This window comes from Halorubrum saccharovorum DSM 1137 (assembly GCF_000337915.1).
GTDB classification, from domain to species: domain Archaea; phylum Halobacteriota; class Halobacteria; order Halobacteriales; family Haloferacaceae; genus Halorubrum; species Halorubrum saccharovorum.
In genome coordinates this window covers 1-46063 of the sequence record NZ_AOJE01000018.1, presented here as the reverse complement: position 1 = coordinate 46063, position 46063 = coordinate 1, and the positions used below count along the sequence as shown (strand labels likewise).

General features: G+C 68.7%; 47 protein-coding genes and 1 pseudogene. 20 read left to right on the top strand and 28 right to left on the bottom strand.

Going from position 1 to position 46063, the window contains the following annotated elements:
• Positions 1-294: 294 nt before the first annotated feature.
• Positions 295-1362, top strand: a complete 1068-nt coding sequence (locus tag C471_RS17990) for a BGTF surface domain-containing protein (protein ID WP_449272082.1) — start codon at positions 295-297, stop codon at positions 1360-1362.
• Between the two features lie 101 nt (positions 1363-1463).
• Here the strand turns inward: C471_RS17990 and C471_RS17980 are convergent, their stop codons facing one another.
• The 6 genes from C471_RS17980 to C471_RS17610 form a co-directional block, all read right to left on the bottom strand.
• Positions 1464-1688, bottom strand: a complete 225-nt coding sequence (locus C471_RS17980) for a hypothetical protein (protein WP_004047181.1) — start codon at positions 1686-1688, stop codon at positions 1464-1466.
• A 534-nt stretch (positions 1689-2222) separates the two neighbouring features.
• A complete protein-coding gene (locus tag C471_RS06140) occupies positions 2223-2474 on the bottom strand; it encodes a DUF7542 family protein (protein WP_004047180.1) in 252 nt (83 codons plus the stop codon).
• A 102-nt stretch (positions 2475-2576) separates the two neighbouring features.
• Positions 2577-2792: a hypothetical protein gene (locus tag C471_RS06135; RefSeq protein ID WP_004047179.1), complete on the bottom strand. Its 216-nt coding sequence runs from the start codon at positions 2790-2792 to the stop codon at positions 2577-2579.
• Positions 2789-4582, bottom strand: coding sequence for a b(o/a)3-type cytochrome-c oxidase subunit 1 (locus tag C471_RS06130; protein ID WP_004047178.1), 1794 nt, complete (start codon positions 4580-4582; stop codon positions 2789-2791). The genes C471_RS06135 and C471_RS06130 overlap by 4 nt, the downstream gene beginning before the upstream one ends.
• On the bottom strand, positions 4579-5094 hold the full coding sequence (locus C471_RS06125) for a cytochrome c oxidase subunit II (protein WP_004047177.1): 516 nt from the start codon (positions 5092-5094) through the stop codon (positions 4579-4581). The genes C471_RS06130 and C471_RS06125 overlap by 4 nt, the downstream gene beginning before the upstream one ends.
• A gap of 7 nt (positions 5095-5101) precedes the next feature.
• Positions 5102-5278, bottom strand: coding sequence for a hypothetical protein (locus C471_RS17610; RefSeq protein WP_004047176.1), 177 nt, complete (start codon positions 5276-5278; stop codon positions 5102-5104).
• Between the two features lie 97 nt (positions 5279-5375).
• Here C471_RS17610 and C471_RS06120 point away from each other — a divergent pair, with 97 nt between their 5' ends.
• Both C471_RS06120 and C471_RS06115 read left to right on the top strand, forming a co-directional pair.
• Positions 5376-5579, top strand: coding sequence for a hypothetical protein (locus tag C471_RS06120; protein WP_004047175.1), 204 nt, complete (start codon positions 5376-5378; stop codon positions 5577-5579).
• 90 nt (positions 5580-5669) lie between these two features.
• A complete protein-coding gene (locus tag C471_RS06115; protein ID WP_004047174.1) occupies positions 5670-8117 on the top strand; it encodes a heavy metal translocating P-type ATPase in 2448 nt (815 codons plus the stop codon).
• Positions 8118-8213: 96 nt separating this feature from the next.
• On the opposite strand, the gene C471_RS06110 is transcribed toward C471_RS06115, so the two are convergent.
• The 6 genes from C471_RS06110 to C471_RS06085 form a co-directional block, all read right to left on the bottom strand.
• Entirely contained in the window at positions 8214-8843 is a 630-nt protein-coding gene (locus C471_RS06110; RefSeq protein ID WP_004047173.1) for a hypothetical protein, read from the bottom strand.
• A gap of 95 nt (positions 8844-8938) precedes the next feature.
• The gene (locus C471_RS06105) at positions 8939-9181 is read right to left on the bottom strand and encodes a SelT/SelW/SelH family protein (RefSeq protein ID WP_004047172.1); all 243 of its coding nucleotides are present in this window, start codon (positions 9179-9181) and stop codon (positions 8939-8941) included.
• A gap of 59 nt (positions 9182-9240) precedes the next feature.
• Entirely contained in the window at positions 9241-10323 is a 1083-nt protein-coding gene (locus tag C471_RS06100) for a sensor histidine kinase (RefSeq protein ID WP_004047171.1), read from the bottom strand.
• A 91-nt stretch (positions 10324-10414) separates the two neighbouring features.
• A complete protein-coding gene (locus tag C471_RS06095; RefSeq protein ID WP_004047170.1) occupies positions 10415-11818 on the bottom strand; it encodes a heme o synthase in 1404 nt (467 codons plus the stop codon).
• Positions 11819-11897: 79 nt separating this feature from the next.
• Positions 11898-12386: an adenylyltransferase/cytidyltransferase family protein gene (locus C471_RS06090; RefSeq protein WP_049909026.1), complete on the bottom strand. Its 489-nt coding sequence runs from the start codon at positions 12384-12386 to the stop codon at positions 11898-11900.
• The gene (locus C471_RS06085) at positions 12383-12904 is read right to left on the bottom strand and encodes a Mov34/MPN/PAD-1 family protein (RefSeq protein ID WP_004047168.1); all 522 of its coding nucleotides are present in this window, start codon (positions 12902-12904) and stop codon (positions 12383-12385) included. The genes C471_RS06090 and C471_RS06085 overlap by 4 nt, the downstream gene beginning before the upstream one ends.
• A 152-nt stretch (positions 12905-13056) precedes the next feature.
• Here C471_RS06085 and C471_RS06080 point away from each other — a divergent pair, with 152 nt between their 5' ends.
• Entirely contained in the window at positions 13057-15003 is a 1947-nt protein-coding gene (locus C471_RS06080; RefSeq protein WP_004047167.1) for a DHH family phosphoesterase, read from the top strand.
• 30 nt (positions 15004-15033) lie between these two features.
• Here the strand turns inward: C471_RS06080 and C471_RS06075 are convergent, their stop codons facing one another.
• Together C471_RS06075 and C471_RS06070 are read right to left on the bottom strand one after the other, a co-directional pair.
• Complete coding sequence (locus C471_RS06075) at positions 15034-16803, bottom strand: phospholipase D-like domain-containing protein (RefSeq protein ID WP_004047166.1); 1770 nt, start codon at positions 16801-16803, stop codon at positions 15034-15036.
• A 67-nt stretch (positions 16804-16870) separates the two neighbouring features.
• On the bottom strand, positions 16871-18322 hold the full coding sequence (locus C471_RS06070; RefSeq protein ID WP_049909025.1) for a HEAT repeat domain-containing protein: 1452 nt from the start codon (positions 18320-18322) through the stop codon (positions 16871-16873).
• A 168-nt stretch (positions 18323-18490) separates the two neighbouring features.
• Here C471_RS06070 and dpsA point away from each other — a divergent pair, with 168 nt between their 5' ends.
• A complete protein-coding gene (dpsA, locus tag C471_RS06065; RefSeq protein ID WP_004047164.1) occupies positions 18491-19039 on the top strand; it encodes a DNA starvation/stationary phase protection protein DpsA in 549 nt (182 codons plus the stop codon).
• Between the two features lie 98 nt (positions 19040-19137).
• Here dpsA and C471_RS06060 read toward each other — a convergent pair whose 3' ends face one another.
• Entirely contained in the window at positions 19138-19575 is a 438-nt protein-coding gene (locus C471_RS06060; protein WP_004047163.1) for a DUF5809 family protein, read from the bottom strand.
• Positions 19576-19611: 36 nt separating this feature from the next.
• On the bottom strand, positions 19612-20124 hold the full coding sequence (locus C471_RS06055; protein ID WP_004047162.1) for a DUF5810 domain-containing protein: 513 nt from the start codon (positions 20122-20124) through the stop codon (positions 19612-19614).
• Positions 20125-20640: 516 nt separating this feature from the next.
• On the opposite strand from C471_RS06055, the gene C471_RS06050 reads away from it, so the two are divergent.
• The 9 genes from C471_RS06050 (at position 20641) to C471_RS18180 (ending at position 26572) form a co-directional block, all read left to right on the top strand.
• The gene (locus tag C471_RS06050) at positions 20641-21885 is read left to right on the top strand and encodes a translation initiation factor IF-2 subunit gamma (RefSeq protein WP_004047161.1); all 1245 of its coding nucleotides are present in this window, start codon (positions 20641-20643) and stop codon (positions 21883-21885) included.
• A gap of 1 nt (position 21886) precedes the next feature.
• Positions 21887-22309: a PIN domain-containing protein gene (locus tag C471_RS06045; RefSeq protein WP_004047160.1), complete on the top strand. Its 423-nt coding sequence runs from the start codon at positions 21887-21889 to the stop codon at positions 22307-22309.
• Positions 22310-22331: 22 nt separating this feature from the next.
• Positions 22332-22907, top strand: a complete 576-nt coding sequence (locus tag C471_RS06040; RefSeq protein WP_004047159.1) for a DNA-directed RNA polymerase — start codon at positions 22332-22334, stop codon at positions 22905-22907.
• Entirely contained in the window at positions 22907-23104 is a 198-nt protein-coding gene (gene spt4 / locus C471_RS06035) for a transcription elongation factor subunit Spt4 (protein ID WP_004047158.1), read from the top strand. Before C471_RS06040 ends, spt4 begins: the two co-directional genes overlap by 1 nt.
• A gap of 57 nt (positions 23105-23161) precedes the next feature.
• Positions 23162-23740 carry a GTP-dependent dephospho-CoA kinase family protein gene (locus C471_RS06030; protein ID WP_004047157.1) on the top strand — a complete coding sequence of 193 codons (579 nt, stop codon included), beginning with the start codon at positions 23162-23164 and terminating at the stop codon, positions 23738-23740.
• Positions 23741-23835: 95 nt separating this feature from the next.
• On the top strand, positions 23836-24144 hold the full coding sequence (locus C471_RS06025; protein WP_004047156.1) for a 30S ribosomal protein S24e: 309 nt from the start codon (positions 23836-23838) through the stop codon (positions 24142-24144).
• A gap of 10 nt (positions 24145-24154) precedes the next feature.
• Positions 24155-25918, top strand: coding sequence for a bifunctional N(6)-L-threonylcarbamoyladenine synthase/serine/threonine protein kinase (locus C471_RS06020; RefSeq protein ID WP_004047155.1), 1764 nt, complete (start codon positions 24155-24157; stop codon positions 25916-25918).
• 91 nt (positions 25919-26009) lie between these two features.
• Positions 26010-26303, top strand: a complete 294-nt coding sequence (locus C471_RS06015; protein ID WP_004047154.1) for a DUF5808 domain-containing protein — start codon at positions 26010-26012, stop codon at positions 26301-26303.
• Between the two features lie 134 nt (positions 26304-26437).
• The gene (locus C471_RS18180; RefSeq protein WP_004047153.1) at positions 26438-26572 is read left to right on the top strand and encodes a hypothetical protein; all 135 of its coding nucleotides are present in this window, start codon (positions 26438-26440) and stop codon (positions 26570-26572) included.
• A 76-nt stretch (positions 26573-26648) separates the two neighbouring features.
• On the opposite strand, the gene C471_RS06010 is transcribed toward C471_RS18180, so the two are convergent.
• From C471_RS06010 to pyrH, 4 genes are all read right to left on the bottom strand, one after another.
• Complete coding sequence (locus C471_RS06010; protein WP_004047152.1) at positions 26649-27650, bottom strand: sensor histidine kinase; 1002 nt, start codon at positions 27648-27650, stop codon at positions 26649-26651.
• A 76-nt stretch (positions 27651-27726) separates the two neighbouring features.
• Entirely contained in the window at positions 27727-27987 is a 261-nt protein-coding gene (locus C471_RS06005; protein WP_004047151.1) for a DUF7573 domain-containing protein, read from the bottom strand.
• Positions 27988-29754 (bottom strand): lysine--tRNA ligase, encoded by a 1767-nt coding sequence (gene lysS / locus C471_RS06000; RefSeq protein WP_004047150.1) that lies wholly within the window; start codon positions 29752-29754, stop codon positions 27988-27990. It lies immediately after the preceding gene.
• Complete coding sequence (pyrH, locus tag C471_RS05995; protein WP_004047149.1) at positions 29751-30476, bottom strand: UMP kinase; 726 nt, start codon at positions 30474-30476, stop codon at positions 29751-29753. Before pyrH ends, lysS begins: the two co-directional genes overlap by 4 nt.
• A 142-nt stretch (positions 30477-30618) precedes the next feature.
• Here pyrH and C471_RS05990 point away from each other — a divergent pair, with 142 nt between their 5' ends.
• The 3 genes from C471_RS05990 (at position 30619) to C471_RS05980 (ending at position 33544) form a co-directional block, all read left to right on the top strand.
• A complete protein-coding gene (locus C471_RS05990) occupies positions 30619-31497 on the top strand; it encodes a molybdopterin synthase (RefSeq protein WP_004047148.1) in 879 nt (292 codons plus the stop codon).
• Between the two features lie 327 nt (positions 31498-31824).
• Positions 31825-32085, top strand: coding sequence for a DUF7123 family protein (locus C471_RS05985; protein ID WP_004047147.1), 261 nt, complete (start codon positions 31825-31827; stop codon positions 32083-32085).
• A 307-nt stretch (positions 32086-32392) separates the two neighbouring features.
• Positions 32393-33544: a site-2 protease family protein gene (locus C471_RS05980; protein WP_004047146.1), complete on the top strand. Its 1152-nt coding sequence runs from the start codon at positions 32393-32395 to the stop codon at positions 33542-33544.
• Positions 33545-33587: 43 nt separating this feature from the next.
• Here the strand turns inward: C471_RS05980 and C471_RS05975 are convergent, their stop codons facing one another.
• From C471_RS05975 to C471_RS05960, 4 genes are all read right to left on the bottom strand, one after another.
• Positions 33588-35261, bottom strand: coding sequence for an ABC1 kinase family protein (locus C471_RS05975; RefSeq protein ID WP_049909022.1), 1674 nt, complete (start codon positions 35259-35261; stop codon positions 33588-33590).
• Between the two features lie 3 nt (positions 35262-35264).
• Positions 35265-35663 carry an Hsp20/alpha crystallin family protein gene (locus C471_RS05970; RefSeq protein WP_004047144.1) on the bottom strand — a complete coding sequence of 133 codons (399 nt, stop codon included), beginning with the start codon at positions 35661-35663 and terminating at the stop codon, positions 35265-35267.
• Between the two features lie 66 nt (positions 35664-35729).
• Positions 35730-36503 carry a hypothetical protein gene (locus C471_RS05965; protein WP_004047143.1) on the bottom strand — a complete coding sequence of 258 codons (774 nt, stop codon included), beginning with the start codon at positions 36501-36503 and terminating at the stop codon, positions 35730-35732.
• Between the two features lie 286 nt (positions 36504-36789).
• Positions 36790-37572 (bottom strand): alpha/beta fold hydrolase, encoded by a 783-nt coding sequence (locus C471_RS05960; protein ID WP_004047142.1) that lies wholly within the window; start codon positions 37570-37572, stop codon positions 36790-36792.
• Between the two features lie 190 nt (positions 37573-37762).
• Here C471_RS05960 and C471_RS05955 point away from each other — a divergent pair, with 190 nt between their 5' ends.
• Both C471_RS05955 and C471_RS05950 read left to right on the top strand, forming a co-directional pair.
• The gene (locus tag C471_RS05955) at positions 37763-38044 is read left to right on the top strand and encodes a DUF7127 family protein (RefSeq protein WP_004047141.1); all 282 of its coding nucleotides are present in this window, start codon (positions 37763-37765) and stop codon (positions 38042-38044) included.
• Positions 38041-40308, top strand: coding sequence for a CDC48 family AAA ATPase (locus C471_RS05950; RefSeq protein WP_004047140.1), 2268 nt, complete (start codon positions 38041-38043; stop codon positions 40306-40308). Before C471_RS05955 ends, C471_RS05950 begins: the two co-directional genes overlap by 4 nt.
• A gap of 55 nt (positions 40309-40363) precedes the next feature.
• Here C471_RS05950 and C471_RS05945 read toward each other — a convergent pair whose 3' ends face one another.
• Positions 40364-40603, bottom strand: coding sequence for a hypothetical protein (locus tag C471_RS05945; protein ID WP_049909029.1), 240 nt, complete (start codon positions 40601-40603; stop codon positions 40364-40366).
• A 446-nt stretch (positions 40604-41049) separates the two neighbouring features.
• Here C471_RS05945 and C471_RS05940 point away from each other — a divergent pair, with 446 nt between their 5' ends.
• A complete protein-coding gene (locus tag C471_RS05940; protein WP_004047138.1) occupies positions 41050-44214 on the top strand; it encodes an adenosylcobalamin-dependent ribonucleoside-diphosphate reductase in 3165 nt (1054 codons plus the stop codon).
• Positions 44215-44408: 194 nt separating this feature from the next.
• On the opposite strand, the gene C471_RS05935 is transcribed toward C471_RS05940, so the two are convergent.
• From C471_RS05935 to C471_RS05930, 3 genes and pseudogenes are all read right to left on the bottom strand, one after another.
• The gene (locus C471_RS05935; protein WP_004047137.1) at positions 44409-44858 is read right to left on the bottom strand and encodes a hypothetical protein; all 450 of its coding nucleotides are present in this window, start codon (positions 44856-44858) and stop codon (positions 44409-44411) included.
• A gap of 118 nt (positions 44859-44976) precedes the next feature.
• Positions 44977-45132 carry a hypothetical protein gene (locus C471_RS17605; protein ID WP_169332423.1) on the bottom strand — a complete coding sequence of 52 codons (156 nt, stop codon included), beginning with the start codon at positions 45130-45132 and terminating at the stop codon, positions 44977-44979.
• Between the two features lie 98 nt (positions 45133-45230).
• Positions 45231-46040: pseudogene (locus C471_RS05930) on the bottom strand (aldo/keto reductase); the annotation flags it as partial.
• Positions 46041-46063: the final 23 nt, after the last annotated feature.

Genomic DNA, 46063 nt, shown 5'->3' with positions numbered 1-46063 from the left:
GAGGCGACTGGTGAGGACAGCTCCACCGATCAGCTGCTCGACGCACTGAACAACGACGTTCTCGACAGTAACACCGAGGCCGGTGTCGACAACGCCGAGAACAACAGTCTCGACCTGCGGCTTCGCGAGACGCGCGAGAGCGCGGGTCCGAACTCGCAGCTCCGCACGGTTGATCTCGCGAACACCACGGTCGACGCCGTCGTCGACGAGCAGAGCGACACGGTCTACGTCATCGTCGACACGAATTCGATCGAATTCGACAACGGTGACACGCTCGACGCGAGCGACGACGATGTGGGCATCGACGCGCGCTTCCGCGTTCAGGACGCGCGCCTGCTCGAGTACAACCGTCTTGAGCAGACCGACAGCGACGTTGACGAGGTCTCTGATCTCCACCAGACGGCCACGGGATCCTTCCAGGTCGTTGACGCCGATGGTGAATTCGATCAGGACCCGTACAACGTGACGAACGCTGAGGGTCAGACCGTGTCGGGCACGACGAACCTCGCGCCCGGTACGGAACTGACGCTCCGCGTGCGCTCCGACGGNACGCGCCCGGCGTTCTCGAAATCGGACACGGTGACGGTGAACCCCGACGGCATGTGGTCCACTGACTTCGACTTCAGTGAACAGTCCGTCGGCGACGAGTACAACATCAACCTCCGCAACACGGCGTTCGACGAGAACCCGTCTGTCGAAGGGACGGTCGTCGAGCAGGTTCAGGAGCCCGCGACCTTCGAGGTCTCGGACCTGAGCCCGTCTGAGGCAACCGCGACGGCTGGTGACTCGGTCGACGTTTCGGCGACGGTCGAGAACACCGGCGGTCAGGAAGCCACCCAGAGTGTCGCGCTCACGCTTGACGGCGACGAGCTCGACAGTCAGGACGTCACGCTCGGTGCTGGCAACAGCACGACCGTCGAGTTCACCGCAGACACGTCCGGCCTCGAAGCCGGTGACTACACGCACGGTGTGGCCACCGACGACGACGAGGCGACCGGAACGCTCACCATCGAAGCTGCCAGCGACGGCGGCGACGGTGACGACGGCGGCGACGGCGCCGACGGCGGTGACGGTGACGGTGCCGACGGCGGCGACGGTGCCGACGGCGGTGACGGTGAAGACGGCGGTGACGGTGGCGACGGCGGCTCTGAAGACGGGACGCCCGGCTTCGGTGCCCTCGTCGCTCTCGTCGCCCTCATCGCGGCTGCGCTCCTCGCTACGCGGCGTANGGTGACGGTGGCGACGGCGGCTCTGAAGACGGGACGCCCGGCTTCGGTGCCCTCGTCGCTCTCGTCGCCCTCATCGCGGCTGCGCTCCTCGCTACGCGGCGTAACGAGTAACGCAGCAACGATTCGCCACTAACCAACTATCGGCCCTCACGGGCCGACCCCTTACGGTTCTCTTTATGACGCCACGCCTCGACCGCTGAGCGACCGCTGTCGGCGTCGCTTCGCGTCTACGCACTACCTTCCTGCAAAAGATCGAGACTGCTGCGCGTCGAGGAACGCGTCTCGCGCCCGCTTCAGCTCGCTCACGTCGCACTCCTCGTTACCGCCCTGGTCGGCGTGAGCTTCCTTCGCGAGCGCTCGGAACACGCTCTTCACGACCGGATCGGGTGCGTCCGGTATGACGCCGAGTACCTCGTGCGGATCGCGATCGGGCTCGGGCTCGGGATCGACGGCGATCACGTCCGGATCCGACTCGCCACCGGGGCGGCAAGCGGGCGGTCTCGAACTCCGAGTCCGCGGTCGTCACGCCACACCGCTCGGCGAGGGGTTTCCGGCGGGCGTACAGCGCGCTCGGCCCGAGCGCTGCCCAGCTTGCGTTGCCCACCAGTCACACGCGATCTCATAACCCTCGTCGGCCGGGCGATCCTCGCGACGGAAACGCGCCACGACGCCGTGGAGACACGGACGTCGCTCCCGACTCAGCGTTCGATCTCGTCGCCGATCGACTCGAACGACTTCGTCGCGCGTGAGCGGGCTGTCGCCCGGGGAGGATCCGCGCTCGGGGGACTCGGTGCGCGGGTACCCTTCTGGTCACACGCGTTCGGGTGCGGGGTGGCTCAGTTACGCATATCTCACCAGCGACGTGGTTCGGGTGAAGCACTCTCCGAAAGGCGGTCTCCCGGTCGGTGTGTCGGTGCTGTCACCGAGATACGAGTCGAGCTGTCCCGGCCGTGTCGGTGTCGGTCTGGTGGCCGACGCGATCGCACACGACTGCTACCGCTCCGTTTCCGGCGGCGCCGGATCGACGAGCGGAGAGTCCTCGTTCGCGCACTCGGGGCGGCCGCAGACGCCGGCGTCGGCCCCCGCCTGCGAGACGCCCGCGGCGAGCGATTCGATGGTCCAGCCGACGCCGTGATCGGTCGTCGACTCGTGGTCGTCCACGGCGGCTCTGGCGTCGCGGAGGCTCTCGTAGGTTGCCGCGAACGAGCAGTCGCGACACCGAACCGTGACGCGCGTTCCGTCCATGCGCGTGTCTTGTACCTCTTCTACATAACTGTCGCGTTCCCGGTGCGGCCGCGGGGAGCGCGGAAAACGGTGGATAGCCGGACCGAACCGGAACTGTCGTCGCTACGCCGGCTCGTCGCCTTCGGTCTCGGTTCGCCAACCGCCCTTGAGTATGACGAACCAGACCGCGGCGCCTGCGAGAACGAAGACGGCGGCCATATACGGGATCAGCGGGAGCTCGACGCCGACGAAGTCGAGTACCGTCCGGAACTCGTAGACGATCACGCCGAAGATCGCGAGCGTCACCAGGAGTCCGCCGCGGGTCACGTCGACGCTCATCTGACCACCTCGACGAGCGCGGACGACGCGTCGCCGACCGCGCCGAACACGCCGGGTGCCGCGTGTGCGAGCGCGTCGTATACGGGTGCGAGCCACACCGGATAGGTGCCGACGCCCGGCCCGAGCAGCCCGCCGCGGTTGATGATCGCCGCCAGCGGGAGCGCGTACGCGAGGACGACGAGCGTGACCGCGATTCCGACCCATAATCGGAGGTTATCGAGCACCCGCGGCGCGTCGTCGGGGCCGGAGAGCGCCGGCGGCAGCGTCTCCGCGAGTCCGGAGACCTTCGGGTTCCCCATCGTGAGCACGAGGTTCCCGATGAACAGGACCGTCGAGACGAACAGCAGGGTCCCGCCGATCGCGATCTGAACGTTGAGCTCCTCGAACCCGCCGAACATCGTCGGGTAGTCGAACCCGGAGTACTCGGGCTCCGCGGTCCGACGCGGGACGCCCATGATCCCCTGTGCGTGCATCGCGTTGGACATCAGCGCCATGCCGATGAACCACAGCACGACCTGGAACAGCCCGATCGCTCGGCTGTAGATCGGCTTGTTGGTGATCTGGGGCCAGAGCCAGTAGGTGGCCGCCATGAACGTGAGTGCGACCGCGGTCCCCACGGTGAGGTGGAAGTGGCCCGGGACCCAGATCGTGTTGTGGATCATGTAGTTGATGTTCATCCCGGCGTTCACCATCCCGGAGAAGCCGCCGGCGGCGAACATCAGTCCCGCGAGCATCATCCCCGTGAACTCTGGCTTCCGCCACGGAAGGTCGGTGAGCCAGCCGAGGAGCCCGCTCCCGCCGCGCTGGCGGGCACCGTACTCCACGCTCGCGACGACGGTGAACGCGGTGAGCAGGCTCGGCAACAGGAGGAACATCGTGTTCGTCATCGAGATGAACTTGAACCCCTCCGCGATCCCCGGATCGAGGTACTGGTGGTGGATCCCGACGGGGGTCGAAAGCAGGAGGAACAGCACGAACACGACGCGCGCGAGCGGGTCGCTGAACAGCCGCCCGCCGGCGATCTTCGGGAGGACGGTGTACCACAGCAGGTACGCCGGCATCAGCCAGAAGTACACCACCGGGTGGCCGAAGAACCAGAACAGCGTCCGGGTCAGCGTCGGGTTCACCTGATCGATCAGCCCGAGCGACCACGGTAGCAGGAAGATGAGCACCGACGCCGCCACGGCGGACGACGCGATGTACCACATCGCCATCGTCGTCAGCACCATGAACGTCTGCAGCGGGATCCGCTCGTCGGGGTTCTCGCGCTTCCACGCGAGCCACGTCCGGAACCAGTCGGCGCCGGCGATCCACGAGCCGACGATGAACACGGCGAGCCCCGCGTAGAACATGGGATGCGCCTGCAGCGGGGCGTAGAAGGTGAACAACACGTCCGCGCTCATGTCGATCGAGCTGCTGAAGCCGGCGAGGATCGAGATCCCCGTCATCGTCATTCCGGCGGCCATGAGCCCGTACCACGTCCACGTGATCCTGATGTCGATCAGCGGCCGATCGAGGCTCCGCACGACCGCCCACGTGAACAGCCCGACGAGGAAGAACGTCGTGAAGCTGAGCGCGAGGAACACCCCGTGTGCGGTGAGGGAGGTGTAGTAATCGGTGGAGGAGATGAGCCCGCGGAAGACGCCGGTCCGGTGGAGCGTCTGGATGATCCCGAAGATCGCGCCGAGCGTGAGCGCGAGGAACGACCCGAGCAGCGCGGCGCGGACGATCCGCGCCTCCTCGGGGAACTTGTCGTAGAAGGTTTGCTCCGCTTCGATCGCCTCGCTCATTCGCCCTCACCTCCGTTCGTCCGGCCGTCGAACTCGGACTGGCTCACGACCTCCAGTTTCCCCTGCATCCCGTGGTGGGCGGGGCCGCAGTACTCGTTACAGACGATCCCGTACTCGGCCGGACCGTCGGTCTCGACGGTTATCTCCGAGACCTCGCCGGGAACCACCATCGTGTTGGCGTTCGTTCCGACGACCTCGAAGCCGTGGATCACGTCCCGTGACGTGATATAGAACGTCACCGTGCTGTTTTCTGGCACCACGATCGGGTCGGGCTGGAATCCGAACTGGAAGGCGAGGACGTACGCCGCGTACTCGTTTTCGCCGACCTGTTCGACCCGGGGCTCCGAGAACCGCTCGTCCTCGTCGAGCGCGCCGGCGTCGATCGCCGGCTCGCTGTCGCTCACCATCGCGACGCCGGGTCCGACGGCGCCATATGTGACCGAGCCGAGGAGGAGCAGTATCAGGAGCACCGACGCCGCGAGCCAGAGTTTCTCGTAGGCGTGAATGTGCATGCTGTGATCACCCCACGACGACCAGGTCACGGCCGAGGAACTCGATGTAGTAGATGTACACCCACGAAAGCACCAGGATGACGAAGTAGATCCCGATGAGCGTGAGGGTCCCGATCGGATCGAACTCCTCGATGTCACCGCTCACGTCGTCCGCCGACCCGTGTGCGGTTTCGTTTCGGCCCATGGGTCGTGTTGATGGTAAACAACTATATAAGGTCTATCCGTTCTCACACCCTGAAAACACGGATGTTATATATGTTCCGCGGACCGTTGGTCACGACATGGACTTCTCGCTTCAACAGGCCGTGCTCCTCGTGCTCGGCGGGCTCGTCCCCGCGGCGGTGTTCATCGCGGACCGCGCGGAGATCTTCGTCGCGATCACGCTGGTGAACGTGCTGCTCATCTGGGCGAGTCTCCGGATCGCGACCGGCGGGAGCCTGTTGGGGTTCGGCGACGGCGACGCGTCGGACCCGGACCGAGCGTAGTCGCCCGGACACGGCCGGCGACCGGACGCGTCGAATCTCGGTCGCCCCGTCCGTGCCGAGAACCCCCTGCGGAACTCCGGGACCAAACACATGTCAGGCTGTACACTCTGCGATCTGCCGACCGGGGACGATCCCCACACCGCCCCGGACGTCGACGGCGAGTTCTGCTGTCGTGGCTGTCTCGCCGTCGCGCGGTCGCTCGGCGACGGCGAGGGGACCGACGGGCTCGACGGCGGGCTCGACGCCGTCGAAGCTCGTCGGCCGGACGACGAGCCGGACGACGACTTCGAGGGCGAGACGACGTTCCTCCACGTCAACGGAATGCACTGCGCGACCTGCGAGTCGTTCTTGGAGATGACGGCGGGCGAACAGCCCGGCGTCGCGGCCGCGGAGGCGAGCTACGCGACCGACACGATCCGGGTCGACTACGACCCCGACGCCGTCGACGCCGAGGAGCTCCCGGAGCGCCTTTCGGTCGCCGGATACTCGGCGAGCAACCGCGCGGACCCGGACGCGAAGGGCGACGACGCGGTCGTCCGGTTCCTGATCGGCGGCGGCTTCTTCGGGATGATGGCGATGCTGTGGTACGTCGTCTTCCTGTACCCCACCTACTTCGGCTACGAGCCGTTCCTCGATCTGGGCGGGGTCTCCGGGCTCTACCTGTTCACGCAGATCTGGGTGTTCGCGTCGATCGTCCTGTTTTACACGGGGTACCCCATCCTGCGGGGCGCCTACGTGAGCCTCCGCGCTCGACAGCCGAACATGGACCTCTTGGTGTCGCTCGCGGCGGTGAGCTCGTACTCCTACAGCACCCTCGCGATGTTCCTCGGGCGGACCGACCTGTACTTCGACGTGACGATCGCCGTCGTTCTGGTGGTCACCGCCGGCAACCACTACGAGTCGCTGATCAAGCGCCGCGCGACCGGCGCGCTGTCGGAACTGACGACGGCCACCGACCGCGAGGTCCGGACCGAGGCGGGTCAGACGGTCGCCGCCGACGCGGTGGACCCCGGGGATCGACTCCTCGTGCGCCCCGGCGAGCGCGTGCCGTTCGACGGGGCGGTCGTCGAGGGGACCGCGGCGGTCGACGAGGCCCTCGTCACGGGCGAGTCGCTCCCGGCGACGAAACGCGAGGGAGACGAGGTCCGCGGCGGCACCGTCGTCACCGACGCCCCGGTGGTCGTCGAGGTGGGCGAGGACGCCGAGAGCACTCTCGACACGCTCGTGCGGATGTTGTGGGAGATACAGAGCTCGCGGTCGGGGATACAGCGGCTCGTCGATAAGCTCGCGACGGTGTTCGTCCCCCTCGTCGTCGCCGTGGCGGTCCTCGCGGCCGGCGCGACCCTCGCGTTCGGCGCCGCGCCCGTCGAGGCGGCGCTGGTCGGGCTCACGGTGCTCATCGTGTCGTGTCCGTGCGCGCTCGGGCTCGCGACTCCCCTCGCGGTCGCGGCCGGGATCCGCGACGCGGCCCGGCGGGGGATCGTGATCGTCTCCGACGCCGTCTTCGAGGAGGCCGCCGACGTCGACACGGTCGTGCTCGACAAGACCGGCACCCTCACCGACGGCGAGATGCGGTTGATCGACACCGTGACCGACGGGTCGGACTCGGGGACCGTCCGGAAGCGGGCCGCGGCGCTGGAGCGCGCCTCGGCCCATCCGATCGCCGAGGCGATCGTCGCCGGGATGACTGGACAGGAAACCGAACGCGCCGAGCCCGCCGGCCGTCCGGCCGCGACGACCGACGGCGGCACGGCGGCCGGCGACGGCAGAACGGCGACCGCGACCGAACCGTCGCCCGCACCCACGGACGTGACGGTCACGGACAGAGGCGTCACGGGACGGATAGCCGGCGACGAGGTCGTCGTCGGCCACCGCTCGCTGTTCGAGGGAGAGGCGTGGACCGTGCCAACCTCGCTCGACGCGGCGGGCGCGGAGGCGCGCGACGCGGGTCGTGTCCCCGTGTACGTCGGATGGGAGGGGCGCGTCAGGGGGGTGCTCGTCGTCGGCGACGAGGTGCGCGACGGGTGGGAAGCGGTCGTCGAGGAGCTGGCGTCGGACGGGCGTCGAGTCGTCGTGCTCACGGGCGACTCCCCGGCCGCGGCCCGGCGGTTCGAGGCGCACCCCGCCATCGACGAGGTGTTCGCCGAGGTCCCCCCGGAGGCGAAGGCCGAGACGGTCCGGCGCCTGACCCTGACAGAGCGCGTCGCGATGGTCGGCGACGGGAGCAACGACGCGCCCGCGCTCGCGGCCGCCGACATCGGCGTCTCCGTCGCCAGCGGAACCGATCTGGCGGCCGACGCCGCCGACGCCGTCCTGCTGGAGGACCGCCTGTCGGCGATTCCGGAGCTGTTCGCGGTCACCCGCGGGACGAATCGCCGACTCAAGCAGAACCTCGGGTGGGCGTTCGTCTACAACGCGGTCGCGATCCCGATGGCGGTCTCGGGGGTCCTCAACCCGCTGTTCGCCGCGGTCGCGATGGCGACGAGCAGTCTCCTCGTGGTGAGCAACTCTGCCCGGGCGGTCGTCGACACCGAGTGACGCCGCGTCCGGTCACGCCCGATGACGCGGCTTCCAGTCACACCCGATGACGCGGCTTCCAGTCACACCCGATGACGCGGCTTCCAGTCACGCACCTCATCCCGAGGACTCGCTCGCGCTCTCGCCTGACGAGGACTCCTCGGCTCCGTCCGACGCGGACCGGTCTTTCTGTCCCGGGAGGAGCCGCCTCGCCAGCGCGCCGAGCCGTTTGTAGCCGAGGTTGACGTACAGCCCCGAGAGGAAGACTAAACCGACGACGAGGGGATCGCTGTTCGGCGTCTCGCCCAGGATGATGTCAGAGAGCAGGAAGATCCCGACGCCGAGCGGCAGCGCGGCGGGGAGATGGAAGTTGTGTCGGAGCAGCCTCCCGGTCGAGCCGTCGAACCGCTCGATCAGCGTCGTGAAAATGAATCCCAACGCGCCGAGCAGGCTGAACACCGGAACGTACCTCGGGACGATACCGCCGGACAGAGCCGTCGCTCCGGCGAACGGGCCCTCGGCGGGAACGATAGCTGCGGCCACGAGGGTGACGGTCAACAGGAGATCGCCGACGACGAGCGCGATACCGACGCGCGACCGGTACCAGACCCGATCCAGCCACTCGGTGCCGACCGCTCCGCTACTCGGGCCCGGATCGGCGTCCTGCTCCGTCTCCCCGGAGTCCCGGTGTTCGTCCGACGCGTCTCCCCCCGGTTCGCTCGGATCCCGTCTCGGTTGGCTCGCCATCGACCCCCGAGTTTGTCAGGGAAGAACAATTAACTTCCCCCGGCGGGTGCGGCCCGCTTCCGACCCGCCCCGCGCCTGACCGGAGGGCCGTCGGCTTACGCTGTCGCGCCGACGTACGGCTTGACCGCGCGTACGATGGCGTCCACGTCGTACTCGTCTTCCGTCTTGTCGAAGACGACCTCACCGTCGGCGCGCACGACGAACACGCCGTCGTCGCCGGTCACCAACGCGACCTCGTCGATCCCCTCACCGAACTGTTTGAGGACCGCCTCCGACACGTCTTGGGCGCGATTCAACATGCCGCACGGGACGCAGTACTCGACTTCGATGCGGGTCATACGGTCTCCGGTTCGTGCCGAAAGAACTTAAAAACGCACCGCGTATCTCTTGTCGGTCTCTACGTTCGGCGATCGACATCGCTGATATCGAACCGCGCGCCGCCCTCGCTTCCCTCGCCGATCCGCATCTCCCACCCGTGCGCCTCGACGATCCGATCGACGATCGCGAGCCCGAATCCCGTCCCGTCGTTCGACGACGTGACCCCGGTCTCGCGTACCCGATCGAAGTCCGCCTCCGGGATGCCGACGCCGTCGTCCTCGACATAGAAGCCGTTTCCGCCGGCGAGTAGATCCACTCGAACCGTCACGTCCCGGCCGCCGTGCTCGACCGCGTTCCGGAAGAGGTTCTCAAAGACGTGAGACAGTCGGTCGCGGTCGGCCCGGACCGTCGTCGATCCGTCTACTTGGAGCGTCGCGTCCGCTGTATCCACGCGGGACCAGCACTCGCGCGCGCACTCGGCGAGATCGACGTCGTCGACGTCGTCGACGCTCTTCCCCTCTCGGGCGAGCGTGAGCGTCTCCTCGATTATCTCGTCCATCCGATCGAGCGCAGGCTCGATCTCCTTGAGGTGTTCGTCCTCTGGATGTGCTCGTCTGGCGAGGTCGGCCCGACCACGGACGACGTTGAGCGGGTTTCGGAGATCGTGAGACACGACGCCAGCGAACTCCTCCAGTCGGTCTCGCTCCCGTCGGAGCTCGTCCTGTCGGATACGACTTCGCTCCGCGGCGACCTCGCGTTCGATCGTTTTCGCTTCGAACAATCCGATCAGAAGCCCGATCCCGCCGCCGAAACTAATCGCCCAGCGGACCCACCCGACGATCTGAAACGTCGTTTCCGTCGGCAGCGCCGCCATGAACCCCACGTTGATGAGGAGGAAGCCAGACGCCCCCGCGAAACACCACTGATTGAGTCGCGGATACCGAGCCGGCGAGAGTTCGGATCCCGGAATGTTACGGACGACGTATCCGATCCCGAGTACGACCAGTACCGAGGAGATGAGGCCGACCCAGTAGCCGTCGGGAACAGTAACGATCCCGAACGAGACCGTCGCGGTCTCCGCGACGAGCGACAGGACGAGGACGACGCCGAGACCCCAGACGGGCCACAGCGAGCGAATAGCCGCTCTTGACGAGACGTCCATTTGACTGTGACCGCTTTTTCGCGGGGCTATATAAATAACGCACAGCCAGATGTCACACTCAATAATTAGGGCCAACCGGCGCCGGCCGCGCTCAGATAACCAGCGCGTCGAAGACGACGGCGAACAGCAGGAGACCGAGGTAGGCGTTCGACGCGTGGAACGCGCGGAACGCCGCGGCCTCGGTCTGCTCGTAGTGGAGTCGGATGACCATCCACAGGAACAGGGCGCCGACCCCGACGCCCACGACGGCGTAGAGCGCGCCGAGCGGTTCGGCGACCGCCGCGAGCGCGACGGCCGCGACGAGCGTCGCCCCGAGGTACCAGACGATGTGCCGGCGCGTCGTCGTCTCCCCGCGGACCACGGGCATCATCGGGAAGCCGCCGCGCTCGTAGTCGTCCTTGTAGGCCAGCGCGAGGTTGTAGAAGTGCGCCGGCGTCCACAGGAAGATGACCAGCGCGAGCAACAGCCCGCCGCCGCCGATCTCGCCGGTCACTGCGGCCCAGCCGATCAGGGCGGGCAGGGAACCGGCGGCCCCGCCGATCACGGTGTTTTGCACCGTGTTCGGCTTCAGGATGAGCGTGTACACCACGCTGTAGAACACGATCGCGATCAGCCCGAGCGCCGCCGTCAAGGCGTTCACGGTCCAGAACAGGCCGACGGAAACGAGCGTGAGGAGCCCGCCGAACGCGAGCGCGTGGGACACCGGCACCAGGTCGGTCGCCAGCGGGCGGTCGTTCGTGCGCTGCATCCGCTTGTCCACGTCGCGCTCGAGCACGTGGTTGAACGTCCCGGAGGCGCCGATCGAGAGCGCGCCGCCGACGAGCGTCGCGGCCACGACGCGGGGGGTGAACCCCTGCCCGCCGGCGAGCGCCATCGCGGCGGCGGCGACCAGACAGAGCAGCCACATCAGCCGCGGCTTCATCAGCCGGAAGTACGCCGCCGCGGTCGCCCGCAGTCGGGGGACGGTCGCGGTCGGAATCTCGGGCTCCGGCGCCTCCTCAACCGGCGGGAGGTCGTCGGTCCCGGGCTGGAAGTCGACCGGCGCGTCGTCCGGGTCGCCGGTCTCGGCCTCCAGCCACCACGCGAGCCCGGCGAGCACGGCCGCGAAGATGCCCACGCCGAGAAGGAGGTGAAGGGGCCCGAGCGCGGCCGGGAGCCCGCCGACCGCGACGAGCGCGCCCACGCCGGCCTGCGCGGGATACACGACGAGGGCGGCGGTGAGTGCGGCTCGGATCCGGCTGCTCGCGCCGTCGCGCCACGCGAGGGCGGCGGAGAGGGCGACGAGAGCCCCGACGACGACCGCAAGCAGTCGGTGCCCGAGCGCCACCCACCCGGCGGTCTCGGCGGGGAGCGCGGTCCCGCCGCCGCAGGCCGGCCAGCCTCCGCAGGCGGTCGCCGCCTCCGTGAGCGAGGTGGTGGCGCCGACGACGATGAGCAGGTACACGCCCATCGCCGCCGCCGCCAGAACCGCGGGGAATCGGTCGGGTATCGTCACTTGGTCGCTGTTGGGAGCGGACCCATATATGTTCCGCGCTTCGGCGTATCGGTCGCGCTCGTCGGCGGCGAGACGACTGTTATCCCCGCTCGCCGCGAGGCCTATCGCCGTTCTGACAGTCACGACCGTCGCCGCGGTCGGGGTCCCGTCGCTTCAGAATCCGATCGACGATGTCGCCGCTAGAGAGCAGTTCGTCCTCGTACCTGGGATCGCGGGCCGAGGCGCGCTCGACCCGGCAGTCGATGCCGCGCTCGGCGAGCGCGTCGGCGATGTTGGCCTCGTCGTGGTGCTGGTCGAACCCCAACACGATCACGTCGGGATCGAGGCGCTCGATCGGGACGAACACGTCTTCGGGGTGGCCGAGGTGCGCCTCGTCGACCGCGCCGAGCGCGGCGACCATGTCGCGGCGCTGCTCGGCACAGAGGATCGGCGCCGGCTTGTGCGTGACGTTGGCGCGGCGAGCGACGATGGCGTGGAGCTCGTCGCCGTGCGTCGCGGCGTCCTCCAGGTAGTGAACGTGACCGGGGTGAAGCAGGTCGAAGGTCCCCTGTGCGACGACCCGCGTCATCGGAACCACGAGAGGAAGCCGCCGCCGTCGCGTCGCTCCTCGCCGATCTCGCGGTCGATGTCCTCCTGCGTGAAGTCGAAGAAGTGCTCGTCGGGGACCTCCACGTCGAGCACGTCGAGAGTGGTCTGGTTCCCCTCGTTGTCGAACGCCTTCCAGTCGCCCCACCCGTAGGGCGCGCCGACGATGATGTGGACCCGCCCCTGTCCGAACGTCGCGAGGTCGGCGTCGCTCGGGCGAAGGGCGCCGTTCGGGTGCGAGTGGACCGAGCCGACCGCGCGCATGTCGTTCGGCTTCATGTTGGTGCGGACGCTCGCGCTCGTCGGGCTTGACTCCGTCCCCGGGATCACGAGCACGTCGGTGATCACCTGTCCGTCCCGGTCGAGGTCGAGCTTCCGAGCGTCGTCCGCGCGGAGGAACCCCATGTACTCGTCGGGGTGGCTCTCCTCGCTCGCCTCGAGGACGAACTCCATGGTCTCCCGGGCGATCCCGAGGAGCTCGTCCGAGCGGAACAGTCGCATACGCGAAGGAAGGCGCCGTCGCCCCATATGGATTCCGGACCGCGGGGCGAACGACGCGTCCCCCTGCCGGACACGAGTCCGGATCCCCTCACTCGACGGCGGCGGAGACGCGAGAGAACAGGCTTAACACCGGCCGTTCCCGATGACTTTCCATGAGCGAGAACACCGCCGGGGATTCCGGCACGCGGGGCGATTCGAGCCCCGAACCCGACGCTGACGCGGCGGAGGGGGCGGCCGACGACCGGCCGACCGTCTACGATCTGGCACCGGACTGCACCCTCGAGGACGCCGAGGTCGACGAGCTGTATCACGCCGAGGTCAACGGCATCGTCGACTACGGGATCTTCGTCGACGTCTCGGACGCCCTCTCGGGGCTCGTCCACGAGTCCAACCTCGACGGCACCTACGCCGTCGGCGACCGACTGGTCGTCCGGCTGACCGAGGTGAAGGAGAACGGCGACGTGGCGTTCGACGACGAGGATCTCGACGACTACCGCACCGAGACGGTCGCGCACGAACCGACCGTCTCCCGCGTCCGCGGGCTCGCCCCCGGCGACGAGGTCACCATCGAGGGCGAGGTCGTGCAGGCGAAACAGACGGGCGGCCCGACGATCTTCGCGGTTGCGGACGCCTCCGGCGTCGTCTCCTGTGCCGCCTTCGAGGAGGCCGGCGTCCGGGCGTACCCCGAGGTCGAGGTCAGCGACATGGTCCACGTCAGCGGGACGATCGAGACCCGCGAGAACGCCCTCCAGCTGGAGGTCGACTCGCTGAAGCGCCTCCCCGAGGAGCGAGCGATCGAGGCCCGCGAGCGCTTCGAGGCGGCCCTCGACGAGCGCGCCGAGCCCGCCGACCTCGACCCCCTCGTCGAGTGGGAGGCGTTCGAGCCGATCCACGACGACCTCCGCGAGCTCGCCCGGCTGCTCCGTCGTACCGTGCTCTCCGGCCGCCCGATCCGCGTCCGACATCACGCCGACGGCGACGGGATGTGCGCCGCGATCCCCGTCCAGCTCGCCTTGGAGAACTTCGTCCGCGACGTGCACGAGGACCCCGACGCGGCCCGGCACCTGTTCAAGCGGCTCCCGAGCAAGGCGCCGTACTACGAGATGGAGGACGTGACCCGCGACCTGAACTTCGCGCTGGAGGGGCGCGCCCGCCACGGGCAGAAGCTCCCCTTCCTGTTGATGCTCGACAACGGCTCGACCGAGGAGGACGTGCCCGCCTACGAGAACCTCGCGCACTACGATATCCCCATCGCGGCCGTCGACCATCACCACCCCGACCCCGAGGCGGTCGAGCCGCTGCTCGACGCCCACGTGAACCCGTACCTCCACGACGAGGACTACCGAGTCACGACGGGGATGATGTGCGTCGAGCTCGCCCGGCTGATCGATCCGTCGATCACCGACGAGCTGGAGCACGTCCCGGCCGTCGCCGGGCTCTCCGACCGCTCGAAGGCCGAGGCGATGGACGACTACGTCGCGCTCGCGGAGGAGGCCGGCTACGACGAGTCCGACCTGCTCGACATCGGGGAGGCGCTCGATTACGCCGCCCACTGGCTACGCTACTCCGAGGGGAAGACCCTGGTCAACGACGCCCTCAACGTGGGCTGTGAGGACGGGGACCGCCACGAGGAGCTGGTCGAGTTCCTCTCCGAGCGCGCCGACCGCGACGTGCAGCGCCAGCTCGACGCCGTCGACGACCACGTCGACCACGAGCGGCTCGCCTCCGGGGCGCACCTCTACCGCATCGACCTCGACGAGTACGCCCACCGGTTCACTTATCCCGCTCCCGGGAAGACGACCGGCGAGCTCCACGACACCCGCGTCAAGGAGACGGGCGACCCCGTCATCACCATCGGCTACGGTCCCGACTTCTGCGTGCTCCGCTCCGACGGCGTCCGGCTCGACATCCCGAACATGGTGACCGAGCTGAACGAGGAGCTTCCCGAAGCGGGTGTCTCCGGCGGGGGCCACCTCGTCGTCGGTTCGATCAAGTTCGTGAAGGGGCGCCGGAGCGCCGTCATCGAGACGCTCGTCGAGAAGATGGCCGAAGCGGAGATCGACGAGGCCCTCTCGTCGACGGCCGCGATCGACGACTGACGCCGGCTCGCCGGTCGTTCCTCAACCCGTCTACGCGAACGCCACCTCTCTGCGAGCGACGGCGCCGGCGCCCGCGGCGGCGGCCGCCAGCCCCCCGAGCAGCCCGACAGGCAGGTGGACTCCGCCGCCGCGCCAATCGGCCGCGTACGCACGGGCGTAGAAGTTCGCGACCGATTCGTCCTCCACCGCGAGCATCACTTCCCTGTTCTCCGTCGCCGCGCCCTCGTTCCAGTTGAGGCTCCCGACGACGGCGGCATCGTCGACGACGAGCCCCTTGGCGTGCACCTTCCCGAATCGGCCGCGCGGCTCGGATATGGCCACGTCGATCGGCTCGTCGGCGAGTTCGTCGACGAGCGCGCGGTTCGTCTCTCGGTCGTACCACGCGCCGGACACCAAGAGGTGAACGTCGACGCCGCGGTCCGCGGCCCGTCGGAGCGCGCGGACGATCCGGTTATCCGCTCCGCCCGTCCGCGGGACCACACCCAACACGCGGTCGTCGGCAGCGTCGATCCGCGCGACCAATCGGTCGGCGGCGTTGCCCGGCGTCGTCAGGAGTTCCACGTCCGCCGTCGTCGCTGCCGGCGGCTCGAACCGCACCGGATACGACCCGTTCGCCGTCCCCGATTCGTGGAACTCGGTGTCGTTTCGGAACGACGACCACGACCGGGCGTCGGGCGCCGTCGCGTCTTCTCGGAAGAGGGCGGCGAGATCGTCTGCGGCCGTCTTGCCGTCGGTCGCTTCATCGGTGGTCGTCTCGCCGACGCTCGACGACCGCGACGCTCCGGTGACGACGCCCCAGCCGCGGTTGGTCCGCCCGCCCGTCCCGGACGCCTTCCAGTTCTCCGTGAGGACGACCGCGCGGCCGTCGGCCACCGCGTACTTGGCGTGGTGGAAGCGGAACCGCTCGGGGTCGCCGTCGAGCACGCGGACCTCGACGCCGGCGGCCGCGATCCGGTCGAGAAGCCGCGCGCTCCGCGCGGAAAAGCCGCCGACCGGCGATCCCTCGACGAGGACTCGCACCTCAACGCCGCGATCGGCCGCGCCCACCAGGAGGTCGGCGACACGCTCCGACCCGAGCGTGTACCCCGCGAGCAGCAGGCGGTCGTCGGCCGCACGGAGCGGATCGACGGGGACTTGCGGGCTGTCCGGCAGCACGAACGGTGTCACGGTCGTGTTCTCCGTTCTGGCCACGGGTCGCGGATCGTATCCCCGCGGTCGCCACTCTCCCCAGTCCGCGCGCCAGCGGTGCCCTTCGGGCGCGCGGTCGTAATCGACAACGGCGACCGCCGTCCCGTTTCGGCGAAGCTCGATCCGGTCGCCGGACGCAGCGAGCGGGAAGTACCCGTCGAGCTCGCGGAGGACCGGTTCGCCAACGCCGCCGCGGCCGGCGCTCGCGGTTTCGTCGTCGAGCAGCGCCGTCGTATTCGTGGGGTCCATCGAGAGCGCGACGACCCCGCTCGCGTTCGCCGGAATGGACGCCTCGTGGTAGCCGTCCGAGAGCGACCAGTTCCCCTGCTCGGGGAGCCGGACGACGAGGTACTCGCCGCGGTTCTCGGCCGCCGTCGGATTCGGAAACAGCTCGAGGATCCGCGGCTTCATCGCCACGAGCGTCCGGTTCTCCGTCCCCTCGTTCGACTGCCGGACGGCGTCCCCCGGATCGGGTCCAGCGATCCCCGAGCCGGTTCCGGCGTCACCTGCGGTCGCGACCGGCGCGGCGGTCGTCAGGACGAGCAGTGCGAGCGTGACGGCGGTGAGGATCGCGATAGAGACGCTCGCGGAACGGGGGGATGCGGGCAACACAGGGCGTCTGCTCGCGGCATCGGATAAGAAGGGTCGGTCGCACGGCGGTCGGCGTCAGGCCTCGGCCTCAGGCGGTCGGCGCCGCCTCGTCGAGCGCGCGTTCGGCCTTTTCGGCCTCGGTGGAGACGATGAAGGAGTGCTCGTCGCCGTACTCGGCGACCGCTTCGAGCGCCTCGTGCGTACCGATCTGACGGAGCGCCCAGCCGGCGGCGGCGCGGACGTCGTCCGACTCGTCCTCGGCGAGCGCGCCGGCGAGGGGGTCGATCGCGCGGGTGTCGCCGATGAGTCCGAGTGCGCGGGCGGCGTGGGGTCGCACGAGATCGTCCGTGTCGCTCTCGGGATCGAGCTGGTTCGCGAGCGGCTGAACCGCTTCCGCGGCGCCGATTTCGCCGAGCGCCTTGAACACGGTCTTCTGGAGCTGCGGGTTCGAGTCCTCCGAGACGTACTCTACGAGGGTCTCGGTCGCCTCCTCGGCCGCCATCTTGCCGAGGATGCGGATGGACGGCCGGTCGCGCTTCTCGGCGCGGCCGAGCAGCTCCTCGACCGACGCCTCGGTCTTTCCGCGCTTGCCCATGCGCTCGAACGCTTCGAGGCAGTGGCGCTCCATGAAGTCGGACTGCAGCGAGTCGAGCGCGAGCAGAATCATGTCGACGTTGCCGCGCGCCTCGTGTTCCTTCAGCGCGGCCCACTCGACCGGGTAGTCCTTGTAGTGACCGAGAACGTCGTAGTATCCCTGCGCGCGGAGCTGCTCGTGGGTCTCGAGGTCGTCCCACTCCTCGGCGTCGTCGAGTCCCGCTTCGAGCGCGTCGGCCGCGTCGATCAGGGCCGCGATCGTCTCGGCGTCGTCGTCGGGATCGAGACCCGCGCCCGCGACCGCCTCGGCGACGGCGTCGAGCGCGGCGACGAGGTCGTCGGTCCGGTCGCCGCCGGTCTCCTCGGCGGCGTCCGCATCGGCGGCCTCTGTGTCGGCCGAGCCCGTATCGACGGTGTCCGGGTCGATCTCGTCCGCGTCGACCCCGTCGTCGACGGCGTCTGCGGCCGCGTCGACGAACGCGACCACCGCGTCTGCGGCGTCGTCGCGCCCGGCAGCGGTCCACTCGGTGTCTCCGAGCGTCGACGCCGCCGCCTCGATCGCGTCGACCACGTCCTCGGCGTAGGGGCCGCGGGCCTCCTCGACGCCGTCACGGAGCTCCGCGATCCGGTCTTCGAGGTCGCCCCGCGGGTCGTCGGCGTCCTCGTCGTCCTCGTCCGGCTCGGGGAGATCGGCCTCGGCGACCCCCTCCTCGGCGTCGTCGAGGAGCGCGTCGACGTCGTCGAGGTCCGCCTCGGTGTCGGCGCCGTCGAGGCGCTCCGCGATCTCGTCGAGGTATTCGTTTAGGGACTCCTCGGTCGCTTCGTCGGGAAGCGTGGGCGCGGCGGCCGCGTCCGTCGACTCGCCGGCGCCGCCCGCCTCCTCCGCGTCGTCCGCGGCGTCGGCCCCCTCGGAGGCGTCGGCCGGGTCGTCGTCGCCGTTGCTCATACACCACAAACTGCGCGCGTACTCCATTAAGACGTTTCCCTTCGCGGGCGGTGTTGACAGCGGTGTAGACCGGTATTGCGAGTGAACAAAAAATACTTTCAATATATAGAATTTCTATTACCGATGTAAGAACTATTAAGTGGGTCGCGCGCGTATGTTGAAACAGCTATGAGCACACAGAAAGAGGCCCGTCAGCGGTACGGCGACGTTCACGAGAGCGAAGCGCTGCGCATCCCGGAGGAGAAGGCCGAACAGCTCGTCGACGCGCTCAACAGCGATCTCGCGGCGACGTACGTCCTCTACCACCAAGTGAAAAAGCACCACTGGCTCGTCGAGGGCGCCGAGTTCCACGACATCCACGAGTACCTCGGCGAGGTCGCCGCGGACCTCGAAGAGGGCGCCGACGTGATCGCCGAGCGCGCGCAGGCGCTCGGCGGCGTGCCGCTCTCGGGCGGCGCGAACTACGAGGAGCACGCGCCGGTGAGCCCCGAGGACGCCGACGCCTACGACATCCGAACCTCGCTGGAGAACGACCTGGAGATCTTCGGCGACATCATCGAGCAGCTCCGCGAGCACGTCCAGCTCGCCAACAACCTCGGCGACTACAACACCGAGGAGCTGCTCCGCGAGATCCTCGAAGGCGTCGAGGAACACGCCCACCACGTAGAGCACTACCTGGAGGACGACACCCTCGTCACTCAGGGCACGCTCGAATAGGCGTCGAGAACTCGCGATAGCCGACGATCCCGCGGCTGCGGTCTCGTACTTTCCTTTTCCGTCCGAAAGCGGCGGCTGGCGGTTGAAAGCGGCCTCGCTTAGCGCCCCGACTCGTAGAACTCCTCGCGGTACACCCGCCCGAACGCGTTTCGCCGCAGGGTGCTGGCGGCCGCGTCCGGTTCGTCCTGGTACGTCGCCGCGACCACGGTGTCGGCGAAGGGGATCGGATGCCACACGACGTTGTCGACGTTGTCGGACCCGATCCGGACCACGCTATCCTCGTCGAACTCGCTGTCGGCGAGCCACTCGTCGAACTCCCCGTCCTCGCCGACGTGGACCGCGAGCAGCTCGGCGAACGTCGCGTCGCGCGCGGTCCGGATCACTTCGGGCGTGACCCGCTTGTCGTACTCGTCGGCGTCGAACGACATCGCCTTCGTCGCCTCGCGGACGACGACCTGCGCGACGGGTCCGACCTCCTCGTAGCGTTCGAGCGCGTCGGCGCGGGTCTCCGGGGCGAACGTCCCTCTGGTGTCCATACCCGCCGTTCGCCGTCGACTGAAAAGGGCGTTCCGTTACGCGGACGGGCCGTCGGCGTCTTCGGATCCGCCGCTATCGCTCGGATCGCTTTCGTCGTTCTCGTCGTCGCCCGCCTCGCGCGCCATCTCGCGGGCCTCGCGGATCGCGTCGGCAACCTCGGGATCGGTCTCGCCGGTCGAGTCGCCCGCTCCCGGGGCGCCGCCCGCGGTGCGGTCGTGGCCGGCGTGACCGTGGCCGTGATCGTGGCCGTGATCGTGGCCGGCGTGGTCGTGACCGCCCGATCCGACGCCGTCGTGCGCTCCGAGGTCGACGTCGGGGCGCCCGCGGTCGACGGTGTCCTCGAACACCTCGTGGTACTCGGCGTCCTCGGCGTGGGGCGTCACCTCGGCCGCGAGCCCCGCGGGCTCCCGATCGCTCCAGTCGGAGACGCGCTCGTCGAGCCACGCCTCGTGGTCGCCGCCGTGTAACATCGCCGTGAACGCGAGGTGGTGCGCGAGGTGTTCGCCGTCGCGCTGCGGGGTGTCGCAGACGGGGCACGCGTATCCCATTACGTTCCGAGTTGACGCGTGAGGCGTAAATCGGCGTCGAACGCGGATCGCTCGCGATCAGTGGTTCGTCTGAGAGGCGTTGCTGATGGCGACACGGTGAACACCGACAAAGTCTCAGCCGTTTGTTTATAAACGGTCGACACTGGATCGCCGACGGACGCCGCAAAAGCCCCAGCCGCGAGTCCTCGCGGCTGCCCCTTTGCGGCCCACCCACGTCCCACCCACACCGTAACCGCAGCCTCACGCCTCCCCAGCCTCGCCGCTCGCTTCGTCGCCGGCGCTGCGCGCCGGCTGCATGAGGGACCTCCGGTCCCTCTCTGCTCGCGGCGTCCCTCGCGCGTGCTCCTCGCGGCCGCCTTCGGCGGCCACTCGCAGGCACGCGCCACCGCACCGCGCTGGTGGGTCCGAAGAGCTCGTCGACGCTTCACCGCGTGCGCGTTTCGCACCTATAACAGCAACTTTATCACTCGCACGGGGCGAATTTCGCATAAGACTACTCCGTTAGGAGGTCCAACAGTGACTGAAGCCAACACACAACCGGAGGTGAACATCGGTCTCGTCGGTCACGTCGACCACGGGAAGACGACGCTCGTGCAGGCGTTGTCCGGCTCGTGGACCGACCAGCACAGCGAGGAAATGAAACGCGGTATCTCGATCCGGCTGGGGTACGCGGACGCGACGTTCCGGCGCTGTCCCGGCGTCGACGCGCCCGAGTGTTACACCGTCGACGAGGAGTGCGAGGACGGCTCCGAGAGCGAGCCCGTCCGGACGGTCTCGTTCGTCGACGCGCCCGGCCACGAGACGCTGATGGCGACGATGCTCTCGGGCGCCTCGATCATGGACGGGGCGGTCCTCGTCGTGAGCGCGACCGAGGACGTCCCGCAGGCGCAGACGGAGGAGCACCTGATGGCGCTCGATCTCATCGGGATCGAGAACATCGTCATCGCGCAGAACAAGGTCGACCTGGTCGACCGCGACCGCGCCGTCGACAACTACCGGCAGATCCAGGAGTTCGTCGAGGGCACCGTCGCGGAGGACGCGCCGATCGTTCCCGTCTCCGCGCAACAGGAGGTCAACCTCGACCTCCTCATCGACGCGATCGAGACGGAGATCCCGACCCCCGACCGCGACCCCGGCGAGAGCGCCCGCATGTACGCGGCTCGCTCGTTCGACATCAACCGCCCGGGCGCGACCGCGGCGGACCTCAAGGGCGGCGTCGTCGGCGGCTCGCTGGTCAGCGGCGAGCTGTCCGTCGGCGACGGGCTGGAGATCCGACCGGGCCGCGAGGTCGACGAAGAGGGACAGACGGAGTGGCGGCCCCTCGAAACGACGGTCCGCTCGCTGCAGGCCGGCAGCAACGACGTCGAGAGCGCTCGCCCCGGCGGGCTGCTCGGCGTCGGCACCGGGCTCGACCCGAGCCTGACGAAGGGCGACGCGCTCGCGGGGCAGGTCGCCGGCGAGCCCGGCACGCTCCCGCCGACGCGTAACGAGTTCGAGATGCAGGTCGACCTCCTCGACCGCGTCGTCGGGAAGGAGGACGACGAGAGCGGCGAGAGCGACATCGAGGACATCAACACCGGCGAGCCCCTGATGCTCACGGTCGGCACCGCGACGACGGTCGGCGCGGTGACGAGCGCCCGCGAGGGCGAGTGCGAGGTGAGCCTCAAGCGACCGGTCTGCGCCGAGGAGGGCGCGCAGATCGCGATCAACCGTCGCGTCGGCGCGCGCTGGCGGCTCATCGGCGTCGGGACGCTCTCGTAGCGTGACCGACGACGCCCGCGACGCCGGCGAGGCCGCCGCCCATATCCGGGTCGTCGCGCTCGACGCGAGCGCGCTGATGGCGCCGGTCGAGGCGGACCTCCGGCTGTTCGAGGAGCTCGACCGGCTCCTCGGCGCCCACGACGCCGTCGTCCCGGCGGCGGTCGTGTCGGAGCTCGACCGGCTGCAGGGCGGGAACGGCGCGGAGGCGACCGCGGCGAGCGTGGGCGCGGACCTCGCGACGCGGGCGGAGACGGTGGAGACGAACGAATCGTACGCCGACGACGCGCTCGTCGAACTGGCCGTCGAGGGCCGGGTCGACGGCGTCGTCACCAACGATCGACCGCTGGCGAACCGGGTGCTGGAGGCGGGCGCACCAGTAATCGGTTTAAGGGGTCGGAACACACTGGCGATAACGGAACCCTAGCGGACGCGGACAACCAACGAATATGTACAAACGAGTTCGACTCAAGGATACGGTCGAGGTACCGCCGAAACACCTGGCGGACGTCACCGACGAGCGGGTGAAAGCCCTGCTGCAGGACAAACTGGAAGGACGAATGGACGAGGACGTGGGGAGCGTCGTGAGCGTCATCGAGGTCCACGACATCGGCGACGGCGCTGTGTTGCACAACCGTCCCGGCGTCTACTACGAGGCGGAGTTCGACGCGCTGACGTACGACCCCGACATGCAGGAGGTCGCCGACGGAACGGTCGTCGAGACGGTCGAGTTCGGCGCCTTCGTCGGGATCGGCCCGGTCGACGGTCTGTTGCACGTCTCGCAGATCACCGACGAGTACCTCACGTTCGACGGGGCGAACCAGCAGCTCGCCTCCTCGGACTCCGACAAGACCCTCGGCGTCGACGACGCCGTCCGGGTGCGCGTGGTGACCAAGAGCATCGACGAGCGCAACCCGCGCGACTCGAAGATCGGGCTCACCGCGAAACAGCCCGGTCTCGGGAAGCACGACTGGCTGGAGGGTCAGCGACAACACCGCGAACAGACCGGTGAGGAGGCCGACTGATGGCCGAGGACCGCCTGGCGTGTCGTGAGTGCCACCACGTCAACGACCCCGACTCCCAGACCTGCGAACACTGCGGGTCGTCGTCGCTCACCGAGGACTGGGCGGGCTACGTCATCATCACCCAGCCCGAGGAGAGCCAGATCGCCGAGGAGATGAACGTCACGAAGCCCGGTTCGTACGCGCTGAAGGTCCGATAGGACGACGACGGTTCGCGGCGAGGGGTCGCAGTTACGGTTTCAACCACGCTCCCACTCATGCTCACGCTCCCCGAATCCCTGCGCGACGCCTTCAAGGAGCCGCTCGGCCCGGTGACGACGGACGCCGACGAGCTGCTTGCGGGCGCGGCTGAGACCCGCGCCGAGCGGGTCGCGCCCGACGCCCCGATAATCGCCGTCGGAGATGTGGTCACGTACCACTTGCGAGAGGCGGGCCGCGTCCCCGACGTCGCGCTTATCGACGGCAAGACTGAGCGCGAGGCGGTCGACGCGGCGATCGAGTCCGCGCTCTCGGCCGCGGACGCCCGCCGGATCGCCGTGGAGAACCCCGCCGCGGCGCTGTCGGCGGAGCTGCTCGCGGCGCTCCGCGAGGCGCTCTCCGACGCCGACCCGGTCATCATCGAGGTGACCGGGGAGGAGGACCTGGCCGCCCTGCCGGCGATTCTCACCGCGCCCGACGGCGCGAGCGTCGTCTACGGACAGCCGGGCGAGGGGATGGTCCGCGTCCCCGTTACCCCCGAGTCCCGCGCCGAGGCCCGGGAGCTGTTCGAGGCGCTCGACGGCGACGTCGAGGCGGCCTACGAGGCGCTCGGTCGGGCCCCCGACGGCGATCAGTGAGATCCGGTCGGAAGGCGACCGTGAACGGATCTCGACGGCACCCCCGCTTCGAAATCCTTTTACAGCTTTCGGGGGGATATACGCCTAACTGAACCATGGACGTCGATATCATCTCCGAGGAGGAGAACCCGATGTTGCACCGCACGGACATCCGATTCGAGACGACTCACGAGGAGGCGACGCCCTCCCGTCTGTCGGTCCGCGACTCGCTCGCGGCCAAGCTCGACAAGGCCTCCGAGGAGGTCGTCGTTCACGAGCTCGACACGAAGTTCGGCATGCGTAAGACGGTCGGCTACGCGAAGGTGTACGACAGCGCCGAGGACGCGCTCGACGTCGAGCAGGAGTACATGCTCGAACGCAACAAGATCGGCGGCGAGGGCGACGCGGACGCCGAAGAGGCCTAACGCCAGCCGAATGCGCGTTCTCGGCATCGAGGGGACCGCGTGGTGTGCGAGCGCCGCCCTGTACGACGCCGAGACCGACTCCGTTCTCATCGAATCGAACCCCTACGAGCCGGACAGCGGCGGCATTCACCCGCGCGAGGCGGCCGAGCACATGTCCGAGGCGATCCCAGAGGTCGTCGACGAGGTTCTCGCGGCGGCGGAGGCCCAACACGGTCCGGACGCGATCGACGCGGTCGCCTTCTCGAAGGGTCCGGGCCTCGGTCCCTGCCTCCGCACGGTCGGCACCGCGGCCCGGGCGCTCGCGGGGGCGCTCGACGTGCCGCTCGTCGGGGTCAACCACATGGTCGCGCACTTGGAGATCGGTCGCCATCAGTCGGGCTTCGAGAATCCGGTGTGTCTGAACGCCTCCGGCGCGAACGCCCACCTGCTCGGCTATCACGACGGGCGCTACCGCGTGCTCGGGGAGACGATGGACGCCGGCGTCGGCAACGCGATCGACAAGTTCACTCGCCACGTCGGCTGGGACCACCCCGGTGGACCGAAGGTCGAGGCGGCGGCGCGGCGCTACGCCGAGGCGAGCGACGACCCGGGAGAGCTCTTCGACCTCCCGTACGTCGTCAAGGGGATGGACTTCTCCTTCTCCGGGATCAGCTCCGCGGCCAACGACGCGTACGACGACGGGACGTCCGTCGAGGAGCTCTGCTTTTCGCTGCAGGAGCACGTGTTCGCGATGCTCACCGAGGTCTCGGAGCGCGCCCTCTCGCTGACGGGCGCCGACGAGCTCGTCTTGGGCGGGGGAGTCGCGCAGAACGACCGGCTCCGCGAGATGCTGTCGTCGATGTGCGCGGCCCGCGGCGCGGAGTTCCACGCCCCGGAGCCGCGTTTCCTCCGTGACAACGCCGGGATGATCGCCGTGTTGGGCGAGAAGATGGCGCGGGCCGGCGACACCGTTCCGATCCCGGAGTCCGCGATCGACCCGAACTTCCGCCCGGATCAGGTGCCGGTGACGTGGCGAAGCGGCGAGTCGGTCGCTCGCGGGCGCGCTCCCGGGGAGGGAACCTCCGGGAGTGACGCCGATCGACGGGGCGCCGAAGCGACGGTGGAAATCGTTGCGGGAGGTGACGAAAGCGGAGGGGGCGGCGACGGGCGGAGCGACTCCGACGCCCTCGACCGACGCGTGATCAAGCGCCGCGTCCCGAAGGAGTACCGCCACCCCGCGCTCGACCGGACGCTCAGGCGCGACCGGACCGTCGCGGAGGCCCGGCTGACGAGCGAGGCGCGCCGCGCGGGGGTTCCCACCCCGCTGGTGTACGACACCGACGTGCCGAACGCGACGCTAACGCTCCAGTACGTCGGTGACCGCGACCTCGCCGCCGCTCTCGACGGAGGGACAGAGCGCGTGGCGTCGGTTGGGCGGCACCTCGCTCGGCTCCACGACGCGGGCATCGTTCACGGTGATCCGACCACGCGGAACGTGCGGGTGGGCGCAGGCGGATCCGGCGAGCGGTCGTCGACCGAGGCCGGCGGCCCAAGCGCGGCCGACGCGGCGACCGTCGACGACCGGACCGCGCTCATCGACTTCGGGCTCGCCTACCACACCGGTCACGTTGAGGACCGCGCCATGGATCTCCACGTGTTCGAGGGGTCCGTCCGTGCGACTGCGACCGATCCGGACCCCCTTATCGAGTCGTTCGAGACCGGATACGCGGCCGTCGGCGACGACGACGTTCTCGAACGGCTCCGCGACGTGCGGGGTCGCGGGCGATACCGGTGAGCGGCCGGGGGCGGGATCGGTGAACCGGCGGCGACCACGAACGACGCCGCGTTGCGCCACGCTTTATATGCCCGGCGAGTGATGTACCGGTATGGCAGACAAACCGTCTTCGGGGGAGATCCTCGGGATCCCGTACAACTTCGAGCGGCCGAGCCTCGGCCGGCTGCTCTCGTCGTACTGGCAGCCCGACAAGGGAATGCTCGTGGAGAAGCCGTTCGGCATCGGCTACACGCTGAACCTCGCGAACTGGCGGTCGTGGATCGTCCTCGCCGTCGCCGGCGGGCTCTACTACCAGCAGACCCAATCGGGCGGGTCCGCCGGAGCGTCCGACGACGACGCGGACGCGAGCGACGAGCCGGTCGAAGTGATCGTCGACGACGACTGATCGGCGGCGGCAACCGATCCGCGGCGACTGATCGCCGCTCACATTCCGCGGTCGGAGGCGACCGGCCTGCCTCGGTTTTCAGATCCGATTTCGAGACGGTTTCTTTTAAATACTAGAGCATCGTACCGGAAGTAATGAAAGTCCAGTTCGAGTGTTCGTGCTCGGAGGAGATCTCCGAGTTCACTCGCGGGCAGACGAGCCGCGGGGTCCACGTCGAATGCGGGAACTGCGGCGCGGTGTACGCGGTCACGATCACGGAGCTCGACTAGGCCCGCCTCGGTTCGGTCCCCCGTCACCTCCCGGCTCAGTGGTTTCCCTTCTCTCGGTTCGGCCGTTTGCTTCCCCTTAGCCGTCGTCGACAGCCCTTCCACCGCTCCCGTCCGCGACCGCGCTGGCTCCCGCCGTGTCGCCCCCGCTCGGTGACTCTCGGCAGGCGCATTCCGTCGACGCGGTCGGACCGTCGACCGACTCGAACCGGAGCCGGACCGTGGTCCCGTCGTCGGTCGTCTCGAACCCGACGGTTCCGCCCTGTGTCTCGCACATCCACTTGACGAGCCACAGTCCGATGCTGCTCGCGTGCGACAGCGGCGTCTCCTCCTCGGCGCGCAGCACCGCCCGCTCGTCGTCGGGGATCCCCGGCCCGTTGTCGCGGACCTCCAGACAGGTCGTCGACCCGTTCTCGGTGACGCGGGCGTCGATTCGACGCACCGACTCGTCGTTGTGCGTGACGGCGTTCTCGAACACCTCCCGGATCGGGTACTCGACCGACTCGTCCGCGCGGATCCACGCCTCGGTGGGCGCGTCGACGGTGAGCGAGACGTCCGCGCGGTCGATGTTTGCCGCGGCCTCGCGGACCGCGCCGACGAGATCGATCCGCCCGCTCGGGGGGGCCGGCGACGCGTCCTCGATGACGCGCAGTTTCTCGCTGATTTCGACCACGTCGTCGGTCGTCTCCCGGATCGTCTCTAGGCACTCCTGGCTCCGCTCGTCGTCGATCCGGTCGGAGAGCAGGTCGGTGTATCCCTGAATGACGTTGAGGTCGTTCCGCACGTTGTGTCTGAACACTCGACTCAGAACCTGAAGCTGCTGATTCGATGTCTCGAGTTCGCTCCGAGCGGCGATCGCACGTCGCTGCTGGTACGCCGTCGCGCCGTAGAGGACCAGCGACGAGACGACGACGAACGCCCAGCCGTCGGCGGCTCGTACCGGCGTCCACGTCGAGAGCGACCCGACCGCGGACGCGACCGCGAGATCGGTCGAGACGACGAACACCGCTCCCAGACAGAGATACGCGACGGCGAGCTCCCGCGGGGAACGGCCGAAGACGAGATCGGATTTTAATTTCATTTATAGTTCACTAAACCCAGCCAGTTGTCGAGGTAAGTAACGGCTATCACCGGGACGTATTAAACCTTGATTGAGGTCACCACGGCTTGCAGTCGAGGCAGACCCGATCGCCCTCGTCGAGCCAGCGTCGTTCGACGCGTTCGCCGCACCGCTCGCAGTCGGCGCCGTCGGTGGTCCACGTCGCCGTCGCCGTGACTGGGGGCGGGTCGTCGACGGCGGCTCGGTCCGGTTCGACGGGCGACGAGTCACCGCCAGTGGTGTCGGTGTCCGCGGCCTCGGCAGGTTCGGTATCCTCGTTCGATCTCCCGAACTCGTCGAGCGAGCGGTCCTCGGGCATCTACTCCTCCCGGCGGAGCCGCGCCACGACGTAGTCGCGCTCCAGTTCGCCGAGGAACTCGCCGAGGCGGGGGCCCTGCGTGTCGTCGAAGAAGAGCCGGTAGCCGGCGGCGAAGAAGTCGCTCACCTCCACGTCGTGTGCGCGCGCCGTCTCGTACATCTCCGACTGGATCGCGTCGCCGTCGTGGCCGGCCGCGACGAAGTCAGCGAGGTCGTCCAGTGCGGCCGCGACATCGGCGTCGAAGTCAACGTCGGGGAGCTCCGTCTGGAGCCGATAGTCGTACTCGTTGGCGGTGCGCTCCGCCCAGCTGCGCGCCTTCTCGACGCGGGCGAGAGCGGCCTCGACGACCTCGTCTGAGGCGTCGTCGGGGATGTGTCCCTCGTCGCGGGCGAGCCGCTCGCGGAAGTCGGGGTCGTCGACCATCCCGAGCACGGCCGCGAAGGTGTACGGGAGCCGGACGGGCTTCTCTTCGGGCGGGTCGTCCGCGCGCCCGACGACGAACGGATAGGCGCGCTCGGCGAAGGCGGTCAGGTCCTCGTCGTCGACCTCGCCGAAGTACGCGCGTTCGAACCGGTCGAAGCGGTCGACGAGCTGGTCGAGACGCTCGATATCGAGGTCGCGGGACTTCTTCGGATGGAGCGCGAAGAAGTACCGAAGCACCGCGGGTTCGAGCAGTTCGAGCAGTTCGGGGACGGTGACGATGTTACCGGCCGACGAGGAGAGCGGCTCGCCGTTGAGCGTGAACCACTCGTACACCATCGGCACCGGCGGCTCGACCCCGAGGACGTTTCGCGCCACGTCGACGCCCGAGGGCCACGACCCCTCCGCGTGGTCCTTCCCGAACGGCTCGAAGTCGACGCCGAGCACGTCCCACTGGCCGGGCCACTCCAGCCGCCACGGGAGCTTCCCCTCGCGGAACGTGGCGGTCCCCTCGTGGCCGCACCCCTCGATCGTCTCGTCGCCGACGTCCATGTCGGTGCAGACGTACTCGACGGTCTCGGCGTCGACGTCGACGCCCGTGACCGTCTCCGTGATCTTCCCGCACTCGGCGCACACCGGGTTGAACGGGACGTACTCGCCGTCGACCTTGTCCTGGTACTGCGAGAGCACCTCCCGGACGCCGTCGAGGTCCGAGAGGACGGTCCGGGTCACGTCGTCGAAGGAGCCGTCCGCGTACAGCTCCGTGTTCGAGACCATCTCGACCGGAATCCCCAGCCGGTCCGCGTCGGTCTTCAGGAGGGCGGCGAAGTGGGCGGCGTACGACTCGCGCTCGCCGAACGGGTCCGGGATCGCGGTGTACGGCTTCCCGAGGTTCCGGCCGAGCGCGCCGGCGTCGACCTCGCCGAGTCCGACGATCTCCCCGTCGGCGTTCGCCAGCTTCCGGGGGAGCTTGCGGAGCGGGTCCTTGTCGTCGGAGGTGAACACCTGCCGGACCTCGCGGCCGCGCTCGCGAAGCACCGCGGCGACGAAGTAGCCGCGGATGATCTCGTTGAAGTTGCCGAGGTGGGCGACCCCCGAGGGGGAGACGCCGCCCTTGATCACGATCGGCTCGTCGGGGTCGCGCGCCTCGATCTCGTCGGCGACCACGTCGGCCCAGAAAGCCCGAAACTCCCCGCCGTCGTCCTCGCCGACTTCGTCGTCGGTTCCCTCCGCGGAGCCGGCTCCGCGGGCCTGCTCGGAGAGGATGTGCGGGGAGTCGTCGGGCGCCGAATCGCCGGGCGCCGAATCACCGGGCGCGTCGGCCGCGGAGGCGTCGTCGGCGCTCACGCGTCGCTCGCCCCCGTCCAGTAGGTCGGCTCGTCGCTTCCGGTCGGAACCACGTCGGTGCCGGTGTGCTCGCCGCGGAGCACGGCGTCGACGACCGCGCTCGGGTCGGTGCCGTCGAGGACGATCGAACGAATGCTCGCGCGGTCGATCAGTTTGGCCGCGAGCAGATCGACGGGGGCGGACGCCCCCGCGTTCCGGCTCATCGGGAGCACGATATCGACGAGCTCCGCCGGCGACATCGACCCGAACTGCGTCGCGTTCTCGTCGACGTTGGGGTCTGCGTCGTACACGCCGTCGGCGCTCGTGGCGTACACCAGCAGGTCGGCGTCGATCGACTCCGCGAAGGCGGCGGCGACCGCGTCGGTCGTCTGGCCGGGGGTCACACCGCCCATCACCGCTACCTCCCCGCGGCGGAGGGCGGCGGCCGCCTCGTCGTACCCCGTCGCCGGCGAGAGGTTCGCGCTACCGTCGAGCGCGGCGATGAGCAGGCGGGCGTTGAGCCGGGTCGTCCCGATACCGAGCTGGTCGAGTTCGACCTCGTTCGCGCCCAAACCCCGCGCCGTCTCGATGTATTCGCGCGCGACGCCGCCGCCGCCGACGACGACGCCGACCTCGCAGCCGTCCGCCACCAGCCGCTCGATCGCCTCGGCGTACGCGGCCACCCGGTCGGGGTCCAGATCGGGCGCGAGCACGCTCCCGCCGATAGAAACGACGACTCTCATTACGGCCGAATACCCCTGTCGCGGTCTTAAGGATTATCAAGCGGGACTGGCGGATGGCGGAGACAGCGGGGGCGCCGGCACGAACGCGGGTTTGCCCCTCCGCCCGGGAAACGCCTAAGCCGTTCGCAGCCCGCGTTGGGGTATGCAACCGATATCGATCGTCGGCCCGAGAGCGACCGACCTCGCGGGGCCGATCGCGAACCGGCTCGACGGGCGGGTGGCGATCGTCGACTGCGCAGGCGAAAGTGAGCGCGCCCGCCGGTCCGCCGATCCCGAGGCGACCGACGGCGGCATCGCGGTGCGACGGGACGGCCCCGACGACGAGGGGGGACCGGCGACCGAAGCGGCCGCCGACACGGCGATCGCGGTCGACGCCGACGGCTCGTGGACGGGTCGCGGCCGCGTGGACGGGCTCGACGACCTCCTCGACGGGCTCGCGCCCGATCACGACTACCTCGTCGCGGTCGGGGAATCCCGTCTGCGCGTCCCGACGGTCCTGCTCGGCGCGGACGCGGAGCCGGCGGACGTCCCCGGGTCGGTCGTCGCTGCCGCCGACGCGCCCGACGGGATCGACCTCGACCGAGTCGTCGCTGACCTGGCCGACGCGGAGCCGTGGATCACTCGGGAGATGCTCGTACGCCGGGTGAAGGCGTCCGCGGACGCGGACCGAGCCGGCGCGATCGCGACGTTCACCGGACGCGTCCGCGCGCGAGACGCCCCCGACGACGACCGGACGACCCACCTCGCGTTCGAGAAGTACGAGGGGGTCGCCGCCGAACGAATGGACGCCATCGCGGCCGAGCTGGCCGAGCGCGACGGCGTGTTCGAGGTCCGGATGCATCACCGGACGGGGGTGATCGAGGCGGGCGAGGACATCGTGTTCGTCGTCGTCCTCGCGGGCCACCGTCGGGAGGCGTTCCGAACCGTCGAAGACGGGATCGACCGGCTGAAAGACGAGGTGCCGATATTCAAAAAGGAGGCCACGGAGGCCGAGGAGTTCTGGGTCCACCAGCGGGAGTAACGCGCTGGCGGTGCGATGGCGACGCGGGCGCTCGGAAGGCGGGCGTCGACCGCGCGGACGAGGACTCCGCGCACTTTGTCGGCTGTTTTTGCCGGTTGATGCCGGGATCGCGCACCGACTGACCCGAACCTGATAGACTCGGATCGATCCAAATCGAACTGTTCTCAGGAGTCTATAAAACGTCTAACGCGATCTCGAACGTTTGTGAATGGTCTGTCTGACACCTTTCACCGCTCCCGCGTGGCCTGAAACGCCATGAAAGCCGCTGAACGCCCCCCAACGGTCGTGTCTTTATAACACCCTCCGGGGACAAGCGGTGAGTGTATCATGAGCGCGACTGCGAACCCCTCCACGACCGCGACAACGACCGACGACCTCAGCAAGGAAGAGCGGCTGAAGCGGTACCTGCTCGACCGCGCGGAGGACGGCGAGATGTACTTCAAGGGGAAGTTCATCTCCGAGGACGTCGAGCTCTCGCCGAAGGAGATCGGCGCCCTGATGGTGAAGCTCCGCGACTCCGCCACGGAGCTCACCGTCGAGAAGTGGTCGTACACGGGCGCGACGACCTGGCGCGTCGAGCCCGCCTGATCTCCGGAAGCGTCACCGTCGAACAGCGCGCTCGCGCGCGTCCCCGCATCACACCACGCTGACAGGCCTCCACAACCACGCTGACAGGCCTCCACAACCACGCTGGCAGGTCTCCACAACCACGCTGACAGACGCCGACGCCGATCCCCCGGTCCCCTCCTCTCCGCTGGTGACCGGTCTTCGTCCTTCTGAACCGCCACTGATCGCCGTCCCGCCGATCGGCGCACGTTTCGCCGCCGGCGAAGCGATCGGGGCGGACGCCTCGCCCGACGCGGGGTTTATACTCGCCGACCAGTTACGACCGACGATGCCAGAACACGAGGACGGGGAGCCGTCGGCGGCGTCCGACGTTCCGCGTCCGGAGCCGCTCCGGACGTTCTTCCGGATCGACGAGGTCCGCCGGGAGGACGGCCGCGTTCGGTACGTCGGGGAGTCGTACATCCCGGAACGTACGCTGTTGCGGAAGCTGGTCCCGCAGTTCCGCGACGCCGGGTACGACGTCGACTTGGAGACGGTCGAGGGCGGCCACGTCGTCGTCGCGACGCCGTTCAACCACGGGCGGGACGGGATCCCGTGGGTCAACGTCGCCATGTTCGCGGCGACGATTCTGTCGACGCTGTTCGTGGGCGCGTACGGATGGTACTACATCGGGTGGGAGGAGATCGCCGCGAACCCGCTGGTCATGCTGCGGGCGTGGCCGTTCACGGCCGCGGTGCTCGGCGTCCTGATGACTCACGAGCTCGGGCACTACGTCGCCGGGCGGTACCACGGCGTCGACGTCTCGCTGCCGTACGTCATCCCGTTCGTCTTCCCCTTCGGAACCCTCGGAGCGATCATCCGGATGCGGGGCCGGATGCCCTCGCGGAGGGCCCTGTTCGACATCGGGGTCGCCGGCCCGATCGCGGGGTTGGTCGCGACCGTCGTCGTCACCGCGATCGGGCTCTCGCTGGACCCGATCCGGGTTCCGGCCGAGATCGCGAACGCGTCGGGGACGATGATCCGGTTCAACAACCCGCCGCTCCTGGGTATCATCGCCGATCTCCTCGGTCAGCCGACGGCGTACGAGGACCCGACCCTCTCCGCGCACCCGGTGGTGATCGGCGGCTGGGTCGGGATGTTCTTCACCCTGCTCAACCTCCTGCCGGTCGGCCAGCTCGACGGGGGCCACATGGTCCGGTCGATGATCGGCCCGCGACAGGAGACGGTCGCGGCGCTGGTCCCCGGCGTCCTCTTCTCGATCGCCGCGTACCTCTACTTCTGGCGCGGATTCGGGCTCGACCAGTCGGTGGGGCTGTGGGCGTTCTGGGGCGTGTTCTCGCTCGTGATCGCGTTCAACGGTCCCGCGAATCCCGCCGACGAGGAGCGGCTCGGCTGGCCTCGGATCGCCGTTGGAATCGGAACGTTCGCGGTCGGCGCGCTCTGTTTCCTCCTCGTTCCGGTCGAGGTCGTCTCGGCGTGAGCTCGGCGGACAACAGTCCCGACGGGCCCCGGCGTGACCGGCGCTAGTCCTCGCGCCGCTTCTTCATCCCCTGTCTCGTGAACTGGGGTTTCGCGCGGATACCGCGCTTCTTCCGGAACGAGCGGTAGAGCGCCACGGCGAGGGGAGCGGCGAGCAGGAGCACGACCGCCGCGAGCCGCCACGACTGGGCGAACGAGTAGAGGATCGTCGCGGAGAGCACGCCCACGGCGAGCAGCACCGAGTAGGCGATCCGCATCGCGAGCTTGTCGAGGACGTTCGAGCCGTCGTCGATCGTGACGTCGACGTGGAGGTCGCCGCGGTTCGCTCGTTCGAGGAAGTCGTCGGCCTTCGGCGGGACCGTGAACAGCGCCTCCGCCGTCTTCTGGGCCTGCTGTCCGGCGTCCTCGGCGAGGTTGCGGGCGGTCTGCTCGTAGTACCCCTCCTCCTTGAGGTACTCCGTCGCGGTCGAGATGAAGTCGAACTCGGGGTCGAGGGTGACGCAGACCCCCTCGACGACGGTGGCGACGCGGAGGACGAGCGCGAGGTTCGGCGGGAGCCGGAGGGGGAACTCGTAGATGGTCGACTCCACCTGTTCGATGATCTGGTTCACCTGGTACTGCTCGATGTCCTCGCCGCTGGCGTCGGCGATGGCCAGCTCCATCACGTTCCCCATCACCTCCCGGTCGGCCTCCGGCGAGAGGGTGCCCATCGCGATCAGCGTGTCGAGGATGCCGTCGATGTCCTGCCGGGCGACCGCGACGTAGAAGTCGACGATCTTCTCCTGGACGAACGGGTCCACTCGCCCCGCCATCCCGAAGTCGTAGAAGATCACCCGCCCGTCGTCGTCGACCGCGAGGTTCCCCGGGTGGGGGTCGGCGTGGAACACCCCGTCCTCGATGATCATCTGGAGATACACCTCCTGGAGCGTCTCGGCGATGGCGTTCCGGTCGATCCCGGCGTCGTCGAGGGCGCCGACGTCGCTGATCTTGGTACCGGGGATGTACTCCATCGTGAGCACGCGGGGCCCGGAGACCGCCTCGAAGGCGGTCGGGATCCGGATCCGGTCCTCGTCCGCGAAGTTGTCGCGGATCTCCTCGAGCATCTCGCGCTCGCGCTTGTAGTCCATCTCCTCGCGGATCGTCTTCGAGAACTCGTCGGCGAGGTTCTCCAGGGAGAACGCCCGCCCGCTGCCGATGAACTTCTTGATCAGCGGGATCGACCACCGGATCGTTCGGAGGTCGGCCTCGACGAGCGACTCGATGTTCGGACGCCGGACCTTCACCGCCACGTCCGTCCCCTCGTAGCGGGCGGTGTACACCTGCCCGAGGCTCGCGCCGCTTATCGGCTCCCGGTCGAAGTCGTCGAACGTCTCGTCGACCGCCCCGAGTTCGTCTTCGAGGACGGTCTTCGACTCCTCCCACGGGGCCGGCGGCACGTCGTCTTGGAGCCCCTCCAACACCTCGATGTACGCCGGCGGGAGGATGTCCGGCCGCGTCGAGAGGATCTGTCCGAGCTTGATGAACGTGGGGCCGAGCGTCAGCAGGATGTCGAGGAGGACGGCGGCGCGCTCGCGCTGAGTCTCGGCGTCGACCTCGCGGCCTCCGCCGAACAGGAAGTACCGCTTCCGGTCCCGCCAGTAGGCGACGATCAGCGGCGAGAACTGCCGCATGACCACGAAAAACCGCCAGTACGCGCGGAGGTTAACCAGCGTAACCACCCGTCAGGCGTCGGCCTCGGAGCCGCCGTTGTCGGTCCCTTCATTACCGGCCTCGTCGACCGGGATGTTGCGGGAGGTGTCGCCGGTCCGCTTGGGGATCGTCACTTCGAGCACCCCGCGGTCCATCTCGGCGTCGGCGCCGCTGCCGTCCGCGTCTGCGGGGAGGGGGAGCTCAGCGTCGAGGAACAGGGGCCGGTCCTCGCGCACGTAGCGGAACCCCTCGGGGGCCTCCTTCTCGCGGCGCCCCTCGATGACGATCCGGCCGTCCTCCGCGAGCACCTCGGTGGTCTCGGCGGCCGCGCCCGGAAGGTCGACGACGAGCACGTACCCCTCGTCGGATTCGAGCAGGTCCGCAAACACCGCGTCCGGGAGGTCCCGGAGCGCGTCGCGTAACGCTGACATGCACACGGGTACGGTCGCCGCGGCGAAAAAGGTGTGGAAAGGGGGGACGGTCCCGCTCGGCCGAGATCAGCCGTTCCGGTCGAAGTCGAGGTCGATCTCGCCGATGTCTTCCCCCTGCGACTCGCCCGGGACGATGTCTCCGAGCCCGGCGCCGAACGCCGCGGCGGCCCACACGACGAGCACGCGAGCGCCCCGCTCGGCCCCGGTCGGGTCCCCCTCGTGGAGCCGACCCCACAGGAGCAGCATGAGCGTCGAGGTGAAAAGAGAGACGAGCAACACCCCGGCGTACCGCCGCGGGATCAGACCGAAGATCGGGTGCCTGATCTCGATCTGGCGGAAGTCGGCGAAGTAGAGCAGTCCGGCGGTCATGACGAGGACGAACGCCACGTGCGCGAGCAGGAAGACGGGGACGCCCCCGACGGTCGCCGCGGCGAACCAGGCGGCGATCTCGAAGACGCCGCCCTCCACGAGCAGGGGGAGCGAGAAGAGGACCGACCCGACGAACGCCTCGGCCATGTCGCGGGAGGTGTACTTGGTGATCCGCGTCGTGAAGGCGGCGCTACCGGGCATGCGCTCCACGAGCGAGATGGTCTGCCGAACCTTCTCGCGCTCGTGCCCCTCGTCGACAGTGTCGCTCAGGGCGTCGAGCTTCGCGAGCAGGTCGTTGATGTCCGGGTCCGCGGGGCCGTGTATCGAGGCGCCGGGCTCCCGCGAGGCGTCGGACGCGGTGTCACCCTCCCGAGAGCCGGACTCTCCCTGCGAGTCGGAACTCCCCCGGGAGCCGGAACCCTCCTGCGAGCCGGAGCGATCGGAGCCGCGGTCGGAGCCGGAGCCGTCCATTGGGCTCCGATCGAGACCGTCGTTTAAAAAGGATACCGGCGATCGGCAGAGACGAGGGGCGTCGAACGATTTAAGTAGTGTTGTGTGTTATCATGTATCACGAGGTGAGTGAGAAACGTATCGAAGACCGAAACCGACGGCCGACGACGACCGGGAGGTATCGCTTCGAGTTCTGTCCAGACGGCTTCCAGGCACAGGCCGCGTCTCCGGACGGGAACGCGGTCTGGACGACCGCTTCGCTCGCCGCATCCTTTTAGTATCCGCGTGAGAAGACGGCCAGCCGCCGCTACGACTCCGCGGAAAGCCGCGAGCAGAACGCCGCGAGCGCCGCGTTGAACGCCGCCGGCTGTTCGAGCATCGCGAGGTGGGCGGCGTCCTCGACCACCGCGCGCTCGCAGCTGTCGATCCGGTCCGCGAGGTAGTCGTGGTACTCGACGGGCGTGAGCGCGTCGTGTTCGCCGACGACCGCGAGCGACGGGACCGCGATCTCCTCGAGCCGGTCGCGGACGTCGAAGGCGTGGCAGGTGCGGAAGTCGCGTTCGGTGACGGCGCGCCCGCAGTCGCGCATCCCGGCGCGCGACAGCTCGACGTACTCCGGCGGCGCGTCGTGGAACAGCCGGTCGGGCTCGTGGAGCAGCTCTATCGCTCGGTCGAAGTCGTTCGCGAGCGCGTCGCGGAGGGGCTCGGCGACGGCGAGCTTCGCCCCCGTCCCCGCGAGCACGAGGCCGTCGAGCGCGAGGTCGCGCTCCAAGGCGACCCACAGCGCGACGGCCCCGCCCAGCGAGTTCCCGCAGAGGACGGTCGCGTCCGTCGCCTCGGCGACCGAGACCACGTCGTCCGCGTACGCGTCGAGCGCCTCGCGCCCGGCGGACGCGTCGACGTCGTCGCTGTCGCCGTGGCCCGACAGGTCGAGCGCGACGGCCGGGAACCGATCGCCCACGCGCGCCTGCGCCTTCCAGACGTCCTTGCTCCCGCCGCTCCCGTGGACGAAACACACCGTCGGCCCGTCGCCGCCGCGGTCGGAGACCCGATAGGCGGTGTCGCGGCCGTCGTGGGTGACCCGCTTCATACTCGTCCTCCCGCGCGGGAGTTGATAAACGTCCGGCGCCCCCGCCGGACGCACTGGCGGGAGACGCGGCGACCGGATCTCCCCCTCGCCGATCCCGAACCGCAACACTACCGATGCGCCCCTTGAAATCTCACGTCATGCGATTTTTAGCGACATATTTATATACTCTCGCGCCTAACTTGTAGTTAGCATGAATCACCAACAGACCCGATCGACCGGCGACGGCGCGTTGCTCCGCCGGTACGAGTACGAGGACGGGTGGGTCGTCGCCGCCGATCTGGGCGCCGACGCCGAGAACGTCTCCGTCGACACCGTCGGCGACACCGCGATCGTCGTGATCGAGGGCGACGGCGAGCCCGTTGAGTCGGAGTTCGAGCTCCCGGGCGCGGCCGACTCGGTCGCCGTCGAGAACGGCGTGGTCACCGTGGAGGGCGACACGGCCGAGGGCGACACCGCGGAGGGCCAGCGATGAAGCTCACCGTCAGACCGCTGAAACAGAAGGACGCCGGGCGCCGCCTCGCGGCGATCGACCGCGTCGCAGCCGACGAGCTCGGGCTCTCCGGCGGGGACATCGTCCGCGTCGAGGGGTCGGATGGGGCCGCGATCGCCCGCGTCTGGCCGGGGTACCCCGAGGACGACGGAACCGGCGTCGTGCGCATCGACGGTCGGCTCCGCCAGGAGGCCGACGTCGGGATCGACGACCGCGTGACCGTCGAGTCGGTCGACGTCTCGCGGGCGGAGTCGGTCACCATCGCCTTCCCGAGCCAGCTCCGCGTCCGCGGGCAGATCGCCCCGTTCATCCGCGACAAGCTCTCCGGGCAGCCGGTGACCGAGGGGCAGACGATCCGCACGTCGATGGGCTTCGGCCTGATGGGCGGCCAGTCGCAGGCGGTACCGATGAAGGTCGCGTCGACCACTCCCTCGGGAACCGTCGTCATCACGGACGACACCGAGATCGAGATCTCCGAGGTCGCCGCCGAGGAGCTGACCGACCGGAGCGAGGCCGGTGACGGCTCCGGCGAGGGGCCAGACGTGACCTACGAGGACATTGGCGGGCTCGACGACGAGCTCGAACAGGTCCGGGAGATGATCGAGCTGCCGATGCGGCATCCGGAGCTGTTCAAGCGCCTCGGGATCGACCCGCCGAAGGGCGTCCTCCTGCACGGCCCGCCGGGCACGGGGAAGACCCTGATCGCCAAGGCCGTCGCCAACGAGATCGACGCGAACTTCCACACGATCTCCGGCCCGGAGATCATGTCGAAGTACTACGGCGAGTCGGAGGAGAAGCTCCGCGAGGTGTTCGAGGAGGCGTCCGAGGAGTCGCCCGCGATCATCTTCATGGACGAGCTCGACTCGATCGCGCCGAAACGCGAGGAGGCGGGCGGCGACGTGGAGCGTCGCGTCGTGGCCCAGCTGCTCTCGCTGATGGACGGGCTCGAAGAGCGCGGCGAGGTCGTCGTCATCGGGGCGACGAACCGCGTCGACGCCATCGACCCCGCGCTCCGTCGGGGCGGCCGGTTCGACCGCGAGATCGAGGTCGGCGTCCCCGACCGCGAGGGCCGCAAGGAGATCCTGCAGGTCCACACGCGGAACATGCCGCTGGTCGAGGAGATCGACTTGGACGAGTACGCCGACAACACCCACGGCTTCGTCGGCGCGGACCTCGAATCGCTGGCGAAGGAGTCGGCGATGCACGCGCTGCGTCGCATCCGCCCCGAGATCGACCTCGAAAGCGACGAGATCGACGCCGACGTGCTGAACTCCATCCAGGTCACGGAGTCCGACTTCAAGGAGGCGATGAAGGGGATCGAACCCTCCGCGCTCCGCGAGGTGTTCGTCGAGGTCCCGGACGTGAGCTGGGACCAGGTCGGCGGCTTAGAGGGCACCAAAGAGCGGCTCCGCGAGACGATCCAGTGGCCGCTTGAGTACCCCGAGGTGTTCGAGGAGCTCGACATGGAGGCCGCCAAGGGCGTCCTGATGTACGGCCCGCCGGGAACGGGGAAGACCCTGCTCGCGAAGGCCGTCGCCAACGAGGCGGAGTCGAATTTCATCTCGATCAAGGGGCCCGAGCTGCTGAACAAGTTCGTGGGCGAGTCCGAGAAGGGCGTCCGCGAGGTGTTCAGCAAGGCCCGCGAGAACGCGCCGACGATCGTGTTCTTCGACGAGATCGACTCGATCGCGACCGAGCGCGGCAAGAACTCCGGCGACTCCGGCGTCGGCGAACGCGTCGTCTCCCAGCTGCTGACGGAGCTCGACGGGCTCGAGTCGCTGGAGGACGTGGTCGTCATCGCGACGACGAACCGCCCGGACCTCATCGATTCGGCGCTGCTCCGCCCCGGCCGGCTGGACCGCCACGTGCACGTCCCCGTGCCCGACGAGGACGCGCGCCGGAAGATCCTGGAGGTCCACACGCGGAACAAGCCGCTGGCCGACGACGTCGACCTGGACGCGATCGCTCGGAAGGCGGAGGGATACGTCGGCGCCGACATCGAGGCGGTGGCCCGCGAGGCGTCGATGAACGCCTCCCGGGAGTTCATCGGCAGCGTCTCGCGCGAGGAAGTGACCGAGTCCGTCGGCAACGTCCGGGTGACGATGCAGCACTTCGAGGACGCCCTCGACGAGGTGAACCCGAGCGTCACCCCCGAGACGCGCGAGCGCTACGAGGAGATCGAAAAGCAGTTCCAGCGGTCGGAGGTCGAGTCCGCGGAGACCGAACCCGGAACCGCGTTCCAGTAGTCGGTCCGAATCCGGACCGGCCCGCAACTGCGGATTTTGTCAAACGACGCTCGGCTTAGACGACGCCCAGCGTCGACAGCAGGTAGAGCACGGCGACGACGACGATCCCGATCGTGACGAGCCGCCACGCGAGCTTCAACACGAACTTCCCGAGGACGATCACGACCGCGACGGCGACGAGTGCGACGAGCAGTTGTCCGGTCGGGGTGGCGAGGATGCCGGCCTGAAGCGGTACCGTGGCCGCGAGCGCGGCGAGCGAAGCGGTCATGTCCGGGTCCACGGCGAGGCCCGGTATAAGCTTGTGGGGCGAGGGCGACCGATCGGTCACCTGTTTCCGACAGCAGTTATCCGTTTCTGACAGGTCTGCGCAAGAACTGGGGCTGAGCGCGACGAACGATCACCACCGCGGCGGCTGCGAGTGCGGTACCGTGCCGCATTCGTCGGCGGATCGCCGTCGAACAACCCCCCTTTTGTTCCGGTGGGGAGACGCCCCGTTGCCGCGGTTTTTTCGGTCGTCGATCAGTTTCACTCCGGTCTGGCTACGCTTATGTGTCCGGAGCCCGTCCGTTGCCGACGTACCGAAATCCAGCGTCAGACGCCCGGAACGGACGTTGCATAACGAATCGTACATATAGGCGCCTGTCGGGTCCGGACATCCGAACGTACAAGGGCCCGCCTCGCCAGTACCCCAACACTACAGATGATCCATATCCCACGCCAACCGAGCGGGGTGGCCGTCGAATGAGCAGCGACGGCGTCGCCGCAGACGAACTCGAACTGCCGATCAAACGCACCACGGGCGAGACGATGGAGGAGCGTCTCACCGCCAACGCCTACCACAACATCCTGCCCGCGCGCTACCTCCGGAAGAACGCGGACGGGGAGGCGATCGAAGATCCCGAGGAACTGTTCGACCGCGTCGCGCGCAACGTCGCGCTCGCGGAGGCGGTCTTCGAGGCCGAGAAGCAGGACGTCGAGGTCACGGTCACGCCCGACCAGCTGAAGCCCGATCACCCGCGGCGCGACGAGCTCGCCGAGGAGGTCTTCGGGACCGGAACGACCGCCGACGACGACGCTGAGACGACGCTCACCGCGCACAACGTCAACAAGTTCGCGTACGACACGGTCGTCCCCGAACTGCCCGAGAGCGTGCGCGATCACGTCGAGGCGACCGCGGACCGGTTCCGCGACGGGATGGAACGGCTCTCCTTCATGCCGAACTCGCCGACGCTGATGAACGCGGGCGACGAGCTCCAGCAGCTCTCCGCCTGCTTCGTCGACTCCCCCGACGACGACATCACGGACATCCACCAGACCGCCAAGGAGGCGGCCGAGGTGTTCCAGTCCGGCGGCGGCATGGGGTACGCGTTCTGGAAGCTCCGCCCCTACGGCGACTCCGTCGGCTCGACGGGCGGTATCGCCTCCGGCCCGATCACGTTCATGCGGACGTTCGACCAGATGTGCGAGACGATCGCGCAGGGCGGCGCGCGCCGCGGCGCCCAGATGGGCGTCATGCGCGTCTCGCACCCGGACGTGATCCAGTTCATCCACTCGAAGAACAAGGACGTCTCGCTGGCCCACTCGCTGCGGCTGAACGACCCCGACGACTTCACGCACAACTCCTTCGCGGACGCCTTAGAGGAGGCCCGCGACCTCATCGACGAGGACGGGAAGGTGCCCGAACACCTCCGGAACGCGGTCGAGGGCCACCTCTCGAACTTCAACATCAGCGTCGGCGTCACCGACGACTTCATGGAGGCGCTGTACAACGACGAGGAGTTCACCTTCACCAACCCGCGCACCGAGGAGCCGCACGTCGCGACCCCCGAGACGAAGGAGATCTACGACATGTTCGGCCTCGGCGAGCACGTCGAGGTCGGCGAGGTCCTCTCGATCCCGGCCCAGGAGCTGTGGGACGACATGATCGAGGGCGCCCACGAGAACGGCGAGCCGGGCGTCATCTACCTCGAACGCGTCAACAAGGAGCACTCCTTCGACACCGAGGAACACCCGGACCACCGGATCCTCGCGACGAACCCCTGCGGCGAGCAGCCGTTAGAGGAGTACGAGGCGTGTAACCTCGGGCACATCAACCTCTCGACGCTCGCGGCGCAGGACGCGCCGGACTGGCGGGTCTGGTCCGCGGAGCACGCCGACGAGTACGACTCGCAGGCGGCGGCGATCGACGCCTTCCTGGACGAGGCGATCGACTTCGAGGAGTTCGACGAGCGGATCGACTACGGCACTCGCTTCCTGGAGAACGTGGTCACGATGTCGGACTTCCCGGTCGAGAAGATCGAACAGAAGGTCCGAGACATGCGGAAGATCGGGCTGGGCGTCATGGGGCTCGCGCAGCTGTACATCCAGCTCGGGATCCAGTACGGCACCGAGCCGGGCAACGAGGTCGCCCGCCAGCTGATGACCCACATCAACCACGCGTCGAAGCAGACCTCCCACGAGCTCGCGAAAGAGCGCGGAACGTTCAACGACTGGGAGGACTCGAAGTACGCGGACCCCACCGAGTACCGCGACTGGTTCGAGCACTACACCGGCCTCGACGCCGACGAGTGGGAGGACGGCTTCCCGATGCGCAACCACAACACGACGACGATCGCGCCCACGGGCACGACGTCGATGATCGGCAACACCACCGGCGGCTGTGAGCCGATCTACAACGTCGCCTTCTACAAGAACGTCTCCGACGACGTGCAGGGCGACGAGATGCTCGTCGAGTTCGACGACTACTTCCTGCGCACCTTGGAGGCGAACGACGTCGACGTCGACGCGGTCAAACAGGAGGCCCAAGAGCAGATGGCCACGAACGAGTTCGACGGCGTGGACGGGCTGGAGACGGTTCCGGACGCGATCGGCGAGCTGTTCGTCGTCACCGGCGACCTCTCGGGCAAGCAGCACGCGGCGGTCCAGTGCGCGTGCCAGGAGGGCGTCGACTCCGCCATCTCGAAGACGTGTAACTTCCCGAACGACGCCACCGCCGAGGAGATGGAAGAGGTGTACCGCTACATCTACGACCACGGCGGGAAGGGCGTCACCGTCTACCGCGACGGCACCCGTTCGAAGCAGGTGCTCACGACGCGCGCGAAGAACACGGAGTTCGCCGACGAGAGCGAGGCGGCCGAGGCGATCGTCGAGCAGATCGGCGAGGTGTTCGGCGGCATCGAGGCGTTCCTCGACAACGAGGACGTGCAGGCGGCGATCGACGCGGAGATATCGGACCTGCTCGAAGCCAGCGAGCAGCCCCAGATCGATTACAGCGAGCGCAGTCCCCGCCCCGACTCCCTGAACGGCGTCACCCAGCGGGTCGAGACGGGCTACGGCAAGCTGTACGTCACCATCAACGAGGACGAGAACGGGCTGCCGTTCGAGCTGTTCGCGAACATCGGTCACTCCGGCGGCTACACCAACTCATTCACGGAGGCGCTCGCGAAGGTCATCTCGACGGCGCTCCGCTCGGGCGTCGACCCCGAGGAGATCGTCGACGAGCTGCAGGGGACCCGGAGCCCGAAGGTCGCGTGGGACAAAGGCGAGCAGATCCAGTCGATCCCGGACGCGATCGGCACTGCGCTCCGCCGCTACCTCGACGACGAGATCGACAAGGGGATTCCCCAACAGCAGAGCCTCGACGACGTGGAAGGCGTCGCCGAGCCGCCGAGCCAGACGGACGGCGGCGCGGTCGACGCCGGTACCGCGACCGACGCCGGCGCGGCGACCGACGCCCCCGCCGCTGGCGGTTCCGAGGCCGCGGACGACGCGACCGGCGCCGACGACGCGATGCAGGAGCTGATCGCGGCGGGCGAGTCGCCCGAGTGTCCCGAGTGCGGCGGGATGAACCTCTACTACTCCGAGGGCTGCAAGACGTGCGAGTCGTGCGGCTGGTCGGAGTGTTAGACGGGTCTGACCGGCGGTAACGAGCTGTTCGACGACGCGATTTTTTCGACGGTGCCAGGACGCGAGCGACAACCCTCGCCCACTCAGACGCATCTCTGTCGACCCGACACACGTATTCCCGCCGTCGATCGGCGGACGGGTGCGAGGCTCCCACGCTTCGAAAAACGGAAAGCCGCGGCCGCAGAAAACTGTCGTCAGTCGTCTTCGAGCGCCTGCGCGATGCGCTGGAGCTGACGGGTGGCGTCGCGGACCTCGTCGCGGAGCTGGCGCACCTCGCGGACGAGCTCCTCGTTGCCGGCCTGATCGCCGCGGTCCTCGCCGCGCCCGCCGGCACCGCCCGGGCCGCCGCCCATCCCGGGCGGGCCGCCCGCGCCGCCGGGACCGCCGCCGCCCATCATCCCGGACATCATCTGCGCGAAGGGGTTGCCGCCGCCGCCACCGCCGCCGCCCATCCCGGGCGGGCCGCCGCCGCCCATCATCTCCTCGGGATCGGGACGGTCGCCTTCCTCGCGCTCCTGCTCGCGTCGCTCGCGGATCTCCTCGACGCGCTCGCGGAAGGATTTCTCCTCGCCGTCGTCGCCCTCGGCTCCGGCGGCGCTGTCGCCCTGTTCCTCGCCGGCGTCGGTGGCGTCGTCGTCTGCCATGGGCCTCGGTTCGGCGTCCCGGCCGAAAAGGGTTGCCGTGCCGCCCGTGACGGTGCGTTTATAAACCGCGACGACCGCTCAAGTCGAGATCCGCCGCGCGATCGGCCCGGACTCGGGGTCACGTCCGTACCATGCGGTGGCAGTTCGGGCACTCCGCGGTCTCCGCGTCTCCGCCGGCGGCCGGTACGTGATCGCCGCAGTTCGGACACCGCGTCCGAGTGCGCGCGTACTCGGTGCTCGATCGGACTGACGGCCGCTCGGTGTCGTCGGTCATACACCATTGTCAACAAGTATCACACAAATAGGTTACCGATATACTCCTAAAACATCATTTAGGCCGTCGGAGCGGTCCGAACGGGGCCGCTCCGTCACTCACTCGTGACCGGAGACGCGGACCGGCTCGTACGGCTCTTCGAGCCACTCGATGTCGGACCCCGAGAGGTCGATGTCGAGCGCCTCGACGGCGTCTTCGAGGTGTTCGACGCTGGTCGTCCCGACGATGGGGGTGTCGACTCGCTCCTTGTGGAACAGCCACGCCAACGCGATCTGCGCCATCTTCACGCCCTTCTCGTCGGCCAGTTCCGCGACGCGCTCGTTTACCGCCGGGCCGCCGCCCTCGCGGTAGGGGTGCTCGTAGAGGTGCTCTTCGGTCTCTCCGCGGAGCGTGGCGTCCACGTCCTCGTGCGGGCGCGTGAGGTACCCGCGCGCGAGCGGGCTCCACGGCATCACGCCGATTCCCTCCTTCTCGCAGAGGGGGAGCACCTCGCGCTCCTCCTCGCGGTACGCGAGGTTGTAGTGGTTCTGCATGGTGGCGAACCGCTCGTACCCCTCCCGGTCGCTCGCGTGCAGCGCCTCGGCGAACTGGTGGGCCCACATCGAGGAGGCACCGATGTGACGGACCTTGCCACGCCGGACCGCGTCGTCGAGCGCGGCCAGCGTCTCCTCGATCGGCGTCTCGTAGTCCCAGCGGTGGAGCTGATACAGGTCGATCGTCTCCATGCCGAGCCGATCGAGGCTGTGCTCCAGTTCCTGTTCGATCGCCTTCCGCGAGAGCCCGCCCGAGTGCGGGTTCGACTCGTCCATCTGAAAGTACGCCTTCGTGGCGACGACGCTCTCCTCGCGGTGGCCCTCCAGCGCCTCGCCGAGGACGCGCTCCGACTCGCCGTTCGAGTACATGTTTGCGGCTGTCTCTTATACACATCTCT

What these genes read in the sequence shown, in the direction of transcription:
- C471_RS05950 (WP_004047140.1), top strand. Translation starts at nt 38,041, where the DNA reads ATGAAGCTCACCGTCAGACCGCTGAAACAGAAGGACGCCGGGCGCCGC.
- C471_RS05990 (WP_004047148.1), top strand. Translation starts at nt 30,619, where the DNA reads ATGCAACCGATATCGATCGTCGGCCCGAGAGCGACCGACCTCGCGGGG.
- C471_RS06100 (WP_004047171.1), bottom strand. Translation starts at nt 10,323, where the DNA reads ATGGACGTCTCGTCAAGAGCGGCTATTCGCTCGCTGTGGCCCGTCTGG.
- C471_RS06115 (WP_004047174.1), top strand. Translation starts at nt 5,670, where the DNA reads ATGTCAGGCTGTACACTCTGCGATCTGCCGACCGGGGACGATCCCCAC.
- C471_RS06025 (WP_004047156.1), top strand. Translation starts at nt 23,836, where the DNA reads ATGGACGTCGATATCATCTCCGAGGAGGAGAACCCGATGTTGCACCGC.
- C471_RS06005 (WP_004047151.1), bottom strand. Translation starts at nt 27,987, where the DNA reads ATGCCCGAGGACCGCTCGCTCGACGAGTTCGGGAGATCGAACGAGGAT.
- C471_RS06125 (WP_004047177.1), bottom strand. Translation starts at nt 5,094, where the DNA reads ATGCACATTCACGCCTACGAGAAACTCTGGCTCGCGGCGTCGGTGCTC.
- C471_RS06060 (WP_004047163.1), bottom strand. Translation starts at nt 19,575, where the DNA reads ATGGACACCAGAGGGACGTTCGCCCCGGAGACCCGCGCCGACGCGCTC.
- pyrH (WP_004047149.1), bottom strand. Translation starts at nt 30,476, where the DNA reads ATGAGAGTCGTCGTTTCTATCGGCGGGAGCGTGCTCGCGCCCGATCTG.
- C471_RS05955 (WP_004047141.1), top strand. Translation starts at nt 37,763, where the DNA reads ATGAATCACCAACAGACCCGATCGACCGGCGACGGCGCGTTGCTCCGC.
- C471_RS05965 (WP_004047143.1), bottom strand. Translation starts at nt 36,503, where the DNA reads ATGGACGGCTCCGGCTCCGACCGCGGCTCCGATCGCTCCGGCTCGCAG.
- C471_RS06140 (WP_004047180.1), bottom strand. Translation starts at nt 2,474, where the DNA reads ATGGACGGAACGCGCGTCACGGTTCGGTGTCGCGACTGCTCGTTCGCG.
- C471_RS06040 (WP_004047159.1), top strand. Translation starts at nt 22,332, where the DNA reads ATGTACAAACGAGTTCGACTCAAGGATACGGTCGAGGTACCGCCGAAA.
- C471_RS17610 (WP_004047176.1), bottom strand. Translation starts at nt 5,278, where the DNA reads ATGGGCCGAAACGAAACCGCACACGGGTCGGCGGACGACGTGAGCGGT.
- C471_RS06030 (WP_004047157.1), top strand. Translation starts at nt 23,162, where the DNA reads ATGCTCACGCTCCCCGAATCCCTGCGCGACGCCTTCAAGGAGCCGCTC.
- C471_RS05940 (WP_004047138.1), top strand. Translation starts at nt 41,050, where the DNA reads ATGAGCAGCGACGGCGTCGCCGCAGACGAACTCGAACTGCCGATCAAA.
- C471_RS06090 (WP_049909026.1), bottom strand. Translation starts at nt 12,386, where the DNA reads ATGACGCGGGTCGTCGCACAGGGGACCTTCGACCTGCTTCACCCCGGT.
- C471_RS06070 (WP_049909025.1), bottom strand. Translation starts at nt 18,322, where the DNA reads ATGAGCAACGGCGACGACGACCCGGCCGACGCCTCCGAGGGGGCCGAC.
- C471_RS05985 (WP_004047147.1), top strand. Translation starts at nt 31,825, where the DNA reads ATGAGCGCGACTGCGAACCCCTCCACGACCGCGACAACGACCGACGAC.
- C471_RS06105 (WP_004047172.1), bottom strand. Translation starts at nt 9,181, where the DNA reads ATGACCCGCATCGAAGTCGAGTACTGCGTCCCGTGCGGCATGTTGAAT.
- C471_RS05980 (WP_004047146.1), top strand. Translation starts at nt 32,393, where the DNA reads ATGCCAGAACACGAGGACGGGGAGCCGTCGGCGGCGTCCGACGTTCCG.
- C471_RS18180 (WP_004047153.1), top strand. Translation starts at nt 26,438, where the DNA reads ATGAAAGTCCAGTTCGAGTGTTCGTGCTCGGAGGAGATCTCCGAGTTC.
- spt4 (WP_004047158.1), top strand. Translation starts at nt 22,907, where the DNA reads ATGGCCGAGGACCGCCTGGCGTGTCGTGAGTGCCACCACGTCAACGAC.
- C471_RS06110 (WP_004047173.1), bottom strand. Translation starts at nt 8,843, where the DNA reads ATGGCGAGCCAACCGAGACGGGATCCGAGCGAACCGGGGGGAGACGCG.
- C471_RS06080 (WP_004047167.1), top strand. Translation starts at nt 13,057, where the DNA reads ATGAGCGAGAACACCGCCGGGGATTCCGGCACGCGGGGCGATTCGAGC.
- C471_RS06085 (WP_004047168.1), bottom strand. Translation starts at nt 12,904, where the DNA reads ATGCGACTGTTCCGCTCGGACGAGCTCCTCGGGATCGCCCGGGAGACC.
- C471_RS05960 (WP_004047142.1), bottom strand. Translation starts at nt 37,572, where the DNA reads ATGAAGCGGGTCACCCACGACGGCCGCGACACCGCCTATCGGGTCTCC.
- C471_RS06120 (WP_004047175.1), top strand. Translation starts at nt 5,376, where the DNA reads ATGGACTTCTCGCTTCAACAGGCCGTGCTCCTCGTGCTCGGCGGGCTC.
- C471_RS17605 (WP_169332423.1), bottom strand. Translation starts at nt 45,132, where the DNA reads ATGACCGACGACACCGAGCGGCCGTCAGTCCGATCGAGCACCGAGTAC.
- C471_RS06015 (WP_004047154.1), top strand. Translation starts at nt 26,010, where the DNA reads ATGGCAGACAAACCGTCTTCGGGGGAGATCCTCGGGATCCCGTACAAC.
- C471_RS06020 (WP_004047155.1), top strand. Translation starts at nt 24,155, where the DNA reads ATGCGCGTTCTCGGCATCGAGGGGACCGCGTGGTGTGCGAGCGCCGCC.
- C471_RS06130 (WP_004047178.1), bottom strand. Translation starts at nt 4,582, where the DNA reads ATGAGCGAGGCGATCGAAGCGGAGCAAACCTTCTACGACAAGTTCCCC.
- C471_RS06055 (WP_004047162.1), bottom strand. Translation starts at nt 20,124, where the DNA reads ATGGGATACGCGTGCCCCGTCTGCGACACCCCGCAGCGCGACGGCGAA.
- C471_RS05970 (WP_004047144.1), bottom strand. Translation starts at nt 35,663, where the DNA reads ATGTCAGCGTTACGCGACGCGCTCCGGGACCTCCCGGACGCGGTGTTT.
- C471_RS06010 (WP_004047152.1), bottom strand. Translation starts at nt 27,650, where the DNA reads ATGAAATTAAAATCCGATCTCGTCTTCGGCCGTTCCCCGCGGGAGCTC.
- C471_RS05935 (WP_004047137.1), bottom strand. Translation starts at nt 44,858, where the DNA reads ATGGCAGACGACGACGCCACCGACGCCGGCGAGGAACAGGGCGACAGC.
- dpsA (WP_004047164.1), top strand. Translation starts at nt 18,491, where the DNA reads ATGAGCACACAGAAAGAGGCCCGTCAGCGGTACGGCGACGTTCACGAG.
- C471_RS06135 (WP_004047179.1), bottom strand. Translation starts at nt 2,792, where the DNA reads ATGAGCGTCGACGTGACCCGCGGCGGACTCCTGGTGACGCTCGCGATC.